The 52,576-nt window shown below is 64.3% G+C and carries 47 protein-coding genes (1 of these 47 only partly in view); 14 read left to right on the forward strand and 33 right to left on the reverse strand.

Going from position 1 to position 52,576, the window contains the following annotated elements:
- The 15 genes from ABIC09_RS26435 to murJ all read right to left on the reverse strand — a co-directional run.
- A protein-coding gene (locus tag ABIC09_RS26435; protein WP_354111104.1) for a M20 family metallopeptidase crosses the window boundary here: on the reverse strand, nt 1–379 show its beginning. It extends 779 nt beyond the left edge of the window; 379 of the gene's 1,158 nt are visible here — the first part of the coding sequence; the start codon lies at nt 377–379; its stop codon lies beyond the left edge, outside the window.
- A gap of 85 nt (nt 380–464) precedes the next feature.
- A complete protein-coding gene (locus ABIC09_RS26440) occupies nt 465–878 on the reverse strand; it encodes a helix-turn-helix domain-containing protein (protein WP_148750925.1) in 414 nt (137 codons plus the stop codon).
- A gap of 232 nt (nt 879–1,110) precedes the next feature.
- A complete protein-coding gene (gene lnt / locus ABIC09_RS26445) occupies nt 1,111–2,724 on the reverse strand; it encodes an apolipoprotein N-acyltransferase (protein WP_354085110.1) in 1,614 nt (537 codons plus the stop codon).
- Nucleotides 2,721–3,839: a hemolysin family protein gene (locus ABIC09_RS26450; protein WP_354111078.1), complete on the reverse strand. Its 1,119-nt coding sequence runs from the start codon at nt 3,837–3,839 to the stop codon at nt 2,721–2,723. The genes lnt and ABIC09_RS26450 overlap by 4 nt, the downstream gene beginning before the upstream one ends.
- Nucleotide 3,840: 1 nt before the next feature.
- A complete protein-coding gene (ybeY, locus tag ABIC09_RS26455; RefSeq protein ID WP_354111079.1) occupies nt 3,841–4,350 on the reverse strand; it encodes an rRNA maturation RNase YbeY in 510 nt (169 codons plus the stop codon).
- Between the two features lie 60 nt (nt 4,351–4,410).
- On the reverse strand, nt 4,411–5,409 hold the full coding sequence (locus ABIC09_RS26460) for a PhoH family protein (protein ID WP_027531542.1): 999 nt from the start codon (nt 5,407–5,409) through the stop codon (nt 4,411–4,413).
- A 64-nt stretch (nt 5,410–5,473) separates the two neighbouring features.
- A complete protein-coding gene (gene miaB, locus ABIC09_RS26465) occupies nt 5,474–6,868 on the reverse strand; it encodes a tRNA (N6-isopentenyl adenosine(37)-C2)-methylthiotransferase MiaB (RefSeq protein WP_354111080.1) in 1,395 nt (464 codons plus the stop codon).
- A gap of 191 nt (nt 6,869–7,059) precedes the next feature.
- Entirely contained in the window at nt 7,060–7,740 is a 681-nt protein-coding gene (locus ABIC09_RS26470) for an HAD family hydrolase (RefSeq protein ID WP_354031326.1), read from the reverse strand.
- A 4-nt stretch (nt 7,741–7,744) separates the two neighbouring features.
- Nucleotides 7,745–8,200: a Fur family transcriptional regulator gene (locus tag ABIC09_RS26475; protein WP_354031327.1), complete on the reverse strand. Its 456-nt coding sequence runs from the start codon at nt 8,198–8,200 to the stop codon at nt 7,745–7,747.
- 38 nt (nt 8,201–8,238) lie between these two features.
- Nucleotides 8,239–8,724: a ribosomal protein S18-alanine N-acetyltransferase gene (gene rimI, locus ABIC09_RS26480; protein WP_148750918.1), complete on the reverse strand. Its 486-nt coding sequence runs from the start codon at nt 8,722–8,724 to the stop codon at nt 8,239–8,241.
- Entirely contained in the window at nt 8,721–9,416 is a 696-nt protein-coding gene (gene tsaB, locus ABIC09_RS26485; RefSeq protein WP_354111081.1) for a tRNA (adenosine(37)-N6)-threonylcarbamoyltransferase complex dimerization subunit type 1 TsaB, read from the reverse strand. The genes rimI and tsaB overlap by 4 nt, the downstream gene beginning before the upstream one ends.
- Before the next feature lie 204 nt (nt 9,417–9,620).
- Nucleotides 9,621–10,190 carry a NifU family protein gene (locus ABIC09_RS26490; RefSeq protein WP_148750916.1) on the reverse strand — a complete coding sequence of 190 codons (570 nt, stop codon included), beginning with the start codon at nt 10,188–10,190 and terminating at the stop codon, nt 9,621–9,623.
- 148 nt (nt 10,191–10,338) lie between these two features.
- On the reverse strand, nt 10,339–10,833 hold the full coding sequence (locus ABIC09_RS26495) for a universal stress protein (protein WP_354111082.1): 495 nt from the start codon (nt 10,831–10,833) through the stop codon (nt 10,339–10,341).
- A 110-nt stretch (nt 10,834–10,943) separates the two neighbouring features.
- The gene (gene trpS / locus ABIC09_RS26500) at nt 10,944–11,996 is read right to left on the reverse strand and encodes a tryptophan--tRNA ligase (protein ID WP_354111083.1); all 1,053 of its coding nucleotides are present in this window, start codon (nt 11,994–11,996) and stop codon (nt 10,944–10,946) included.
- 93 nt (nt 11,997–12,089) lie between these two features.
- Nucleotides 12,090–13,622, reverse strand: coding sequence for a murein biosynthesis integral membrane protein MurJ (murJ, locus tag ABIC09_RS26505; protein WP_354111084.1), 1,533 nt, complete (start codon nt 13,620–13,622; stop codon nt 12,090–12,092).
- A gap of 124 nt (nt 13,623–13,746) precedes the next feature.
- Between murJ and ABIC09_RS26510 the strand changes: the two genes are divergently transcribed.
- Nucleotides 13,747–14,748, forward strand: a complete 1,002-nt coding sequence (locus ABIC09_RS26510) for an adenosine kinase (protein WP_354031333.1) — start codon at nt 13,747–13,749, stop codon at nt 14,746–14,748.
- A 173-nt stretch (nt 14,749–14,921) separates the two neighbouring features.
- Here ABIC09_RS26510 and ABIC09_RS26515 read toward each other — a convergent pair whose 3' ends face one another.
- Both ABIC09_RS26515 and ABIC09_RS26520 read right to left on the reverse strand, forming a co-directional pair.
- On the reverse strand, nt 14,922–16,616 hold the full coding sequence (locus ABIC09_RS26515) for an AMP-binding protein (protein ID WP_354111085.1): 1,695 nt from the start codon (nt 16,614–16,616) through the stop codon (nt 14,922–14,924).
- A gap of 153 nt (nt 16,617–16,769) precedes the next feature.
- A complete protein-coding gene (locus tag ABIC09_RS26520) occupies nt 16,770–17,963 on the reverse strand; it encodes a serine hydrolase domain-containing protein (protein ID WP_354111086.1) in 1,194 nt (397 codons plus the stop codon).
- Nucleotides 17,964–18,302: 339 nt separating this feature from the next.
- On the opposite strand from ABIC09_RS26520, the gene ABIC09_RS26525 reads away from it, so the two are divergent.
- Nucleotides 18,303–18,623, forward strand: coding sequence for a hypothetical protein (locus ABIC09_RS26525; protein WP_354111087.1), 321 nt, complete (start codon nt 18,303–18,305; stop codon nt 18,621–18,623).
- Between the two features lie 127 nt (nt 18,624–18,750).
- Nucleotides 18,751–20,244, forward strand: a complete 1,494-nt coding sequence (locus tag ABIC09_RS26530; RefSeq protein WP_354111088.1) for an NAD-dependent succinate-semialdehyde dehydrogenase — start codon at nt 18,751–18,753, stop codon at nt 20,242–20,244.
- A gap of 125 nt (nt 20,245–20,369) precedes the next feature.
- On the opposite strand, the gene ABIC09_RS26535 is transcribed toward ABIC09_RS26530, so the two are convergent.
- From ABIC09_RS26535 to ABIC09_RS26545, 3 genes are all read right to left on the reverse strand, one after another.
- Nucleotides 20,370–22,586, reverse strand: a complete 2,217-nt coding sequence (locus ABIC09_RS26535) for an SLC26A/SulP transporter family protein (protein ID WP_354111089.1) — start codon at nt 22,584–22,586, stop codon at nt 20,370–20,372.
- Between the two features lie 295 nt (nt 22,587–22,881).
- Nucleotides 22,882–23,796, reverse strand: coding sequence for a phosphoribosylaminoimidazolesuccinocarboxamide synthase (locus ABIC09_RS26540; protein WP_354031338.1), 915 nt, complete (start codon nt 23,794–23,796; stop codon nt 22,882–22,884).
- A 78-nt stretch (nt 23,797–23,874) separates the two neighbouring features.
- A complete protein-coding gene (locus ABIC09_RS26545) occupies nt 23,875–24,792 on the reverse strand; it encodes a pirin family protein (protein WP_148750960.1) in 918 nt (305 codons plus the stop codon).
- A 222-nt stretch (nt 24,793–25,014) separates the two neighbouring features.
- Between ABIC09_RS26545 and ABIC09_RS26550 the strand changes: the two genes are divergently transcribed.
- Both ABIC09_RS26550 and ABIC09_RS26555 read left to right on the forward strand, forming a co-directional pair.
- Nucleotides 25,015–26,076, forward strand: coding sequence for a helix-turn-helix domain-containing protein (locus tag ABIC09_RS26550; RefSeq protein WP_354031340.1), 1,062 nt, complete (start codon nt 25,015–25,017; stop codon nt 26,074–26,076).
- A gap of 146 nt (nt 26,077–26,222) precedes the next feature.
- Nucleotides 26,223–27,662, forward strand: a complete 1,440-nt coding sequence (locus tag ABIC09_RS26555; protein WP_354111090.1) for a serine hydrolase domain-containing protein — start codon at nt 26,223–26,225, stop codon at nt 27,660–27,662.
- A gap of 4 nt (nt 27,663–27,666) precedes the next feature.
- Here the strand turns inward: ABIC09_RS26555 and ABIC09_RS26560 are convergent, their stop codons facing one another.
- Nucleotides 27,667–29,037, reverse strand: a complete 1,371-nt coding sequence (locus ABIC09_RS26560) for an MmgE/PrpD family protein (RefSeq protein WP_354111091.1) — start codon at nt 29,035–29,037, stop codon at nt 27,667–27,669.
- Nucleotides 29,038–29,154: 117 nt separating this feature from the next.
- Here ABIC09_RS26560 and ABIC09_RS26565 point away from each other — a divergent pair, with 117 nt between their 5' ends.
- Nucleotides 29,155–30,270, forward strand: a complete 1,116-nt coding sequence (locus ABIC09_RS26565; protein ID WP_354111092.1) for an FUSC family protein — start codon at nt 29,155–29,157, stop codon at nt 30,268–30,270.
- Between the two features lie 53 nt (nt 30,271–30,323).
- The gene (locus ABIC09_RS26570) at nt 30,324–30,710 is read left to right on the forward strand and encodes a VOC family protein (protein WP_354111093.1); all 387 of its coding nucleotides are present in this window, start codon (nt 30,324–30,326) and stop codon (nt 30,708–30,710) included.
- A gap of 139 nt (nt 30,711–30,849) precedes the next feature.
- Here ABIC09_RS26570 and ABIC09_RS26575 read toward each other — a convergent pair whose 3' ends face one another.
- Together ABIC09_RS26575 and murA are read right to left on the reverse strand one after the other, a co-directional pair.
- Nucleotides 30,850–32,241: an MATE family efflux transporter gene (locus ABIC09_RS26575; RefSeq protein WP_354111094.1), complete on the reverse strand. Its 1,392-nt coding sequence runs from the start codon at nt 32,239–32,241 to the stop codon at nt 30,850–30,852.
- 211 nt (nt 32,242–32,452) lie between these two features.
- Entirely contained in the window at nt 32,453–33,748 is a 1,296-nt protein-coding gene (murA, locus tag ABIC09_RS26580) for a UDP-N-acetylglucosamine 1-carboxyvinyltransferase (protein ID WP_354031345.1), read from the reverse strand.
- 363 nt (nt 33,749–34,111) lie between these two features.
- Here murA and ABIC09_RS26585 point away from each other — a divergent pair, with 363 nt between their 5' ends.
- The 4 genes from ABIC09_RS26585 to ABIC09_RS26600 all read left to right on the forward strand — a co-directional run bounded on the left by ABIC09_RS26585 (nt 34,112) and on the right by ABIC09_RS26600 (nt 37,826).
- Nucleotides 34,112–34,522, forward strand: a complete 411-nt coding sequence (locus ABIC09_RS26585; RefSeq protein ID WP_354085127.1) for a TadE/TadG family type IV pilus assembly protein — start codon at nt 34,112–34,114, stop codon at nt 34,520–34,522.
- A gap of 1 nt (nt 34,523) precedes the next feature.
- A complete protein-coding gene (locus ABIC09_RS26590; RefSeq protein WP_354111095.1) occupies nt 34,524–36,185 on the forward strand; it encodes a pilus assembly protein TadG-related protein in 1,662 nt (553 codons plus the stop codon).
- Nucleotides 36,186–36,304: 119 nt separating this feature from the next.
- On the forward strand, nt 36,305–36,439 hold the full coding sequence (locus ABIC09_RS26595; protein ID WP_283812726.1) for a hypothetical protein: 135 nt from the start codon (nt 36,305–36,307) through the stop codon (nt 36,437–36,439).
- A gap of 481 nt (nt 36,440–36,920) precedes the next feature.
- Nucleotides 36,921–37,826, forward strand: coding sequence for a LysR family transcriptional regulator (locus ABIC09_RS26600; RefSeq protein WP_246229824.1), 906 nt, complete (start codon nt 36,921–36,923; stop codon nt 37,824–37,826).
- A 182-nt stretch (nt 37,827–38,008) separates the two neighbouring features.
- On the opposite strand, the gene gyrB is transcribed toward ABIC09_RS26600, so the two are convergent.
- The 6 genes from gyrB to rpsT all read right to left on the reverse strand — a co-directional run bounded on the left by gyrB (nt 38,009) and on the right by rpsT (nt 47,150).
- Complete coding sequence (gene gyrB, locus ABIC09_RS26605; RefSeq protein ID WP_148750899.1) at nt 38,009–40,444, reverse strand: DNA topoisomerase (ATP-hydrolyzing) subunit B; 2,436 nt, start codon at nt 40,442–40,444, stop codon at nt 38,009–38,011.
- 279 nt (nt 40,445–40,723) lie between these two features.
- Nucleotides 40,724–41,467 (reverse strand): hypothetical protein, encoded by a 744-nt coding sequence (locus ABIC09_RS26610; protein WP_354111096.1) that lies wholly within the window; start codon nt 41,465–41,467, stop codon nt 40,724–40,726.
- A gap of 118 nt (nt 41,468–41,585) precedes the next feature.
- On the reverse strand, nt 41,586–42,722 hold the full coding sequence (recF, locus tag ABIC09_RS26615; RefSeq protein ID WP_354111097.1) for a DNA replication/repair protein RecF: 1,137 nt from the start codon (nt 42,720–42,722) through the stop codon (nt 41,586–41,588).
- A 99-nt stretch (nt 42,723–42,821) separates the two neighbouring features.
- Nucleotides 42,822–43,940: a DNA polymerase III subunit beta gene (gene dnaN / locus ABIC09_RS26620; RefSeq protein ID WP_354111098.1), complete on the reverse strand. Its 1,119-nt coding sequence runs from the start codon at nt 43,938–43,940 to the stop codon at nt 42,822–42,824.
- A 253-nt stretch (nt 43,941–44,193) separates the two neighbouring features.
- Entirely contained in the window at nt 44,194–45,606 is a 1,413-nt protein-coding gene (dnaA, locus tag ABIC09_RS26625; protein ID WP_246229822.1) for a chromosomal replication initiator protein DnaA, read from the reverse strand.
- A gap of 1,277 nt (nt 45,607–46,883) precedes the next feature.
- The gene (gene rpsT / locus ABIC09_RS26630; protein WP_018319466.1) at nt 46,884–47,150 is read right to left on the reverse strand and encodes a 30S ribosomal protein S20; all 267 of its coding nucleotides are present in this window, start codon (nt 47,148–47,150) and stop codon (nt 46,884–46,886) included.
- Between the two features lie 408 nt (nt 47,151–47,558).
- On the opposite strand from rpsT, the gene ABIC09_RS26635 reads away from it, so the two are divergent.
- From ABIC09_RS26635 to ABIC09_RS26645, 3 genes are all read left to right on the forward strand, one after another.
- Nucleotides 47,559–47,876, forward strand: coding sequence for a hypothetical protein (locus ABIC09_RS26635; protein WP_148750894.1), 318 nt, complete (start codon nt 47,559–47,561; stop codon nt 47,874–47,876).
- 134 nt (nt 47,877–48,010) lie between these two features.
- Nucleotides 48,011–48,667 (forward strand): peptide-methionine (S)-S-oxide reductase MsrA, encoded by a 657-nt coding sequence (gene msrA / locus ABIC09_RS26640; RefSeq protein WP_148750893.1) that lies wholly within the window; start codon nt 48,011–48,013, stop codon nt 48,665–48,667.
- Nucleotides 48,668–48,869: 202 nt separating this feature from the next.
- Nucleotides 48,870–49,610: a polysaccharide biosynthesis/export family protein gene (locus tag ABIC09_RS26645; RefSeq protein ID WP_148750892.1), complete on the forward strand. Its 741-nt coding sequence runs from the start codon at nt 48,870–48,872 to the stop codon at nt 49,608–49,610.
- 118 nt (nt 49,611–49,728) lie between these two features.
- Here the strand turns inward: ABIC09_RS26645 and ABIC09_RS26650 are convergent, their stop codons facing one another.
- The 4 genes from ABIC09_RS26650 to ABIC09_RS26665 form a co-directional block, all read right to left on the reverse strand.
- Entirely contained in the window at nt 49,729–50,211 is a 483-nt protein-coding gene (locus ABIC09_RS26650) for a hypothetical protein (RefSeq protein WP_148750891.1), read from the reverse strand.
- A gap of 220 nt (nt 50,212–50,431) precedes the next feature.
- Nucleotides 50,432–51,103: a dienelactone hydrolase family protein gene (locus tag ABIC09_RS26655; RefSeq protein ID WP_354111099.1), complete on the reverse strand. Its 672-nt coding sequence runs from the start codon at nt 51,101–51,103 to the stop codon at nt 50,432–50,434.
- Nucleotides 51,104–51,289: 186 nt separating this feature from the next.
- Nucleotides 51,290–51,634 (reverse strand): hypothetical protein, encoded by a 345-nt coding sequence (locus tag ABIC09_RS26660; protein ID WP_148750890.1) that lies wholly within the window; start codon nt 51,632–51,634, stop codon nt 51,290–51,292.
- Nucleotides 51,635–51,657: 23 nt separating this feature from the next.
- Nucleotides 51,658–52,422 carry an alpha/beta fold hydrolase gene (locus ABIC09_RS26665; RefSeq protein WP_354111100.1) on the reverse strand — a complete coding sequence of 255 codons (765 nt, stop codon included), beginning with the start codon at nt 52,420–52,422 and terminating at the stop codon, nt 51,658–51,660.
- Nucleotides 52,423–52,576: the final 154 nt, after the last annotated feature.

Consider the following 52,576-nt stretch of genomic DNA (forward strand, 5'->3'; position numbering starts at 1 on the left):
TGTAGGCACCGCCCTTCATGTCGTAGATGCCGGGACCGAACGCGCTGTCGCCCTCGACCTTGAAAGGCAGACGTTCGATGAAGCCCATGGGATGAACGGTATCGAGATGGCTGAGCACCAGGATACCGGGCCGGTCCTGGCCCCAGGTCGAACGCACCACGAGATGATCGCCGTAGCCATCGACGCCGGCGACGCGTTCGAGCGTGACAGGCAGGTCGCGATAGTGGTCGGCAACCATCGAGGTCAGCTTGTTGATCTGCTCGGGCACTTCCGTCGGCGTCTCGATCTCCACCCAGCGGCGGATACCAGCGAGAATAGTTTGGGAATCGAACGAATTGGAGCTCGCCATGAAAATATCTGTACCTTCGAATCGCATCATCTCGGCGGAGGCGATGCAAAGCGCAACCGCAAATGACGACATAGGCCAGATTTGGCGCAGTCTCAAACTGGAATGAGTTGGCGCGTCAGCGCTTGTCCGGGCCTTCGCGGGCGGCGATCTGCTCGACGAGATCGACGATCGAACGGCGCAGCTTCGAATCGGTGATTCGGGTGAACGCCTTGGTCAGCGCGAGCCCTTCCGAGGTCGCGAGGAAGTCGGAGACATAAGAGGGCGATGCACCTTCCGCGAAGCCATCGGGGCCGGCGACGCCGCTCGGTCCGCCCTCGAAAAGGAACGACACCGGCACCTGCAGAATCTCGGCGATCTGCTGGATTCGGCTTGCGCCGACCCTGTTCGTGCCCTTCTCGTACTTCTGAACCTGCTGGAAAGTCAGCCCCAAAGCTTCACCGAGCTTTTCCTGACTCATGCCCAACATGATGCGGCGCATACGCACGCGACTGCCGACATATTTGTCAACAGGGTTGGGCGCTTTCGACATTTCCTCAGCCCTCCAAACACCACCGTCGGCGCAATAGAAGTATTGCCTCAGGTGACAGCGACGTCAAAATTTCACCCTGATTGGGGAAACATTGCGGAGAAATTTAGCAATGCACCGCTGTCTTATGCAGCGGGTGCAGAATGGGGAGCCCGCCTGCAGTCTGTCAACCGTGGGACTACGGTTGTCAAAGGTTTCCGGCCACGTCGACCGAAAACCGCTGGCGACGGTGTGATCACGGGTGCCGTTTGGCAACACGTCGCCGTACCGCCAGAATTACAGCCAGCGCGACGAGCATGGCTGCGGGGATGTCGCCGACTCTCGCATAGATAGTGGGCGGGATTGCGATGGGCAGACTTGCATCCAAAATGCCTTCGATGCCGAGACCGAGGCTGGCCACTGTGCGGCCCATCGGATCGATCACTGCCGACACGCCGGTATTTGCGGAGCGGACCAGCGGCAGTCCGAGCTCGATGGCGCGCATCCGCGCCTGCTCCAGATGCTGGTACGGACCGGTCGAGATGCCGAACCAGCCGTCATTGGTGAGGTTCACCATCCAGCCCGGGCGCTCATCGCGCGTCCCGACTTCGCCGGGGAAGATCGCCTCGTAGCAGATCAGTGGCAGCGCGGGCGGTGCGCCCGGCACCGGCAGCACGTGCCGCACCGTGCCGGGAATGAAGCCGCCGCGCATCCGCGTCAGTTGCTCGAAGCCGATCTTCTCCATCAAACCCTGGTAGGGAAGAAATTCGCCGAACGGAACGAGGTGCAGCTTGTCGTAGACCGCCAGCACGCTGCCGTCGTGGTCGATCACGTAGATCGAATTGTAGGCCCGCGTGATCGGCGAGCCCGGCGGCAGATCGGGAGCGCGGACCGATCCGGTGATCAGCACCGTGCCCTTGGGCAGCAGTTCGGCGATTTGCGCCATCGCGTCGGCTTCGCGGGTCAGGAAGAACGGAAAGGCGGATTCCGGCCAGATCAAGATCGTGGCGGCGCTCACTCCGGTTGATTGCGGTCCGGAGGCGCGGTCCGACAGCGCGAGATATTTCTTCATCACCTCCGCCTTGGCGGAGTAGTTGAATTTTTGGTCCTGCTGGAGGTTTGGCTGCATCAGGCGCAGCCTGGCACCCGCAACCATCGTGGTCGGATGCAGCGACATGCGGATGGCGCCGAAGATGCCCATGACGACCAGCAGCGCAACGGCCCCGGCCGGCACGCGCCAGGCCAGGCTGCGGTCGCGCGTGCGGTCGATCAGCACCGCTGGGCTTGCGAAGATCGCAACCGTGAGGAACGTCATGCCCCACTGGCCGATCAGCGAGGCCGTCTGCGCCAGCGCCAACGGCTCCGACAGCGCATAGCCGAATGCGTTCCAGGGAAAGCCGGTTAGCACGTGCCCGCGCAACCATTCGCCGACCGTGAGGCTCGCGGCGAGCGCGAGAATCCGGGTGGCATCCTTGGTCCAGAGCAGGCGGGCCAGCGCGAAACCGATCGCCGCGAAAATGGAGAGATAGGCCGGCAAGCCCAGCACGGCGAACGGCGTCAGCCAGGCGAACACATCGGCATCGACGAAGAAGGCGTAGCCGATCCAGTAGAGACCGGGCACGAAATAGCCGAGCCCGAACCAGTAGCCGGTCAGCGCTGCGGCGGGGACGCCGCCATACCGTCCGGCCCCGGCGCCATCGATCAGCCAGACCATCACGGGGAAGGTGACGAACAGCACCGGCCAGGCATTGAACGGGGCCAGCGCCAGCACCGACAGCGCACCGCACGCCATCGCAAGCAGCGCGCGCTTCCACCCCCAGGTCAGGATGATGGCAAGCGCAATTTGCCGAAGTCGCTGGAATGCGCTCACTGCGGGCCGGTCCCGTCGCCAGGCGGCGGGGTCGGCGTGTCGCCCGACTGCGGCTGACCGTTCTCCGGCGCGGCCTCGCGGCGGCGGGTCTCGCGCTGGGTGCGCGGCGCGGGGCGTTCCTTCCGCGTCGAGATGCGCAGCCGCTTGACGCGGCGCGGATCGGCATCGAGCACCTCGACCTCGTAATTGCCGGGGCCCGAGATCACCTCGCCGCGCACCGGCAGGCGCCCGACGAAGCTGACGAGATAGCCGCCCAGCGTCTCCACCTCCTCGCCGGCCTCGCCGGTGACGAAGTCCTCGCCGATCACGGTGCGCACGTCGTCGAGGCTGGCGCGGGCATCGGCGATGAAAGCGTTGTCGGGCAGCCGTACGATCGACGGCGGCTCGTCGCTGTCGTGCTCGTCGTCGATTTCGCCGACGATCTGCTCGACGATGTCCTCGAGCGAAACCAGCCCGTCACTGCCGCCATATTCGTCGACGACCAGCGCCAGGTGAATGCGCGTCGCCTGCATCTGCGCGAGCAGGTCGATTGCCCGCATCGACGGCGGCACATAGAGCAGCTTGCGGATGATGCGCGCGTCGTGCAGCGGCAGCGCGAGGTCGACGGCGCGCAAATCGAGCCCGGCCGGCAGCGGCTTCTTGCGCTTGGTCTTGGTGGCCTCCGGCACGCGCGCACGCGCGGTCATGAAAGCGAGCAAATCGCGGATGTGGACGATGCCGACGGGATCGTCGAGCGTCTCGTTGTAGACCACGAGGCGTGAATGGCCCGCGCTCTCGAAGCGGTCCATCAATTCGCCGAGCGGGATGTCGCGCTTCACCGCGATGATGTCGGCGCGATGCACCATGACGTCGGCGATGCGGCGCTCGTGCAGGCCGAGGATGTTGCGCAGCATGGTGCGCTCGACCGCGGAGAAGCCGGTGTCGTCGGGCGTCGTCGCATCGAGCACGACCTGGAGATCGTCGCGCACCGAGCCGGCCTTCCAGCCGAACAGCGTGCGGATGGCACGCAGCAGCCAGCCGTCTGCCGTCGGGCGCATGACCTCGCCGGGCGCGACCACGGCCGGCAGGTTGGCCGTGTTGCGCGGATTGTCGTGAATAGGCTCTGAATCCGGCATCTCAGCGCGTCCCTGCGCGGTCTGCATAGGGATCGGGGATGCCGAGGTGAGCCAGAATCTCGGTTTCGAGCGCTTCCATTTCTTCCGCGTCGCCGTCGTTCTCGTGATCGTAGCCGATCAAGTGCAGGAAACCATGCACGGCGAGATGACTCAAATGATGATCGAATGGCTTATGTTCCTCGTCCGCCTCGCGCCGCATGGTCTCATAGGCGATCGCGATGTCGCCGAGCATGCGCGGCGCATCGCCCGGCTTCCATTCGCCTTCCGGCTGGAGCGCAGGGAACGACAGCACGTTGGTCGGCTTATCGATGCCGCGCCAGTTGCCGTTGAGCGTGCGGATGCCGGCATCATCGGTCAGCATCACGGCCACTTCTGCGTCGGCGACATCTTCGTCGACGGATGCGGCGGCAGCCGCGACGGCGCGCTGGATCACGGTTTCGGCGTCAGGCTCGCCCTGCCAGCAATCGGCGACGACGAGGACCTCGGTCATGGGAAGGTTGGGATGTGACATGGGTTTGTTCGGAACGATAAGGCGCTGGATCTGCGCCCGTGTGGTCCCGCTGTTGTCTCGTCAGGATTTGTTGCCGGCGGGCGGCCGCTGCGGCAACCCTTCGTAGGCGGAGACGATTCGTGCCACGAGCTCGTGGCGGATCACGTCCTCGGCTTTGAAATGAACTTGCGCAATGCCTTCGACGCCACTCAGCAGACGGGTTGCCTCGGCGAGCCCCGAGGTCTGGCCGTTCGGCAAATCGATCTGCGAGGGATCGCCGGTCACGATCATGCGGCTGTTCTCGCCGAGACGGGTCAGAAACATCTTCATCTGCATCGACGTCGTGTTCTGGGCTTCGTCCAGGATGATCGCGGCGTTGGTCAGCGTGCGGCCGCGCATGAAGGCGAGCGGCGCGATCTCGATCTCGCCGGTCTGCAGCGCGCGCTCGACGATGCGTGCGTCCATGAGGTCGTAGAGCGCGTCGTAGATCGGGCGCAAATACGGATCGACCTTCTCGCGGAGATCGCCGGGCAGGAAGCCGAGCCGCTCGCCGGCTTCGACCGCCGGACGTGACAGGATGATCTTGTCGACCTCCTTGCGCTCGAACAATTGCGCGGCATGCGCGACCGCGAGCCAGGTCTTGCCGGTGCCGGCGGGGCCGATGCCGAACACAAGCTCATGGCGCTTCAGCGCGCGGATGTAGGAGTCCTGCGCGGCCGTTCGCGCGCGCACCGGGCGCTTGCGCAAGTTGATGCTGTCGAAGGCCGACTTTGCCGACTTGGCGTCGAACTCGAACAGGGAGCCCTGGGCGATCACGGCGCGGATCGCGCCTTCGACCTCACCCTGGTCGACATCCTGCCCCTTCACGGCGTGCGCGTAGAGCGTCTCCAGCACCCGGCGTGCCGCGTCGCAGCCGTCGCGGGTGCCGCCGATCGTGATGTGATTGCCCTTGGAGTCCACCACGACGCCGAGCCTCCGCTCGATCTGCGCCAGGTTCTGGCCATAGGGGCCGACCAGCGCGGATGCGGCGCGGTTGTCGTCGAAGTCGATGACGACCTGGGTCTCGGGCGGAACTTGCATGTCGCGGTCAAATTTGCGGCTGGGAGCGATAGCAGACGAATCCGATGCGCTTTTTGGCAAGGGTTCAGGCTCCCGTAGCGATGGATGATAAAGCGGGCTCACGCGTGCGTTGCGTGGCGAGCTCGCCGAGGAAACTGTAGCGCTCGAGGCTGTCGATCCGCACCGGCAGGATTTGTCCGATGATGTCGGGTGAGGCCATCACATGTGCAGGCTGAAGGAAGGCGGTGCGGCCGACGATCTGGCCGTCCTTGCGCGCCGGACGTTCGAACAGCACGTCGACTGTTGAGCCAATCGCAGCCTTGTTGAAGGCCGATTGCTGGCTGTCGATCAATTCCTGGAGCCGCTCCAATCGCTGGTCCATCTCGGCGGGGGGCACCGTCTCCTGCATATCCGCGGCCGGCGTTCCCGGCCGGGCGGAGTATTTGAACGAATATGCTGCAGCGTAGCCGATTTGCGTGACAAGCGCGAGGGTCGCGAGAAAATCTTGCTCGCTCTCGCCGGGGAAGCCGACGATAAAATCTGATGAAAAAGCAATGTCTTGGCGCGCCGACCGGAAACGGTCGATGACATCAAGATAATCATTGGCGGTATGTTTCCGGTTCATGGCGGCCAGGATTCGGTCCGAGCCCGACTGCACCGGCAGGTGCACGAACGGCATCAGCGCATCGAGATCGCGATGGGCCGCAATCAAGCTGTCATCGACGTCGCGGGGGTGGCTGGTCGAGTAGCGTAGCCGCGCGATGCCGGGAATCCCGGCCAGACGCTCCAGCAATTGGCCGAGCCCCCAGCTTTTTCCGTCAGGCCCGTCGCCGTGATAGGCGTTGACGTTCTGGCCGATCAGCGTGAGCTCACGAACGCCGTTGTCGGCAAGGCGCTTCACGTCGTCGATGATCTTTGCCGCCGGACGTGAGACCTCGGCGCCGCGTGTGTAGGGCACGACGCAGAAGGTGCAGAACTTGTCGCAGCCTTCCTGCACCGTGACGAAAGCGGAAATGCCGCGCGCGCGGATCGCATCGGGCCTGGGCTGGGCGAGGAAGCCGAATTTGTCCGCGGCGGGAAACTCGGTCTCGATCGCGCGGCCTTCGCTCCCGGCCCGCTTCAGCAGCTCGGGCAGATGATGATAGCTCTGCGGACCGACCACGACGTCGACCGCCGGCGCGCGGCGCACGATCTCCTCGCCTTCGGCCTGCGCGACGCAGCCTGCCACCGCAATCTGCATGGCACGGCCCTCGCGCGCGGCCTCGTCCTTGGCGACGCGCAGCCGGCCGAGCTCGGAATAGACCTTTTCGGAAGCCTTCTCGCGGATGTGGCAGGTGTTGAGGATGACGAGGTCGGCCTCCTCGGCATTCGCCGTCTCCACGAATCCTTCCGGAGCCAGCGTGTCCACCATGCGCTGGGCATCATAGACGTTCATCTGGCAGCCATATGATTTGATGTGCAGCTTGCGCGGCGGCTTCATGGAACCCGGAATTGAGGTGAAGAACGCCCATCAGATATAGGCTGGAGAGCCGAAAATCCAGCGATTGGGGGGCTTTTCGGCTGTCATTCCGGGGCGCGACGCAGTCGCGAACCCGGAATCCAGGGGTTTTGGCACGTGATTCCGGGTTCGATGCTGGCGCATTGCCCCGGAATGACGCCGAGAGGACGAAATCAGCCCGTCAGCGCGTCCACTTCGATCCGGCGGACCAGCTCAGGTAATTGATGCATGTCCGAGAAGGTCAAGTCGGCACCCGCCTGGCGCAGGGTCTCGGCATGGCCGGCCCCGCAATGGCTGCCACCGTAAAAGCCGAACACTTTCATCCGGGCCGCGCGCGCGCCGGCGATGCCGGCAAGGCTGTCCTCGATCACGACGCAGCGCTGGGGCGGGACGCCCATTTCCTTCGCGGCAAACAGGAACAGGTCCGGTGCGGGCTTGCCGTTTGTCACCTGCGAGGACGAGAAGATGTTCGGTGCGAGGCGTTCATAGAGCCCAGTGCTTCCGAGACTCACCCGCATGCGCGGATGCGAACCGCTCGATGCAACGCAGACACGTTGCGTCACGACGTCGAGCACGTCGTGGATGCCGCGGATCGCTTCGAGGTCGGCTTCGAATGCGCGAAACAGCTCGTCCTGCAGATCGCCGTGATAGGCCTCTGGCAGCTTGCGGCCGAGTTCGGTTTCGATCTCGAGATTGGCCTGTTTTGTCGAGCGGCCAAGGAAGCGCTCGGACACCTGCTCCGATGTGATCGGATAGCCGTGCCGGGTCAGCACGTCGGCATGGGTGCGACAGGAGATCGCCTCGCTGTCCACGAGCACGCCGTCGCAATCGAAGATGATGAGGTCAACGGCCACTAGATCAAGACGTCGGCGTGTCGTCGTCGAGCGGAACGCAATAGAGCTCGAGCCGGTGGTCGACCAGCTTGTAGCCGAGCTTGCGTGCGATCTCCGCCTGAAGCTTCTCGATCTCTTCGGAGGTGAACTCGATCACCTTGCCGTCGCGCAGATTGATGAGGTGGTCGTGATGGCTGTCGCGCATCGTCTCATAGCGCGCGCGGCCCTCGCGGAAATCGTGACGCTCGATGATGCCGGCATCCTCGAACAGCTTGACGGTGCGATAGACGGTCGAGATCGAGATCTTGTCGTCGACGGCGACACAGCGCCGGTACAATTCCTCGACGTCGGGGTGATCGACCGCCTCCGCAAGCACGCGGGCGATGACGCGGCGCTGCTCGGTCATGCGCATGCCGGTGGCGGCACAGCGCCCCTCGATGCCGGACGCCTTGGATGCGGAAGAAGGTTTAAGTCCAGTCATGTGATATCTGCCTGACGGGGCGCTTTCTGCCATCGATATTAGGACAAGTCACGTCGCATCAGAAGTGCGTTCAATTGTTCCCCGTTGGCCTGCTTATAGTAGCGTTCGCGGCGCCCGACCACCACGAATCCGCATCGCGCATAGAGCCGTCGCGCCGGCTGATTGTTCTCCTCGACCTCCAGAAAGATCGTGCGCACGCCTCGCCCTGCGAGGTGACCGAGATGGGTCATCAGCAGCGTGCGGGAGAGACCGCGGCCGCGATGGGACTGGTCGACCGCGACCGAGAGGATTTCGGCTTCGTCCGCGCCGATCCGCGACACTGCAAAGCCGATCGTCTGGCGCCCTAGGCGCAAGCGGTGGACGAGCGTGTTGCGCTCGCTGAGCATGGTCTCGAACTCACTTTCGCCCCAGCCCTGCGCAAAGGAGGCGCCATGGAGCTGCGCCAGCCGCGCCGCGTCGCGCGCTGACGCCGGTTCGACGGCGGCGGTGCCGCCGCGCCACCATTCCGAGAACCATCTCGTCATGACGTTGCGGCTTGAGCCGCGAGCAGCGGCTGGGCCGCCGGCTTTGCATCGGGCGCCTTCAGATAGAACGGCCGCGCCGGATTGGTGCCGGGATTTGCCGCAGCGCCGAGCCAGGCGACCCAGCTGATGTCGGGCGCGGGCTGCGCGTCGACCGAAACAGGTTGCGGCGCATCCTTCGGCCAGCGCTCGGCGAGAATTTTCGCGGCATTGCCGACCAGATGCGGCGCGCCGAATTGCGAGGCCGCGATCGCCTCGTCGATGGGAGCTATGGTCGGCCGGACCAGCAAACTGCCGTCACCGGCGACGATCTGGAAATAGACGTGGTCGTGCCGCGCATCGATCGCCGAGATCACCGGCGCAGGTCCGCTCTGGCCGACAATGGCGGCCGCATAGGCCGACAAGGTGGTGAGACCGACAGCCGGCCGCTTGGCCGCGAGCGCGAGACCGCGTGCTGCCGAAATGCCGACGCGCAAGCCGGTGAAGCTGCCGGGGCCGACCGTGACCGCGATGCGGTCGAGCGCCGTGAAAGCGAGATCGGCCGACTGCATCACGCGCGCGATCATCGGCATCAGCGCCTCGGCATGGCCGCGCTTCATGAGCAGCTGCTCCTGCGCGAGGAGCTCACCGGCGTCGGTGTCGAGAACGGCAGCCGCGCATGCTTCGAGCGCAGTATCGATGGCGAGGATCAGCATGAAAAAGCGAATGGCGAGTGTCGAATAGGGAGCAGTTTAGCGAACCAGACGCCTATCCGCCATTCGTCATTCACTCTTCGTAGTCCCCCGATATTGCCGCACTTCGTAGGGTGGGCAAAGGCGCTCTTGCGCCGTGCCCACCAACTTGTCTCCAAGAAAAGAAGGTGGGCACGCTTCGCTTTTGCCCACCCTCCGGCACCTCGCTTACATCGGCCGGACTTCGACCACGTCAGGCACGAAGTGCTTCAGCAAATTCTGGATGCCGTGCTGAAGCGTCGCGGTCGATGACGGGCAGCCGGAGCAGGCGCCCTTCATGTTGAGATAGACGATCCCGTCCTTGAAGCCGCGGAAGGTGATGTCGCCGCCGTCATTGGCGACTGCGGGCCGCACGCGGGTCTCGATCAGATCCTTGATCATGTCGACCGTCTCGGCATCGGACTCGTCGAAGAACTCGTCCTCGTCGTCGAGATCGGCGTCGCTGGTGGCCGCACCGTCCGCGAGCAGCGGCGCGCCGGACATGTAGTGCTCCATGATGGCGCCGAGGATCGCGGGCTTGAGCTGCTGCCATTCACCGTTCGCCTTGGTCACGGTGATGAAGTCCGATCCATAGAACACACCGGTGACGCCGGGCACCTCGAACAGCTTTTCGGCTAGCGGCGAGCGCGCAGCGGTTTCGCGGCTCGAAAATTCCATCGGGCCGCCGTCGACCACGATGCGGCCGGGAATGAATTTGAGCGTGGCGGGATTGGGGGTGGCTTCGGTCTGAATGAACATGGTTTTCTCCGGACGTCGCCGGTTCAAGGCCGGCGCGTGCTCTATCCAGTAGCAGATGGCGACGGCAAACGCACGGTCAAGGGGGTGGGGAGGGTCGTTTCGCTGCCATTTCAGCGGGTTAGGGCGTTCGCTGAACCTCCTCGGAAGGCTACGACAGCGAATCCACGCTTCGGTCGCTCAGCGCGCCGGAAATGACGGTCACCGGCACCGGGAACGTGCCGAGCGCATGCGTGAGCAGCGCCACCCACGGTCCCGGCCCTTCCGCGCCCGGGCTGGCGGCGAGGACGAGCATGGCGATATCAGGGTCTTCGTCGATCACCGCGAGCAGCTGCTCCATCGCGGCGCCCTCGCGGATGAGCCGTTCCGGCGTGATCGCGGCGATGCCGTTGGCGCGGCCGGCGGCGCGGTCGAGCGCGGCCGCCGCCGCTTCATGCGCCTCGGCGCGCATGATGTCGGCGACGCCCAGCCATTGCTGGTTCTGGTCCTCGATCTCGATGATGCGCAGCATCACCACGCCGCCGCCGGCGCGGATCGCCCAGCGGCTGGCGTAATAGACCGCGCGATCCCATTCGGCGGTGTCGTCGACGATGACGAGACATTTGGGCTTGTGACCCGGCTCGAAGCAAAGTCGCTTGCTGGTCATGCCTATCCCGGAATGTGCACAGGCGGGCATGCTGCCACACTCGCTCCCGCTTGGGGAGAGGCGAAGCGGCCCGCGCCCATGGCGCAGGCCCAAGCTCGCAACCGCAATCTTCAGCGGCGGCGGACGAAGCCGACGATGTCCTTGGAGAGGTTCATGGTCTCCTCGGCGAGGGCACGGGCCCGATCGGAACCATCGTTCAGGATGGTCTCGATATGGCTGGGGTCGGCGACCAGGCGCTTCATTTCGCCGGCGATCGGCGCGAGCTTCGTTACGCACAGCTCCGCCAGCGCGTTCTTGAAGCTGGAGAACTGGCCGCCGCCGAACTCGCCGAGAACGCTGGCCTTGGAACGGCCGGAGAGCGCGGCGAAAATGCCGACGAGATTGTCGGCCTCGGGACGTGCTTCCAGGCCCTTCTCTTCGCTCGGCAGCGGCTCCGGATCGGTCTTCGCCTTGCGGATCTTCTGCGCGATGGTGTCGGCGTCGTCGGTCAGATTGATGCGCGAATTGTCGGATGCATCCGACTTCGACATCTTCTTGGTGCCGTCGCGCAAGCTCATCACGCGCGTCGCCGGGCCCGTGATCAGGGGTTCCGGCAGCGGGAAGAACAGGCCGTCATTGCCGCCGTGGCTGCGAATGGAATCGCCGAAGTCGTTGTTGAACTTCTGGGCGATGTCGCGCGAGAGCTCGAGATGCTGCTTCTGGTCCTCACCGACCGGAACGTGGGTGGCGCGGTACAGCAGAATGTCGGCGGCCATCAGCACGGGATAGTCGAACAGCCCGACCGAGGCGTTCTCGCGGTCCTTGCCGGCCTTCTCCTTGAACTGGGTCATGCGGCCGAGCCAGCCCATGCGCGCGACGCAGTTGAAGATCCAGGCGAGCTCGGCGTGGCCGGAGACCTGGCTCTGGTTGAATACGATGTGCTTCTTGGGGTCGATGCCGCTGGCGATGAACGCCGCGGTCACCTCGCGGGTGTTGCGTGCGAGCTCGGCCGGGCCGCCCCAGACGTCCAGGCCTTGCGTGATCGCGTGCATGTCGACGACGCAATAGATGCAGTTGTGGGTTTCCTGCATCTTCACGAAGTTGACGATCGCGCCGAGGTAATTGCCGAGGTGCAGATTGCCTGTCGGCTGGACGCCCGAAAAGACCCGTTCAACGAATGGCATGGCAAGAGTTCCTGGAGGTATTCGGGCCGTCGTTTCCAACAGCGGGGCTGCCCCGTCAAGGGTAATTCGATGGCTTTGCCCGCCAGGGGCTGGCTAGGCGGGCCGCTTCAGGGCGTTGACCGCCTCGCGCCAGGACGCCGCGCCGAGGATTTGCAGGAGCAGGCCGTAGACGGCAATTCCGGCGCCGATCTGCAAGCCCAGCACAATGAAGCGGATCAGGCCGTGGGCCTCCACCGGCATCAGCCCCGTCGTCAGCCAGAGCAGCGCGCCCATGGCGGCGGCCGCAAGCACGATCCGCGGTAGCCGCTTGCGGCCGGCAGCGTCGACCGAGAAGCCGAATTCGCTGGTGCCGTTGCGGAGCAGCGAGAATGCGCTGCTCCAGGCGCCCGCCGCGATGCTTGCAGCGATCCCGCTCGCGCCGAAGAAATGGCCGAGCAGGACGGCGAGCAAGACCGCAACCACAAAGCCTTTGGCCGTGGCGAGCAGCGGCGTCATCGTGTCGCCGCGAGCAAAGAAGGCCGGCGACAGCGCCTTGATCAGCACATGCGCCGGCAGCCCGAGCGCCAACCACATCAACGCGCGAGCGGTGGCCGCGCTGTCCTCCGTGCCGAACGCGCCGTGCTCGAACAACAGCCGCACGATCGGTTCGGCCAACACGGCGAGGCCGAGCGTGGCGGGCAGCGCGAGCCCGGTCGCGAGCTCCAGTGCGCGCGATTCCGCATGCGCGACCGCGTCGCGATCGCCGCTCCCCACCGCCCGCGTCAGCTCCGGCACCAGCACCGTGCCCATGGCGACGCCGACAATGCCGAGCGGCAGCTCGATCAGGCGGTTGGCGAAATAGAGCCAGGACACGGCCGACGGCGTCGCCGAGGCGATGATCGCGCCGGCCACCATCAGCCATTGCGGCCCGGAGCTTGCGATCATGCCGGGGATCGCCTTGGCAAAGAAGCCGCGCGTCTCCTTGTCGAAGCTTGCGCGCAACGGTGTCGCGAGATGCGCGCTTCGTTGCGACAGCAGCATCAGGAGCTGCAGCAGGCCGGCAATGCCGACGGTTGCCGCCAGCATCCACGCGGCGAGCGACGCATCGGCGTGCCCCAGCAGCAGCGCGGCGATTGTCACGATCAGTGCGATGTTGAACAGCAGCGGCGAGAACGCCGTGAGCGCAAATCTCCCTTGTGCATTCAGCAGCCCCATCAGCACCGTGACCGGGCCGGCAAAGGCGAGATAAGGCAGCATCAGCCGCGCGTACTGCACGGCGAGATCGAGCCTGTGGCTGCCGACGAATCCCGGCGCGACGATCGTGATGATCAGCGGCATCAACAGCGCGATCACGATGGAGATCACGAACAGGGCCGCGCTGACCGTCCCGAGCACGCGTCCCGCAAACGCGGAGGCGGCCTCTTCGCCATCGCGGTCACGGACGCGCAGCCAGGCCGGAATCAGGGCTGCATTGAGTGCCCCTTCGCTGAGCAGGCGCCGCACCACGTTGACGAGCTGGAAGGCGGCCAGAAACGCATCCGCCACGGCGCCGGTGCCGAGCAGCGCCGCGATCAGGGAATCGCGGGCAAAGCCCAGCAGCCGCGAGGCCAGTGTTCCCGTCGAGACGGTCAGGAAGGAGCGGATCATCGGTCGTTATAATACCGTTGCTTGCCCGTGCGGGTCCGGTCGTGATAGGCCGCGAGCCGGATTTCAGGCCGACAGGAAGCGGATTTCCGCAGGTATCGCAATCCGGCAAACAGGATCAAGGTGAATGGCTGACGTGAAATATGACGTTCTCGGCATCGGCAACGCGCTGTTCGACGTGCTGGTCCGGACCGATGAAGCCTTTTTGGCCAAGCACGGCATGACCAAGGGCAGCATGTCACTGATCGACGAGGCGCGGGCGGCCGCGATCTATGCCGACATGGGCCCGGCGACGGAAGTCTCCGGCGGGTCGGCCGCCAACACCATCGTCGGCATCGGCAGCCTGGGCGCGCGTGCCGCTTACGTCGGCAAGGTCAAGGACGACCAGATCGGCAAGCTCTATGTCCACGACATCCGCGCCGCCGGCGTCGGCTTCAACACGCCGGCCGCGAAGGACGGTCCTGCCACCGGCTGCTCCTACATCCTGGTGACCGGCGACGGCGAGCGCACCATGAACACCTATCTCGGCGCGGCGCAGGATCTGTCGCCGGCCGATATCGATCCGGCCGAGATCGCGGCCGCCAAGATCGTCTATCTCGAAGGCTATCTCTGGGATCCGCCGGGGGCCAAGGAAGCCTTCGTCAAGGCCGCCAAAATCGCCCACGAGGCCGGCCGCAAGGTGGCGCTGACGCTGTCGGACTCCTTCTGCGTCGGCCGCTACCGCGACGAGTTTCTGGGGCTGATGCGCAACGGCACTGCCGATATCGTGTTCGCCAACGAATCCGAGCTACGCTCGCTCTACGAGACCTCCGACTTCGACACCGCGCTCAAGCAGCTGCGCAACGACGTCAAGCTCGGCGTAGTCACCCGCAGCGAGAAGGGCTGCGTGGTGGTGACGCCGACCGACGCCGTCGCAGCTCCAGCCTCGCCGATCAAGCAGCTGGTCGATACCACCGGCGCCGGCGATCTGTTCGCGGCCGGCTTCCTGTACGGCCTCTCGCGCGATCTGTCGCACAAGCAGTGCGGCGAGCTCGGTGCGCTTGCCGCCGCCGAAGTGATCCAGCACATCGGCGCCCGTCCGCAGGTGTCGCTGAAGGAGCTGGCGCAGCAGCGCGGGCTGACGGTTTAGTCGTCGTCTCTCTCCCCGTCATTGCGAGCCTCACTCTCCGCTGTCGTCGCACGGCTCGACCGGGCGACCCAGTATTCCAGAGACGCTAGTGGAATACGGAGAAACCACGGCGTACTGGATTCCCCGCTTTCGCGGGGAATGACAGTGTTGGTGTGGTGAGAGCACTCACCGCATCACGCCGTCTTCGCCGCCTTTAATCCCAGCCGCTGCTCGACCGCCTCGCGCATCACGAATTTCTGGATCTTTCCGGTCACGGTCATCGGAAATTCGTCGACGAACTCCACATAGCGCGGGATCTTGTTGTGGGCGATCTGGCCATCGCAGAAAGCGCGGACCTCCTCTGCCGTCAGTGTCTCGCCGGACCGGACACGGATCCAGGCGCAGAGCTCCTCGCCATAGCGGGTGTCCGCCACGCCGAAAATCTGCACGTCCTGGATCTTCGGGTGACGGTACAAAAACTCCTCGATCTCGCGCGGATAGAGGTTCTCGCCGCCGCGGATCACCAGATCCTTGATGCGGCCGACGATGTTGCAATAGCCCTCGTCGTCGATGGTGGCGAGATCGCCGGTGTGCATCCAGCCGTTGGCGTCGAGCACGTCGCCGGTCTTTTCCTTCTCCTCCCAATAGCCCAGCATGACGCTGTAGCCGCGGGTGCAGAGCTCGCCGCGTTCGCCGCGCTTGACGATCCGGCCTTCGAGATCGACGACCTTCACTTCGACATGCGGATGAATCCGCCCGACGGTGGAGACGCGCCGCTCGAGCGGGTCGTCTGTTGCGCTCTGGAAGCTGACGGGGCTGGTCTCGGTCATGCCATAGGCGATCGTGACCTCGCGCATGTTCATCTCGGTGTTGACGCGCTTCATCACCTCGATCGGGCAGGGCGCGCCGGCCATGATGCCGGTGCGCAGTGATTTCAGGTTGAACCTCGCGAATTCGGGATGGTCGAGCTCCGCGATGAACATGGTCGGCACGCCGTAAAGCGCGGTGCATTTCTCCTGCTCAATCGCGCGCAGCGTCGCCAGTGGATCAAAGCCCTCGCCGGGATAGACCATGGTCGTGCCGAGCGTGACGGATGCGAGGTTGCCCATCACCATGCCGAAGCAATGGTAGAGCGGCACGGGAATGCAGATGCGGTCCTGCTCGGTCAGGCGCATCGCGCGGCCGGTGAAATAGCCGTTGTTGAGGATGTTGTGGTGAGTCAGCGTCACGCCCTTGGGCGATCCCGTGGTGCCGCTGGTGAACTGGATGTTGACGGGATCGTCGAACTGAAGCGCCGCGCCGAGCGTGGCAAGCTGCTCGCGATGCCCGGCGCCACCCATGCGCGCGACGTCCTCGAAGGGGATCGTGCCGGGTGCTGACGGCCCGCCGATCTGGATCACCATCCGTAAGGCTGGCAGCCGTGCCGCCTGCAGCTGTCCTGGCTTGGCGCTCGCCAGCTCCGGCAGCAGCGTGTTGAGCATCTCGATGTATTGGCTGGTCTTGAATGCCGTCGCGGTGACGATCGCTGCGCAGCCGACTTTCTTCAACGCGAACTCCAGCTCGCTGAGCCGGTAGGCCGGATTGATCGTGACCAGGATCAGGCCGGCCTTGGCGGCGGCGAACTGGGTCAGTGTCCATTCCGGACGGTTCAGCGACCAGATGCCGATCCGCTCACCGCGCTCGAGGCCGAGCGCGAGAAAGCCCGCGGCGAGCGCGTCGACGCGTTCGGCGAATTCAATCCAGGTCCATCGCACGCCGTGGCTGGGCGAGACCAGCGCCTCGCGCGTGCCCCAGCGCCGCACGGCGTGGTCGAGACTGCGCCCGATGGTGTCGCCGAGCAGCGGCGTATCCGAAATGCCGCAAACGTAACTGTCACTTTTATCCGCCAAATCGAAATCCTCTCGTCAAAGATGGTCGGCGTGATCTTTCTCAGTCGTCATGCCCGGGCTTGTCCCGGGCATCCACGTTCTCCGTGCAGCAAGGCAAGGCGTGGATGGCCGGGACGAGCCCGGCCATGACGTTTGGTGAGAGTTCTCAGCCCCTCAGGCCGCCTTCTGCCCGCTCCCCGCATCAAGCCCGGCATAGACGCCGCGTTCGAATCCCGCGAACGCCTGCAGGCATTTCGCATCCGCGAACGGCAGCAGCTGCATCAGGATCACGCCGGTGACGTCGCGCGCCGGGTCGATCCAATAGTAGGTGTTGGCGAGGCCAGCCCAGGCGAGGCTGCCTGCGCTGCGGCCTTCTACGGTCTTGTCGGTGTTGATCATGAAGCTGAGGCCCCACTTCTTCACCTGGTCCGGATAGAGATCGACGTCGTTGGTGTAGATCGGCGCCGCCGTGGTCATCTTGGTCATGTTGAGATCGCCCATCTGGTTCTGCCCCATCATGGCGATCGTCTCGGCCTTCAGCACCTGGTTGCCGTTGCCGCGGCCCTTGTTCAGGATCATCTGGGTGAACTTGATGTAGTCGCCAGCGGTGGAATAGAGCCCGCCGCCACCCATGTGGAATTCCGGCTCCTGCTCGAGCTCGAACGGGATCGCGGCGAGCTGGCCGTCCTCGCCGCGGGCATGCATGCCGACCAGACGCTTGCGCATGTCGTCGGTGATCTTGAAGCCGGTGTCGGACATGCCGAGTGGTGCGAACAGATTGTCGCGCAGATACGCATCGAGACGTTTGCCGCTGACGGCCTCCACGGCTTTGCCGGCGAAATCGATATTGGTGCCGTATTCCCAGCGCGTGCCGGGATCGGTCATAACAGGCGTCTTCAGCGCGGCATTCTGGCAGGTGGTGATGGCGGGTATGCCGGTCTTCTCGAGATAGACCGCGAGATCGCCGTTCCACATGTTGTAGGCGAAGCCGGCGGTGTGGGTCATCAGCTGGCGCAGCGTGATCGCGCTCTTCGCCGGCCGCAGTTTTGGCTCGCCCTTGGCATCAAAGCCTTCCAGCACCTGCGGCTGCGCGAGATCTGGCAGCAGCGATCCGATCGGCGCATCGAGCGAGAGCTTGCCCTGCTCGACCAGCTGCATCGCGCCGGCACTCGTCACCGCCTTCGTCATCGAGGCGATCCAGAACACGCTGTCCGCGGTCATCGCATCGGGCTTGGACAGATCGCGCTTGCCGAACGCGCCCTGATACAGGACCTCAGTACCGCTTGCGGCGATCGCGACAACGCCGGGGATTTCCTTGGCGTCGCTTGTCTTGCTCAGAATCCCGTCGATCTCAGCTTTGCCTTGCATGCGCGTTTCCTCCGGTTTGATTATTGTTGGAAGCGATCGATTGTCCTCCCGCATCCGCTGCGCGGCAAGCGTGGCCATAACCACCTTGCGGTCGCGATGTCGTGACTTGACGGTCCCGGCCCGGCGCGGGACGACTGATCTGCAACACTTCTTCACAATCTGCGGTGGAAGGCCGCACTTCGCCGTGACCATGGATAGGCTCAGGCGATATGTTTCGAACGTTTGGAGCACTTGAAACATTTTGTGCGTTGCGGCGCTCAGCTTAAGGCCCGATCGGCAGCTGACGTTAAGACTTGATGCAAATTTGGCGGCTGTCTACTGGCCGCGAGAGGACCCGAGATGATTTCGACCTGGAGCGAATGGAAGCGTTATCCCCGTCCCGGACGGGGCGACAATCTCGAAGCTCCGATTTCGCCCGGCATCTACGAGGTCCGCACCACCGGCACCGGTGCGCTCTATTCCTTCGGCGCGGTCGACAATCTGGCGCAGGCTCTGGCCCTGCTGCCGGTCGGCTCAAAATCCTGGTTCGGCCGCCGCGACACCTCCGATGCGCCCGATCTCGAATATCGCACCTGTGCGACCTCCTCGAAAGCCGGCGCCAAGGCCGCCGCCGAGCGCATGATCGGCCGGCGCGAGACCTATATGAGCGGCGCGGCGTAACCTTCCCGCTCCGAGTTTAGCTCCCGGCAGATGTGCGTTGCGGGACGGTGCATTGCGCGCCGTCTGTCCCTATATTCTATTCCGGCCGATCCGATCGCCCCCAAATGATCGTTCGAGGAGTAACGCCATGACGCCGCCCGCCGCAGCACGCGCCCAGCACGCCACCGCCACCTTGCGTGACCGGTTGAAGGACCCTTCGCTCCTGAAGGAGGCCTGCTACATCGACGGCGCCTGGGTCGGCACGCCGGTCTTTGCCGTGAACAATCCTGCGACCGGCGTCGAGATCGCAAAGGTCCCGCAGCTTGGCGCGGACGACACCACCAAGGCGGTTGAAGCCGCTCAGCGCGCCTTCCCGGCCTGGGCCAAGCACACCGCCAAGCAGCGCTCCAATATTTTGCGCAAATGGTTCGAGCTGATCACCGCCAACCGCGAGGACCTCGCGCTGATCCTCACCTCCGAGCAGGGCAAGCCGCTTTCAGAAGCGCTCGGCGAGGTCGATATCGGCGCCGCCTATATCGAGTTCTTCGCAGAGGAAGCCCGCCGCGTCTATGGCGAGACCATCCCGACGCAACGGCCCGATGCACGGCTGCTCGCGATCAAGCAGCCGATCGGCGTCTGCGGCGCGATCACGCCATGGAACTTCCCGAACTCCATGATCACCCGAAAGGTGTCGCCGGCGCTGGCCGCGGGCTGCACCGTGGTGCTCAAGCCCGCCAATGAGACGCCACTCTCGGCCCTGGCGCTGGCCGTGCTCGCCGAGAAGGCCGGCATCCCCAAGGGCGTGCTCAACATCATCACCGGTGACGCGCCGCCGATCGGCAAGGTGCTGTGCGAGCATCCGGCCGTGCGCTTCGTCGGTTTCACCGGCTCGACCGCGGTCGGCAAGATCCTCTACCAGCAGGCTTCCGTCGGCGTGAAGCGGCTCGGGCTCGAGCTCGGCGGCAACGCGCCGTTCGTGGTGTTCGACGACGCCGACATCGACGCGGCGGTCGAAGGCGCGATCGTCTCGAAATACCGCAACATGGGCCAGACCTGCGTCTGCGCCAATCGCATCTACGCCCAGGACAAGATCTATGACGAGTTCGTCAAGAAGTTGTCGGCGAAGGTCGTGGCGATGAAGATCGGCGACGGCACGGAAGCCGGCGTCACGCAGGGCCCGCTGATCAACATGAAGGCGATCGACAAGGTCGAGCGCCACATTGCCGACGCCGTCAAGCGCGGGGCCAAGGTCGTGACCGGCGGCAAGCGCAGCGAGCTCGGACGTTCCTTCTTCGAGCCGACCGTGCTTGCCGACGTCAAGGCGGACTCGCTGGTGGCGCAGGAAGAAACCTTCGGCCCACTCGCGCCGGTGATCCGCTTCAAGGACGAAGCCGACGTGATCGCGATGTGCAACGCCTCGCCGTTTGGCCTCGCGTCGTACTTCTACTCCCGCGATCTCGGCCGCGTCTGGCGCGTCGCCGAAGCGCTGGAATCCGGCATGGTCGGCGTCAACACCGGCCTCATCACGACCGAAGTCGCGCCTTTCGGCGGGGTCAAGGAAAGCGGCCTGGGGCGCGAAGGCTCGCGTCACGGCATGGAAGAATATGTCGAGATCAAATACGTGATGATGGCGGGGGTGTAGGCAGTCGCAGCTTCCTCCTCGTCATGGCCGGGCATGTCCCGGCCATCCACGTCCTGTCCCGCAGTACAAAGAACGTGGATGCCCGGGACAAGCCCGGCATGACGACCTTCTGGGTTACGTATTGATCACCGCCGCAGCACTGCGATCGTCCTATTTGCGAACGTCAGCCGCTCCGCCATCACCGACACGAAATAGGTCAGCAGCTTGTGGCTGAGCGCGGGGTCTTCTTCCCTGATCGCGTCGAACTGGTGGGTGTTCAGCACGTAGAGCACGCTGTCGACCTCGGCCTGGATGGTGGCGCTGCGCGGCGTCTGTGACACCAGGCCCATCTCGCCGATCGTGGTGTAGCGCCCCAGGCTGCGCACGCGCGTGGTGCGGTCGTCGTCGGCGGGGATCATGATGCCGACGCGGCCGTCGAGGATGAAGTGCATGGAATCGGCGGGATCGCCGGCCTGCACGATAACCTCGCCGGCCTCGACCTCGATGCGCTGGCAGCGGCGGATCAGCTCATCGGCGTCGTCCTCGCTGTTGAGAATGCGGGCGAACCAGTCGCGCAGGCTCGCCTCTTCCTGCGCCAGGCCCTGGTGCTGCGAGATCAGCTCGTTCTCGCACCATTCGAGCGCGTGATCGAGCTCGCCGATGATGGTGACGCCTTCGCCGACGAAGTCGCTGGCGCGCAGCACCTTCTCGGCCGCCGCCGACAGATGCACCAGGATCAGCTCGACGCCGAGATCGCCTGCGCTGCGCTTGATCTGGGCAAAACTGTAGGCTGCGGAGGAGTCGACGCCGGTGACGAGCTTGAAGTCGAACAGCAGATAGCGGCACTCCGGGCGCTGCTGGAGCAATTGCTTGACGTGCTGGTAGAGCCGGTTGGCGGAGCCGAAGAACAGATAGCTCTGGAGGTTGAGCCCCTGGATCTTGCCGCCATGGGCCAGCAGCACCTCCTGGTCGTCGCGCGAGCGGTCGAGCGAGGAGCGATATTCGGAGCCGTCAAAACTGTACTTGATCGATTCGACCCTCGCCGCGCTGAAGGCGAAGGTCGCGCAGCCGATGATGACGCCGATCAGGATGCCCGGCACGAAACCCCAGGCCACGATGATGACGATAATGGCGACCAGCGACAGATATTCGAGCTTCGAAAGCCGCTTGCGCGACTCGATGATCCATTTGTGCAGCTGGTCGGCGCCGAGATAGAGCAGCAGGCCGCCGAGCACGAATTTCGGAATGAAGCCGAGCAGCTCTGGCGCGATCGCGAGCATCAGCAGCGACAGCGCCGAGGCGGTGAGGCCGGAGAGCCGGCCGCGGCCCCCGCTGGATAAATTGAGGATCGAGCGGCTGATCGAGCTGCAGCCGGTATAGCCGCCGAGCACGCCGCTAAGGATGTTGGCCGCGCCCGTGACGTTCAGCTCGCGCTCGAGATTGGCCTCGCGGTGCACGGCGACCTCGATGCCGGTGGTGTTGAACAGCGTGCTCGACGCGGTGACGAAGATGACTGCGACGAGATTGCCGAGCAGGTCCGGCACGGCAAACCAGGGATAGCGAGCGAGATCGTCGGCGTGCCAGGGCAGCATGAACGCAGCCTGCGGCGGCGGCTGAAAGGTCCAGCCCATGCTCCGTGCCTGGTCGAGCGAGACACCCGAGATCCAGAACGCCAGATGCGCCGTGAGCACACCGCCGACCAGGATGATCGGCAGCCCGAACGGAGTCCGTGAGCGATGCCAGGTCAGGTACAGCACCAGCGCCATGGCGCAGGCGGCGCCGATTTCCAGCAGCGTGGTGCCGTTGGCGAAGCGCGGCAGCGTCGTGAGCTGCACCGGATAACCGGTGATGACCCTGATCGCACCGAGGGCGATGAGAAGTCCGGTGGCGCCGAGAAAGCCGCCGACCACGGGATAGGGCACGTAGCGGATGGCGCGGCCCATCCGCGTCAGGCCCAACCCGCACAGCACGATTCCGGTTAGCACGGACGACAGGCCGAGCGTGATCAGGACCGGCGAGAGCAGCGGTGTCGACAGATTGGCCGCTTCGATGTGCTCGACCAGCGAGGCCGCCAGAATTCCTGTTACGGCCGCGGTCGAGCTGTCGGGGGCGGCAATTGCGAAGGGCAGGGAGCTGCCGAGCCCGATCACGGCGGCAAGCACCGCGGAGCTGATGAAGGTCGCAGCGATGCCGTAGGACAGATAGGGCGAGAGCGGCCCGGCGAAGATCAGCAGCGCATAGGACAGCCCGAACGTGAGGGTGAGGATGCTCGCAGCACCCCCGCCCAGCATATCATTCAGCGCACGCTTGACGGACGGGCTGACCCCGGTGACCGGATCGAAGCCAATTGCAGGATCTGTCACGCCGTCACACTCGCTCATGAAAATACCCGCCCGGAGAGGTAGACGACTGCGAGCCTAGCGCAACAGAATTCTTGCAAGTATGAGATAGCCGACAGTTTTCGGGCATCCGGAGAGGATGCGGCCTACGGCGTGTGAATAGGCAATCATATGACGGCGGTGATGGAGCTAGGTTGACGGTGCTGGAGGGGCGCAGCAGCCCTTCCGCGTCATTGCGGGCGTAGCGAAGCAATCCAGAGTCTCTTCGCGGCGGCAGTCTGGATTTGCTTCGTCGCAAGAGCTCCTCGCAATGACGGAGCTAAATCTTCAGCTCTCGCCCCGTCACCCGCCGATACGCTTCCAGATACCGCTTGCTGGTTGCATCCACGACGCTCGCGGGCAGCGGCGGCGGCGGCGCGTCGCCGTTCCAGCGGCCGGCGCGGCGCTCGACGTCGAGATAGTCGCGCAAGGGTTGCTTGTCGAAGCTCGCTTGCGGCTGGCCGGGCTTGTAGGCATCGACGGCCCAGAACCGCGAACTGTCCGGCGTCATGACTTCGTCGATCAGGATGATGCGGCCGTCCTTGTCGCGGCCGAACTCGAACTTGGTGTCGGCGATGATAATGCCCTGCTCGCGCGCCAGCTCTTCGCCGAGGGTGTAGATCGCGCGGGTCATGCTTTCGAGCGTGTAGGCGACCTCGTTGCCGACGACCTCACGCATTTTGGCGATGGTGATGTTCTCGTCATGGCCGGTCTCGGCCTTGGTTGCGGGGCTGAAGATCGAGGGCTCGAGCTTCTCGCTCTCGACCAGGCCGGCCTTCAGTTTTTCGCCCGCCAGCGTGCCGGAGCCGGCATATTCCTTCCAGGCCGAGCCGGAGAGATAGCCGCGGATCACGCATTCGATCGGGAACACGGTGGTGCGGCGGGACAGCATGGCGCGGCCGAGAATCTCGGCGCGATGGGCTTTAAGCGCCGGCACGGCTGCGATGATCTCGTCGGTGTCGGCGCTGATCATGTGATGCGGCACCACGCCTTCGAGCTTGTTGAACCAGAACGCGCTGATCTGGGTCAGCACCGCGCCCTTCATCGGGATGGTCTCGCCCATCACGACGTCGAAGGCGCTGATGCGGTCGGTGGTCAGCAGCAGCAGGCGGTCGTCATCGACGGCATAAATATCGCGCACCTTGCCACGCCCGATCTTGGTCAGGGGCAGGTCGCTGGAGAGCATCGTGGTCATCGGCAGCGCTTTCGGACGGAAGGCTTTAAGGCAGGACATCCGGCCGCGCCTGATGGCACGGCCGGACACCGGATTAGCCTATTCCGGCAGCGGAATGAACTCATGTTCCTGCGGAACCGCGGTGAAGCGGCCGGTTTTCCAGTCCTGCTTGGCCTGCTCGATCCGCTCCTTGCTGGAGGAGACGAAATTCCACCAGATGTGGCGCGGGCCCTCCAATGCATCGCCGCCGAGAAACATCATCCGCGTGGCCCTGAGCGCCTTCACGGTGATGCGGTCGCCGGGGCGGAAAATCAGCAGCCGTGGCCCTTCGTAGCGCTCGTTCGCGATCTCGACCTCGCCGTCAACCACGTAGATCGCGCGCTCCTCGTGGTCGGGATCGAGCGGCACACTGGCACCCGCAACAGCCGTGACCTCGGTGTAGAACCAGGGCGAGACCATTTTCACCGGGGAGGCGATGCCGAAGGCGGATCCGGCGATCACCCGCGCGGTAAAATCGCGCTCGGAGATCATCGGCAGCTCGCCGGCCGCATAATGCTGAAACGTGGGATCGATCTCTTCGGAGCCGGCCGGCAGCGCGATCCAGCTTTGCAGGCCGAGCATCTGCTGACCCGAGGCGCGCTGCGCATCCGGCGTGCGCTCGGAATGCGCGATGCCGCGGCCGGCCGTCATCAAATTCATCGCACCCGGCGCGATCTCTTGCACGTTGCCCTCGCTGTCGCGATGCATGATCGCGCCGTCGAACAGATAGGTGACGGTGGCAAGCCCGATATGCGGATGCGGCCGCACGTCCATGCCCTTGCCGGAGACGAACTGCACCGGACCGAAATGATCGAAGAAGATGAACGGCCCGACCATCTGCCGCTTGCCATGCGGCAACGCGCGCCGGACCGCGAATCCGTCGCCGAGATCGCGGGTGCGCGGCACGATGACGAGATCGAGCGCGTCGCAGGACATGGGATCGCCGAGCACGGGGTCGTTGGAGGGTTGCCAGCTCATGGTGGACTCCTTTTGACTTTCTTGGACGCGATGGTAGCAGAATTTCGCATCGCCGTCGCGACAAAGGCTGTTCCACAAACTCGCTGTCATTCCCCGCGCCTCGGAGTACTGGTTCGCCCGCCTTCGCGGGCGATGACATCTGTAGATGAGGATGGTCCTTGAAAAAGCTGGCGCAACGAACGATGTTTGGCTGGTTTCAACCGCGCCCGATCGCATCGCCCGATGACACTTGCCGCAATCGATCTCGCCTTTCGCGCCGCCAGCGTTGCGTTGCTGCTGGTGCTAGCGGCGTCATTGCTCGCCGACTTCCGCAATGTGCTGGCCGCCCGCCTCGGCGCGGCCTTCGCGCTGGGCGCGGCCGCGCATGCTGTGAGCTATTCGTTGGATGTCACGTCGCGGATCCCGCTCTGGCATGCACCGTTGATCGCATTGTCGACCGGCACCATGGTGGTGTTCTGGCTGTTCACACGCTCCCTGTTCGACGACGAGTTTCGCCTCCGCTGGTGGCACGGATCGGTCTGGGCGCTTGTGACGGCCTTCAGCTTCGCGGGCTGCGTCTGGATTGCACCCAGTGGCCATGTGCGGTTCTCGGTGACGGTGGTCAATCTGATCGTGCTCGGATTCATTGCGCTTGCGATCGGGCAGACGATCGCCTCCTGGCCGGCCGACCTGGTCGAGCGCCGCCGCAGCGCTCGAGTCTTCATCGTCTGCGCAACCGCGCTCTATGGCGGGCTGAACGCGGTGCTCCAGATCGCCGTCGCCGGGCACCACGTCGGCGATGTCGCCGAAACCATCAATGCCGGGGTGCTCGCCTGCACCGTCGCGGCGATCGTCTATGCCATGATGCGGGTTGACGGGGCGGATCTGTTTCCGGCCGCGACGGAGCCCGCACCGCCGATTGTTTTCAGTCAGCCTGCGGCCGATGACGCCGCCGATCAAAAGCTCATCGACGCCCTGATGCGGCTGATGGCGGACGAGCGGGTCTATCGTCAGGAGAACATCACCATCGGCGCGCTGGCGGGCCGGTTGAAAATTCCGGAATACCGGCTGCGCCGGCTGATCAACCAGCGGCTCGGCTATCGCAACTTCAATGTGTTTCTGAACAATCACCGGATCGAGGAGGCCAAGGCCGCGCTCGCCGATCCCACCCAGGCTGAGGTTCCCGTCATCACCATCGCGATGGACGCCGGCTTCCAGTCGCTCGGCCCCTTCAATCGCGCCTTCAAGGCGGTCACGGGCGTGACGCCGACGGAGTATCGGCGGCTCAAGGTTGATGCGGTCTAGATTATTATCTCGTTGGAATCATATTAGAATTTCAAGTTCGGCTAGCGCCGGTCAGTTTCGACGAGGTCGTATTTCAAATCCGGCGAGCACGCTTCGCCCGCATCCGGCTCCTTCTCCGCCATTCGCCCCGAAGCAGGAGAAAGCCCGTGACCCGCTGCCGCAAGATCATCCTCGCTACCACCGCCACCGCCACCGCCATCGCCTTTGCCGGCCTCGCCCTCGGCGCGGCGCGGGCCCGCGACGTGCCGAAGGTTGCCACCGGCTTCATCGCCGACACGCTCTGCTCGGAGACGTTCGTCTCCGGCCTCGATCCCATGCGCGACCTCGCCGAGACCACCGATGCGATGCCGGGTGCGGGTCTCCTGACCTGGGCGATGGATGTTCGGGTCGATCGCGCCCGCAAGGATGTCACCGTGAGCCTGTTCGGCATCGGCCGCAGCCACGCCGTCTATCGCGAGGGGCTCGGCTGCACGCTCGAGCACGACCAGGGGCTCGTCGACGTCGCGGTGCCGCCTGACGACAAGCAGCCGGCGTTGCTCCCCGAGATCGCCGGCCCGGGACTGGTGCCGCCGCAAAGCCAGGGGCTATCCGCCGCGCTCGACCGCGCTTTCGCCGAGCCCGCACAACCGCCTTATCGCCGCACCCGCGCGATCGTCGTCATGAAGGCCGGGCGCGTCGTTGCCGAGCGCTATGCTGACGGTGTCGGGCCGGAGACGCAGCTGCTCGGCTTCTCCATGACGAAGTCGGTGATGTCGGCGCTGACAGGCATTCTCGTGCGCCAGGGCAAGTTGAAGCTCGACGGGCCCGCGCCGATCACCGCCTGGCAAAATCCGGACGATCCGCGTCATGCCATCACCGTCGATCAATTGCTGCGTCACACCGCAGGCATTGCGCTCGGAAGCTCGTTGGAGGCCTGGCTCGGCTCCGCGCTCGAGCCGGTTAATGCTATGAAATACGCCGAAGACGATATGGCCAGCTTTGCCGAGCGCGCGCCGCTCGCGACCGCGCCGGGCACAGTGTGGAATTATCATGACGGCAACACCATCATTCTCGCGCATCTGATCCGCAACGCCGCCGGCGGCAAGCCCGCGGATGCGCTTGCCTTCGCGCGCCGCGAATTGTTTGCCCCGCTCGGCATGAACAACGTCACGCTTCAGCTCGACGGTGCCGGCACGATCGAGGGCTCCGGTGAGATGCTGGCATCCGCGCGCGACTGGGCGCGCTTCGGCCAGCTCTATCTCAACGACGGCGTCGCTGGCGGCAAGCGCATCCTCCCCGAGGGCTGGGTGAACTATTCCGCGACTGCCACGCCAAACGCGTGGGTCGGCATCGGCGCCGGCTTCTGGACCAATCAGGGCGACAGCTTTGGCGCAAAGTTTCGAATCAAGCATGGCTGGCCGCGCGATGCCTTCTTCGCCAAGGGCACGATCGGGCAGTACACGATCGTGATCCCGTCGGAGCGGCTGGTGATCGTGCGCCTCGGCCGTTCGCCGAACGCGCCGCCAGAAGCCGATGGCGTGTTCGATCTGGTGCGGGACGTGGTGGCGACAACCCGCGAGAAGGGGAAGCTGGCGGGGGCGAACTAGGCGGCTACTGCCGCCCCAATTCCGTCGCCTTCGCCACGCGATCGAACCGCTCCAGCGTCATGATGGCGTCAGCGAATTTGTCGGCCCGCGCATTCAGCACGGGCCGCGCCAGCGTCAGGAATTTTTGCTGCATCGCCTGCGCATCCGGGAACGATGCCGGCTCTCCGGAAGGATCGGCGTAAAGGCGCTCGTGCACGCCGTCATCGGTGGTGATGCTGACGCGGGCGCCAAAGGGATGGGTGCGGCCGACCTCGAGCCGGTCGTCCTGCACCACGTCGAACTTGTCGGCGAGCGCGTCGATCGCGGCGTCGCCGAGACGGCTGTAATCGTCCCAGCCGAACGAGCCCTGGTCGAGCGCGAGCGCGCCGGTGAAGAACATCGAGAACTGGCCGCCGACGATCGAGGTGGGGTGCCGCTTGGTCGCGGCATCGCCGGTCAGGGTGATGCCGTTGCGGTGCAAGCCGATCTCGACGCGCTTGACCTGGTCGGGCGTCAGGTTGTGCTCGCGCCGCATCGCGATCAGCGCGTCGATCGCGGCATGGGTGTAGCGGCAGCTCGGATACGGTTTCACGCCGATCTTCATGGTCTCGTAGGTCTTGCCGAGCCCGGCCACCGCCTTGTCGGGATGCGCGTCGTCGGTGTAGCCGGCGAGCAGGCCGTGCTTGCCTTCGATCGATTCCGTCGCGCCGACGAAATCGTTGCGCGCCAGCGTCGCGGCGATCACGCCGTTCATCGCGGCGGCGCCGACCTGGTAGCGCTTGTTCCAGGCGCCATTCATCAGGAATTGCAGCGAGCCCGCCGCCTGGCTGCCGGCGACGCCGAAGGCGGCGATGATCTGCGTCTCGGAGAGTCCGAACAGCTTGCCAGCCGCAGCGGCCGCGCCATAGGTGCCGGCGGTCGCGGTCGGATGAAAGCCGCGCGCATAATGTGAGGTCGGGTCGAGCGCGTTACCGAGACGGCAGCAGACCTCGTAGCCCGCCACGATCGCCGTCAGCACGTCGCGCCCGGAGGCGCCGACCATCTCGCCGACGGCAAACGCGGCCGGAACCACCGGCGCGCTCGGATGCAGTGAGGAGTCCGCATGGGTGTCGTCGAAATCGAGGGAATGGCCGAGCGCGCCGTTGAGCAGCGCCGCCACCGCCGGTGTCCAGGTCTTGCTGTCGCCGAACACGGTGGAAGAGCCCTTGGTGTCGAGCGCGAGCGCTTCCAGCATCTTCAAGATCGATGGGGTCGATTCCGCCTCGCTCCGCGCCCGGATGGCACTGCCGAGGAAATCCAGCGTCAGCACCTTGGCGCGATCCAGCACCTCCGCCGGAATATCCGCGAATTTCAGCTTGGCGACATAGGCGGCGAGCGTTGCGGTTTCGTGAGCCATCGTGTTTCCTCGTTTTGGCCGGCAAATTAGGCGGGCTGATTTTGCCTTTCAAGCGGCCTCGGGGCCGCGGGCATCAGCCATGCTTCCGGCTGGTCACGAGGATCGGGACATTCGACGATGGCAGGCGCAAAGGAGCTGTTCGACCGCATCCGGTCGCGGCGGACGCAATTGGGGCTGGCGCTCCGGGTCACGGTGGCGGCGACGGCCGCCTATGCGATCGCGACCGCGCTGCATCTGTTGCTGCCACTCTGGGCGGTGCTGACCTCGCTGATCGTGACCCAGATGAGCGTCGGCCGTTCGCTGAAGGCGACGCGCGACTACATGCTCGGCACGATCGGGGGCGCCATCTATGGCGGCGCCATCGCGATCACGATCCCCTATTCCAGCGAAGCCGGCCTGCTGGGGCTGCTGGTGCTGGCGGTCGCGCCGCTGGCCTTCATCGCGTCGATCTATCCGACCCTGAGCACCGCCACCGTGACCGCTGTGATCGTGCTGCTGGTCCCGACCATGCACCACGCCGATCCGCTGGCGTCGGCGATCGATCGCGTCAGCGAGGTTTCGGTCGGCGCCATCACCGGGCTGCTGGTCTCGTTCCTGGTGTTGCCGTCGCGCGCGGTGCGGCAGATCCGCGCCAGCGCGGCAAAACTGCTCGAGCTGATCGCTGAGGCTTTTACGGAGCTGCTCGCGGGCCTCACCCGCGGCCGCGACAACGATGCGCTGCATCGGATCCAGGATGGCATCGGCACCGCCATGGTGGGCATGAATGCGATCGGCGCGGAGGCCGAGCGCGAGCGTTCGGCGCGGCTGTCGAGCGGTCCCGACACCGGCCCGCTGCTGCGAACGATTCTGCGACTGCGCCACGACGTCGTGATGATCGGCCGCGCCACGGTGGTGCCGCTTCCGGTCGAGGTGCAGGTCAGGCTCGCCGGCCCGCTGGCGGAAGTCAGTGCGGCGTTCCTGCGCTTCCTCAAATCCGCGGCCGAAGCCCTGCGCGAGGGCGGCGGCGCGCCGCCGATCCATCCCGTGCACGTCGCGCTTCAGCACTATTCGGAGGCCGTCGCGGCCGTGCGCCAGGACGGGCTGATCCGCGGCCATGCCGGCGACACCGCGGAGCGCTTCTTCGCGCTCGGCTTCTCGCTGGAGCAGATGCACCAGAACCTCTGCGATCTCGACCGCGTCATCGGCGAATGGTCGGAGGCCGCGGGTGACAAGCCCGCGCGCGTCGCGGAATAGAGCGTGAGCAATGCGTAATGAAGGAAGGAGAGAGCATGTTAGGAAACGCGAAGGTGGCAACCCGGCTTCCGGCCAAGGACCTGAACCGCGCGCGGGCGTTCTACTCCGAGAAACTCGGGCTCGAGCCGGTTGAAGAGCGTGCGTGCGGGCTTCGCTATGTCTGCGGGGGGAGCGAGTTTGCGCTGTTCGTCTCGGCCGGAACACAATCCGGCACGCACACGCAGATGGGATGGGAGGTCGAGGATATCGAGGCAACGGTGCGCGAGCTTCGCGCGCGGGGAGTCGAGTTCGAGGAGTATGACCTGCCCGGCTTGAAGACCGTCAATGGAATTGCGGAGATTGCCGGGAATTATCCAAGCAAGGGGGTTGGGGAACGGGGCGTCTGGTTCCGCGATAGCGAAGGTAACTTGCTGGGGATCGGGCAACCGGTGCGAACGTGACAAGCGCCTATGTCGAGACAGCTGAAGGGCGCCATGGAGCAGAACAGCTAGACGGAAAGCGTCATCGCGTCGATGAACTGCGCGCCTGAGAGCACCGTGCCGGCGTCGACATTGGGGGTGACTTCGTGAACGGGACTTGTCATCCCGCGATCTTGCGCGTCAGCATGTGGAATCGCAAGATCAAGAGGCCGGCATAGACGAACGATCCGATCGACAGTCCGATCCAGACGCCGACCGCGCCGAGGCCGGCGTGGAAGGCCAGCGCCCAGGCAATGGGGAAGCCGACGCACCAATAGCCGATCGCCGCGAACACCAATGTCATCCTTGTGTCGTTGATGCCGCGCAGCGCACCACCCATGATGGTCTGCAGCGCATCGGCAATGAAGAAGGTTGCGCCGACCAGCAAAAGTGTTGCGGTCAGCTCGACGGTCGGGGCGCTGGCCTCGCTGCTGCCGAGGAACAGCCGCCCCAGCTCGTAGCGGCCAAGGATGATGGCAACCGTCAGGCCTGCGACGAACGCGATCCCGAGCACGGCTGCGACGAGGCCCGCGCGTCGGACGCCGGCCGGCTCGTTACGGCCATAGGCATGACCGACCCGCACCGTCGCGGCCATGCCGATGCCGAGCGGGACCATGAACAGCACGGCCGTGACCTGGAGCGCGATCTGGTGCGCGGCAAGCGCGGCGGTCGAGATCAGCCCCATCAAGAGCGCGGCCGAAGAGAACAGGCCGTATTCCAGCAGGAGGGAGAACGAGATCGGCGCGCCGATCACGATCAGCTGACGCATCAAGGGCCAATCGATCCGCCACAGATGGGCCAGCGGATGATAGTTGGCGAACGGCTTGCGCCACGCCGCGATGGCGAGCGCCGCAATGAAGGTGCCGAGATTGATGAGCGTCGTCGCCAGTCCGGCGCCGAACAGGCCGAGCTCGGGCAGGCCGAACAGGCCATGGATCAGGCAGTAGACCAGCACGAAATTCGCGGGGATCGCCGCGAGCGTGATCCACAGCGGCGCCTGCGGCCGGTTCACCGCGCTCATCATGCTGCGCAGCGCGATGAAGCCGAGTGCCGGCGCGATGCCCCAGGCAAGGCCATTCAGATAGCGCTGGGCGAGGCCGGCCGAATGCGGCGCCTGTCCGAGCGCAATCAGGATGCGCTCGCCATAGAGCGGCGACGCCATCATCGGCAGCGAGATCAGCAGCGCGACCCAGAGGCCGACGCGCAAGGACAGGCGGATGCGCCTGACGTCGCCGGCGCCGAACGCCTGCGCGGCCAGCGGCGATACCGCGGCCATCAATCCCAGCCCGAAGGTGAAGCTGACGAAATAGACGGTGTGCGCAAGTGCCGCAGCGGCGACTGCATCCTCGCCGAGCCTCCCGATCAGCGCGAGATCGCTGGTGATCATCGCGATCTGCCCGAGCTGCGTCAGCATCATCGGCACGGCCAGCCGCAACGTCTCGACGAACTCCGCCGCGAGATGGCTTTGCGCGCCGGCTTGCGGCTGCGAATGAGGTTGGACGGTGTCGAGCATGGCTATCCAGTAGCATCGCAGGGCGACAAAAACATGGCTCGGCTTTCTTACCCTCTCCCCTTGTGGGAGAGGGTGGCTCGCCGCAGAGCGGCGAGACGGGTGAGGGGTTGTCTCCGCGAGTCCAGCTTCGAGTTTGAGCGAGCGGAGGCAACCCCTCATCCGGCGCTTTGCGCCACCTTCTCCCACAAGGGGAGAAGGGAAGAAAGAACAGTCACCCCTTCCGTTCCGGCACGCGCCGGATCTTCGCGCCCAGCGCGTTCAGCCGTTCGTCGATGCGCTCATAGCCGCGCTCGATCTGGTCGGCGTTGTTGATGGTGGAGGTGCCCTCGGCGCAGACCGCGGCGAGCAGCATCGCCATGCCGGCGCGGATGTCGGGCGAGCTCAGCGTCGCGCCGTGCAGCCGGCTCGGCCCTGCGATGATGGCGCGATGCGGATCGCATAGCACGATACGCGCGCCCATCCCGATCAGCTTGTCGACGAAGAACATCCGCGACTCGAACATCTTCTCGAACATCAGGATCACGCCTTCGCACTGCGTGGCGGTGACAATCGCGATCGACATCAGATCGGCCGGAAAGGCCGGCCAGGGCTGGTCCTCCAGCTTCGGCACGTGGCCGCCGAAATCGTCCTGGATCTTCAGCGTCTGGTTCGACGGCACGATGAGGTCGTCGCCCTCGATGCGGCAGACGATGCCGAGCCGCTCGAAACCCATGCGGATCGAGCGCAGATGCTCGACGCCGGCACGGACAATTCGCAGGGGCGAGCGCGTCACGGCGGCGAGACCGATCAGCGAGCCGACCTCGATATGGTCGGGCTGGATCCTGTAGGTCGCTTCCCCCAGCGTCGCCGGGCCATGAACGATCATGGTGTTGGTGCCGATGCCCTCGATCTTCGCTCCCAGCGCGACCAGGAAGTTGGCGAGGTCCTGCACATGCGGCTCGGAGGCGGCGTTGCGCAAATGGGTGACGCCGTCAGCCGCGACTGCGGCAACCAGCGCATTCTCGGTCGCGGTGACGCTCGGCTCGTCCAGGAATACGTCGGCGCCGGTGAGCTTTGGCGCGCGGAATTCCAGCCGGTCGGTCGCGGTGACCTTGGCACCGAGTTGCTCCAACGCGAGCATATGGGTGTCGAGCCGGCGCCGGCCGATGATGTCGCCGCCGGGCGGCGGCAGCATCACCTCGCCACAGCGGGCGAGCAGGGGGCCTGCGAGCAGGATCGAGGCGCGGATGCGGACGCAGAGCTCGGGATCGAGATCGGCGGCGCGGATGCTCTTGGCGTGGATGTGAAGCGTGTTGCGGGCGGTCCATTCTGCGGCCGCGCCGACCGAGCGGACCAGCTCGACCAGGGTCTCGGTGTCGCGGATCCGCGGCACGTTCTCCAGCGTCACCGGATGCTCGGTGAGCAGTGCGGCCGCGATGATCGGCAGCGCCGAATTCTTGTTGCCGGCCGGCTCGATCGAGCCCGAGAGCCGGTGACCGCCCTCGACGATATATTGGATGGGCGCCACTTGGGTTCTCGCTTCCTGTTTCAGTTGGGCTGGGCCGCTATCATGTCGGAAACTATAGGGAATTGCCGCCAATATCAATTTTGTGCCCCGCCGTCTGCGGCTCATTTGTTGCGGAAATCGACCGGATGTTGCGCCCAGCAGGAGAACGGATCGGATCCGATGGCGCCCCGAGAGGGCAAATTAGAACGATGAGCCTTGCCCGGCATAGGTGACCGCGATCGGGTCAGGGGCCGGTCACGAGCTGAATCTTATGGCACCATCAACATTTATGAACCCCTCAACCTAAGCTTGCGTCACCTATACGCTTTGTAAGACAGGCATCGGGCAAACTATGGAGAAGTTCGTACAGCAGGGGCTCCTCTAATGCGTTTCATGCGAAATGAGAGTGGTGCATCGGCGGTCGAATTCGCAATGCTGCTTCCGGTGTTCCTGACGATCATCTTCGGTATCGTGGTATTCGGATCCTATCTCACGATGGTCCACGGTGTTCAGCAACTCGCAGCCGAGGCGGCACGAACATCGATCGCCGGCTTGAATGACAGCGAGCGCAACAGCCTCGCCACTTCCTACGTCACGACGAACCTTGGAAGTTATCCTCTGCTGGACGCAACAAAGGTCAGCGTGACTGCAGCGCCATCGGGCGCGGACGCAAATATCTACATCGTAACGGTGCAGTACGACGCGTCTTCCGACTTCATATTTGCGCTTCCATTCACGCCACGCCTGCCATTTCCGATCACCCGGTCGGCAGTGATCCCATACGGAGGCTTTTGAGATGCGGCACAAATCGCTCATTGATCGCTTTCGTGCCGACATTTCGGGCAACTTCACGATCATGGGTGCGGGTTTGATGACGCTGGTCATCGGCTGCACCGCCCTTGCCGTCGACGTCGGCGCGATCTTCGCCGACAGGCGAAAGGCGCAGAGCGCGGCCGATCTTGCCGCGGTCGTCGCAGCGAGCAATCTCACCAATGCCTATAATGCGGCGGCCGCAACCGTCGTGAAGAACAATTTTCCCGCCAATTCGCTTGTCGCGGTGAACCTCGGCACCTACACGCCGAATTCGGCGGTGACGCCACAGGCCCGCTTTGTAACGCCAGCGACCGGCGTGGCGAACGCTGCGCGGGTCACCCTGAATACTCAGACGCCGCTTTACTTCGCGCGCTACTTTACCGGCAGCAGCAACTTCACGATCAATACGACGGCGACGGCGTCCAGCACCGCTCTCGCGTCATTCGCGATCGGCTCACGGCTGGCATCGATCAATGGCGGTCTCTTGAACGCCATTCTTGGCGGCATGCTCGGCACCAGCCTCTCACTATCTGCGATGGATTATCAGTCGCTGATCAATGCCAAGATCGATGCCTTCGATTTCCTGACGGCCCTTGCGACACGCGTGAACCTGACGGGAGTGACCTACGACAGCCTTTTGACGGGCAACGTCAAGATGTCCGATGCCATCGCAGCGGCGCTTGCTGCACAACAGGCCGCCAACGGCGCAAGCTCGGCGACAATTGCCCTGTCGACTATTTCGCAAGCGGTATCGAGTCTCTCGAACAAGCTCAGCCTCGCCTCACTGATTGACCTGGGGCCATATAACGGCCTCACGGTGGGCCAGAAACCCAAAGTCGGCGTCAGCCTCTCGGTCTACAGTCTCGTCTCGGCGATTGCCGAAGTGGCCAACGGTACTCATCAAATCGCAACGTCAGTCAATCTCGGGCTTCCCGGCGTCTTGAACGCAAGCCTGGTTGTGACGATCGGGGAGAGACCGGTCGGATCGGGATGGGTCACGCTTGGGACACAGGGCGCGAGCGTGCATACTGCTCAAACCAGAATCCTGCTCACGGTCCAGCTCGGAGGAAGTGGTCTCGTCCCCGCTCTCAATCTTCCGATTTACATCGAGATCGCCCAGGGAACGGCAACGCTCGATGCCATCTCCTGCAGCCATCCGGACGTCAGCAATTCGACGGTCAGGCTCGGCGTGACGCCGGGCATTGTCGATGCCTGGATCGGCAATGTTTCCATGGCTGACATGACGAACGTCACCAGCAAGCCCAATCCTCCGCCAGCCGTGCTGGTTGGCGTAGGCGGGCTGAACGTATCCGGCCGTGCGCACGCGGCGATGGGGAATACGTCGGCGACGCCGGTGACCTTCACTTATGTCGACATCCAGTCTCAGCTGGCGAAGACGGTCTCGACCCAGAACTTTGCGTCGTCCTTGACGTCGAGCCTGTTGGGCGACCTGTCGCTCAGCATCAATGGCGCAGGCCTTCCGATCCCGGGTTTGACGTCGACGGTGGCCGGGATCCTGTCGGGGGCGACTACGTCGATCGATCAGCTCATCGCCTCGACCCTGTCAACGCTTGGTGTGCGAGTCGGCCAGGCCGACGTCTGGGTCACGGGCGTCCGCTGTGACGGCGCAGTGCTCGTCAATTAGACGTGAGCCGCGGGACTGTGCGTAACCTGCTGAACCGGATCAGGCGCATAGGTGCGCCGAATTCTAGCGGAAGCTCAATCGAATCTCTCAATGTCGTCTCCGGTGACGTCGCGACCGCGATGACAGCGATCCGATCCGCCATCGGACACGTCAGTGAGTATGTCGCGAATACCACCGCGGTGGTCGAGGAACAGAGCGCGGCCACCGACGACATTGCCTCGAGCATGCAGCGCGCTGCGGCGGAACTGGCGTGAGGGTTCGCAGTCCGGCGGCAATTTGTGTGAGTGAACCAGGTAAGATCAGCCGACGGGAGTTCGAGCAAAGCCAAACGTCAGCGCTGCACGGGAGACACTGTTTGAATGGGGGTACGACAGGGTAGCAGTCTCGAATTGGATCGGCGGGAACTTGCCAAGCTCAAGATTGAAACTTAGGATAGAGCGCGCAAGGAAGCTTGCGATGTTTCTAAACCGACGTTTGCAACGTATTCAACCATTGGGCAGATCGCGTTTGGCTCGGTTGCGCTCCTGACGCGCGAGCTCATAAAGCTCAAAGCGGTTACCGACGGCTGCTTTGATATGCATTTTGCGCGTCGGCGCATGTGTCGCAGCATGGGATAATGACGGATTGGACGAGCTATGCGCTGTCGTGTCCGACGCCGGCGCTTTGTCCGCGAAAAAGATTTTCCCTTGATCGTAATCAACCAGGACCGCGGTTTAGTCGATCAGTCCCTTGGCGATGATCAAGCGCACGCTGGTGGGGAGAATGTCAAGCAAGAACGGTACCATTATCCCGATTGAGATTATGCGCACGGTTGTCGCAATCACAGAGCTTGGCAGCCTGAGCAAGGCTGGCGAGCGTCTTGGGCTCTCGCAACCGGCTGTCAGCTCTCAGGTAAAGCGTTTGCAGAATCTGATCGGAGGTGCAGTTTTCCAGAAGAGCTCGAGTGGCGCAACGCCGACGGAGCTGGGCAAGCTGGTCTTGATTCAAGCTCGTAAGATTCTGGATGCCAACGACCAGGTGCTGCAACTCGGGGGCAAGGAAGGTGGGCCGACTGCGCTGCGGCTCGGCCTTAGCACCGCGTTCGTTGAACGCTTCATGCACGACAGGCCTCCGGATGCTCTATCCAATATATTCGTCCATGCTGATCATTCGAGCGCGATCAGGAAAGGCCTTTTGGAAGGTTACATTGACATCGCCTGCGTTTTTGCGCCGGACTCGGACCACGAATTCAGGGACACGATTGTCCACCAGTTCAGCGTGCCGCTGGTCTGGATTCGTGCAAATGGCTTTGTCATCAGACCGGGCGACCCAATCCCGTTGGTGACCCTCCCTGAAGACGACTACATGATCCGTCCGCTCGTAAAGGCAGGACTCTCGTATCGGATTGTATTTTATAGTCCGGATTATCAGGCGCGCATGACGGCAGTGAGAGCCGGGATAGGGCTGGGAGCCGTTCCTTTATCGATCGCGCCTGGCGATCTGGTAGAGGCGAAAGAGTATTATTTGCCGCCATTACCGGCCCTCAACGCCTATGTTTGCTCGCGAGCGGGACTTGAGCGGAACGATGCCACGGAGCTCCTGCGCAGTCTTTCAACGACGTTTGCGAACCCGCCGATATCGGTACCCCTCAGGCTGAAATAGGGTGCTGATGGGCCGTTCAACTCCGGCACGGCAGCCGAGACTGTCCAACATGTCGCCGCAAAACGAGATCTCATCCCGAAGAGCCCGCCAAGGCCGGCGTTTCGAAGATCGGGCGCACGGACACTGTGGACCATGTTCTGTTGCAGTCGTGAGCGGCAGGCTTCCCAGGCGCGCAACCGGTCCTAGATATCGATCGTCGCGCTCAGCGAATGTTCCTGGATGAAATCGCGGCGCGGTTCGACCACGTCGCCCATCAGCTTGGTGAAGATGTCGTCGGCCTCGTCGACCTCCTTGACCTTCACCTGCAGCAGCGAGCGCGCATTGATATCCAGCGTTGTTTCCCAGAGCTGCTCCGGGTTCATCTCGCCCAGCCCTTTGTAGCGCTGCAGCGTGACGCCCTTGCGGCCGGCGTCGGTGACCGCCTCGAACAGGTCGACCGGGCCGTAGACCATGTGCTCGACGTCCTTGCGCCGGAGCTTGCCGGGGCGGGCATAAACGTCCTGGAGCTTCACGGTGTATTCGTCGAGCTTGCGGGCTTCGACCGAGCCCAGGAAGGCGTCGTCGATGACGGCGGCTTCCCTGACGCCGCGCACCGTGCGCTCGAACTGGAAACCCTGACCTTCGACGTACTGGCCGAGCCAGCCGCGCTCGACCTCCTCGGACTGATTGTCCAGGCGGCCGGCGATGTATTGCGCGGCTGCGGCAGCCTTCTCGGGATCGCCGTAGATCGCCTTGTTCAGCACGCCGGTAATCGCGGCCTGCTCGATCACCTTGCGATTGTAGCGGCTGTGCAAATTGCGGAGGACGCTGCGGACAGTCCGGGCATCGTCGACCAGCGAACGCAGGTCGCGGCCGGTGCGGTCGCCGCCGACGCCGGGAATGAACACGCAGTCGTCGAGGCCGGTGTCGATCAGATAATCTTCGAGCGCCCGCTCGTCCTTCAGATATTGCTCGGATTTGCCGCGGCTAACCTTATAGAGCGGCGGCTGGGCGATATAGAGGTAACCGCCGTCGATGATGTCGCGCATCTGCCGGTAGAAGAAGGTCAGCAGCAGGGTGCGGATGTGGGCGCCATCGACGTCGGCGTCCGTCATCACGATGATCTTGTGATAGCGCAGCTTCTCGATCGAGAACTCGTCGCTGATGCCGGTGCCGAGCGCGGTGATCAGCGTGCCGATCTGCTCGCTGTGCAGCATCTTGTCGGGACGCACGCGTTCCACGTTGAGGATCTTGCCGCGCAGCGGCAGCACCGCCTGGAATTCGCGGTTGCGGCCCTGCTTGGCGCTGCCGCCTGCCGAGTCGCCCTCGACGATGAAGAGCTCGGATTTCGCCGGATCCTTTTCCTGGCAGTCGGCGAGCTTGCCGGGCAGCGAGGAGACCGAGAGCGGGCTCTTGCGGGTCAGCTCGCGCGCTTTTCGCGCGGCTTCGCGGGCGGCGGCGGCCTGGATCACCTTGCCGACGATCATCTTGGCTTCAGACGGATGCTCCTCGAACCAGGCCTGGAGCGCCTCGTTGAGCACGTTCTCGACCACGGGACGCACTTCCGAGGACACCAGCTTATCCTTGGTCTGCGACGAAAACTTCGGATCCGGCACCTTCACCGACAGCACGGCGGTGAGGCCTTCACGGCAGTCGTCGCCGGTCAGCGCGATCTTTTCCTTCTTCGCATTGGCCTCAGCATAGCCGTTGACCTGGCGCGTCAGTGCGCCGCGGAAGCCGGCGAGATGGGTGCCGCCGTCACGCTGCGGGATGTTGTTGGTGAAGCACAGCACGTTCTCATGGTAGCTGTCGTTCCACCACAATGCGGCCTCGACGCCGATGCCGTTGGCCTCCGCGCGCACCATGATCGGTGCCGGCACGATCGCCTTCTTGTTGCGGTCGAGATATTTGACGAATTCCTCGACGCCGCCGGAATAGTGCATCTCCTCACGCTTCTCGACCGCATGACGCATGTCGGAAAGTGCGATGTTGACGCCGGAATTGAGGAAGGCGAGCTCGCGCAACCGGTGCTCGAGCGTGGCGAAATCATACTCGATGTTCTTGAAGGTGTTGGGGGAGGCCTGGAACGTCACCTCGGTGCCGCGCTTGCCGGGCGCATCGCCGACGACGGCCAGCGGTGCCACCGCGTCGCCATGGGCGAACTCGATGTAGTGCTCCTTGTTGTCGCGCCAGATGCGCAAGCCGAGCTTGCTCGACAGCGCGTTGACGACGGAGACGCCGACGCCATGCAGGCCGCCGGAGACCTTGTAGGAGTTCTGGTCGAATTTTCCGCCGGCGTGCAGCTGGGTCATGATGACCTCGGCCGCGGAGATGCCTTCGCCCTTGTGGATGTCTACGGGAATGCCGCGGCCGTCGTCGCGCACGGTGACGGAATTGTCGGCATTGAGCACGACGTCGACGCGCGAGGCGTGGCCCGCCAACGCTTCGTCGATCGCGTTATCGACGACCTCGTACACCATGTGGTGCAGGCCCGAGCCGTCATCGGTGTCGCCGATATACATGCCGGGGCGCTTGCGGACGGCATCGAGCCCCTTGAGCACGCGGATCGATTCCGCCCCGTAATCGCTTGGATTTGAGAGCTCGTTTTCGGCAGGCGTCTGCCGAGCAGGTTCTGTCATGAGAGGCCTTCGAGATGTCGCCCGAATCAGCCGCGCAAAAGGCGCTGATTTGCAGGCTATTTGTGCCATGAAAGACCAATTGCGCCTAGCGCAAAGTATCCTGTGGCAACCCTTTGATGAGATAGGATTTTTGGGCCGGTTTTCAAGGCGCGCGAAGGCCGATTTGGGGGCTCGCGAAAAGCCCGATTCGAGGGGCGTTTTCGGAGCCCGAAAGACGTGGATTTTGCGGGGGGGACGAGAGCTGGTTCCGAGGCGCTCCCGATCAGGATGGTGCAGGGATCAATACAGCAGGAGCGGTGACCATGCCTCGCCGTCACGCCCGATCGTGAGCTCCCAGGTATCGCCAGCGGCAAGGTGAAGGACGTGCGTGGTGGCCGGATGGCTGGGCACGCCCAGTTCGTAGGAATATTTGCCGGGTGGCAGATCCAGCGACACCGCACGGGTGCCGGCGGCGCGCTTTACGGTCTGGTCGTTGATCGTGAGTTCGGCGTCGGTCCCGCTGATATTGGAGAACACCAGCTTCGCCTGGCCGGGCTCGGGCATGACGTTCGCGCTGGTCGCGACAGATGCGTTCTTCTGCACGAGATCGACGCTGGTGCTGCTGTCCTTGCGGTCGAGCGCCAGCATGCCGGGCCCGACCGGGGAGACGAAGGCGAGCTGGACGTGATCGGCGGAGACCACCGCGCCATCGCGCTGTTCCTGCCAGCCGAGCTTTCCGAGCTCGCTGCGGTAAAAGGCGAGCACGTTGCCGAGCTCGGCGGGCACGGTCGCCTCTAACTTGGTGCGGAGCGGCGTTGCAACGCCCTGCACGACGGTGGTGTGGATTCCCCGGTAGCTGTAACGGGTCGGTGCGGGCAGCCGGGCCTCGGGATCCGGCGTGAGCCCGGGCGAGAACAGCACTGAGACATGCGGCATCCAGGCGCTGGCGGTGGCCGCGAGCAGGCAGCTTGCGAGGAAGGCGAGGCCGCACGCAAACGCCCGCCATCGTGCCGGAGCTTTCACCCCGAGCCTTACCGTCCGCATGGTCACCCTCAAGGACATCGCGCGCTGTGAGATCGCCGCGATTGCAACGGCTGCGACACCGTCGGTGCGGCCTCAGGGAGCTAGTCGCGACGGGAAATGTTCGGGTTCAACGACGCAGCTATCGCCGCGCGGAAACGTGTCCGCTCTCGACGTCAAAGACTTCGCTGCCGGCGCCGATTCCGGCAAAGGCGGCCGGGTCGGCGCCGGTCAGCCACACCTGCGCACCGAGCTTGCGCAGCTCGTCGAACAGCGCGGCGCGGCGGTTCGGATCGAGATGGGCGACGACCTCGTCGAGCAGGAGCAGCGGCACAATGCCGGTCATCTCGGCGACCAGCGTTGCATGCGCCAGCACGAGGCCGATCAGGAGCGCCTTCTGCTCGCCGGTCGAGGCGTCGCGCGCCGGCATGCTCTTCGGCGCATAGATGACCTGGAGATCGGTGAGGTGCGGGCCGTCGGTGGTGCGGCCGGCAATCGCATCGCGCGGGCGGTTGTCGCGCAGGATCTGGCGGTAGCGGTCCTCGACCGAGGTCGCGGTCTCGGTCAGCAGCGCGTTCTCCATCCAGCCGTCGAGCGCGATCTGCGCCGACGGAAACGCGGATTGTTGTGCGCGCGCGTTCAGCATGCCGGTCAGCCGCGCCGTGGTCTGGCCGCGCGTTGCGGCGACCGCGACCGCAAGCTCGGCGGTCTCCCGCTCGATCGCGTCACACCAATGGTCGTCATAATTGCGCGTCTCGAGCAGGCGGTTGCGCGAGCGCAGCGAACGTTCGAGCGCGTTGATGCGGCTGGAATGCTCGCTGTCGATCGCGAGCACCAGGCGGTCGAAGAAGCGCCGCCGCTCGGAAGCAGCGCCCATGAACAGCCCGTCCATCGCCGGCGTCAGCCATACCATGCGGATATGGTCGCCGAAGGCGGCGGCCGAATTCACCGGCTCGCGGTCGATGCGGCAGCGCCGGCTGACCGCGGTGTCGGGTCGCGGTGCGTCAATGCCGGTGCCGAGCGTGGCCAGCCCCAGCGCGCCCTCGGCTTGCACGGACACCGCCCAGGAGCCGTCGCCCTGGTTGTCGGCGACGTCCTCCAGCGTGGCGCGCCTCAAGCCGCGTCCGGGCGACAGGAACGAGATCGCCTCGATGCAATTGGTCTTGCCCGCCCCGTTCGGCCCGACCAGCGCCACCATGTCAGCCGCCGTCTCGAGCCCCGCCGCCCGATAATTGCGAAAATGCGTCAGCGTCAGGCGATGAATGCGGGAGGGGGTCATGCGGTCTTTGTCATTGGCGCGCGTCAGCGGCGCCGCCCTTCGGACGGCTGTGCCCGGCCATGACGGATGTAGTCAATGCGTGAAGAGGCTGGTAGCCCCTCACACCCGCATCGGCATCAGCACATACAGCGCGCTCTTGTCGTCCTTGTCCTGCACCAGGGTCGGCGAGCCCGGGTCGGCGAGCTTGAGCGTGGCGACGTCGCCTTCGATCTGGGCTGCGATGTCGAGCAAATAGCGGGAGTTGAAGCCGATATCGAGCGCGTCGGAGGCGTACTCGACCTCGAGCTCTTCGGTGGCGCTGCCGGAATCCGGATTGGTCACCGACAGCACCAGCTTGCCCGGCGACAGCGACAGCTTCACCGCGCGGCCGCGCTCGCTCGAGATGGTCGAGACGCGGTCGACCGCGTTCTCGAAATCCTTCTTGTCGACGACGAGCTCCTTGTCGTTGCCTTGCGGGATGACGCGGCCGTAATCGGGGAAGGTGCCGTCGATCAGCTTCGAGGTCAGCACCACGTTACCGATGGTGAAGCGGATCTTGGCGGGCGACAGCTCGATCGTGACCTCGGCCTCGTTGTCCTCGATCAGGCGCTGCACCTCGCCGACGGTCTTGCGCGGCACGATCACGCCGGGCATGCCCTCGGCGCCCTTGGGCTGGATCAGGTCAAGCTGGGCGAGGCGGTGGCCGTCGGTGGCAACGCCGCGCAGGGTCGCGGCGTTCGCGGAGCCTGCGGCGTGCAGATAGATGCCGTTGAGATAATAGCGCGTCTCTTCCGTCGAGATCGCGAACTGGGTGCGGTCGATCAGCCGCTTGACGTCCTTGGCGGCGAGCGAGAACGAATGCGACAGCTCGCCGGTGGCGAGATCCGGGAAGTCGTTCTCCGGCAGGGTCTGCAGCGTGAAGCGCGAGCGGCCGGCTCGGATCGCCAGCACCGCGCGGTCGCCGTCGGCTTCCAGCACAATCTGCGAGCCATCCGGCAGCTTGCGCACGATGTCGTAGAACATGTGCGCCGGCACGGTGGTCGAGCCGGCCGTGGCGGTTTCCGCAGGCAGCGTCTCCGTGACCTCGAGGTCGAGGTCGGTTGCCTTCAGCGACAATTTCGCGTTCTCGGCGCGCACCAGCACGTTGCCCAGGATCGGAATCGTGTTGCGGCGCTCGACCACGCGATGGACATGGCCCAGCGACTTCAGGAGTTGCGCGCGTTCGACCGTAACCTTCATTGCACTACTCGCCCGATCCCCAAAAGAAGGAAAAAGCCGGGCGGAGGAAAGCGCGCCGCGGCACCGAAGACCCCGGAAAGCCGGATCATCCAGCCGATATGACCAAAGCCGTCAGGGTCGCGCAAGGTGGCGCGGATGGCCCCGGGATTCAAGGGATCGGGGGGCAGTTCCCCACGATTTACAGGCAAAAACGCGACCGCCGCCCAGGCATGGCCGGGGCGGCGGGAGGTGGAGAGAGGGGATACCTAGGCGTTTATTCCTGAAGCTGGCGCTTGAGCGACTCGACCTCCTCGGACAGCGCATTGTCCTTGGAAACCAGTGCCTCGATCTTGCGCACGGCGTGCAGCACCGTGGTGTGGTCCCGGCCACCGAAGCGGCGGCCGATCTCGGGGAGCGAGCGCAGGGTCAGCGTCTTGGCGAGGTACATCGCCACCTGGCGCGGACGCACCACATTGGCGGTCCGGCGCGAGGACAAGAGGTCGGAGCGGCTGACATTATACTGCCGTGCCACCACGCGCTGGATGTCCTCGATCTTGATCCGCTTCGGCTCCTGCGGCCGGATCAGGTCGCGCACCTCGTGCTCCGCCATCTCCAGCGTCACCGGCCGGTTGTTGAGCTTCGAGTGCGCCAGCAGGCGGTTGATGGCGCCTTCGAGGTCGCGGCCGTTATGGGTGATGGCGCGCGCCAGATAGGTCAGCACCTCCTCAGGCACCTCGAAGGTCGCGTGATGGGTGCGGGCGGCTGCGACGCGCGACTTGAGAATGCCGTGGCGCAGCTCTTCGCCGAGCGAGCCCATCTCGACCACGAGACCGCCGGCCAGACGCGAGCGGACGCGGTCATCCAGGCTTTCGAGGTCGGACGGCGGACGGTCGGCCGCGATCACGACCTGACGGCCGGCATCGATCAGCGCATTCAGCGTGTGACAGAACTCGGCCTGCGTCGACTTGCCCTGCAGAAACTGGAGATCGTCGATGACGAGCACGTCGATGCCGCGCAGCGCTTCCTTGAAGGCGAGCGCCGTCTGCGTCTTCAACGCGGCGACGAAGCCGTACATGAATTTTTCCGCGGTGAGATAGAGCACCTTGCGCTCGTTACCGGAATTGCCGGCCCAGGTCACCGCCTGCAAGAGATGCGTCTTGCCGAGGCCGACGCCGGCATGGATGTAAAGCGGGTTGAACATGACGGGATCGCCGCGGCGTCCCTCGGCGACCTGACGCGCGGCTGCGTGCGCCAGCGTGTTGGACCGACCGACGACGAAGCTCGCAAAGGTCAGGCGCGGATCGAGCGGCGAGCCGCCGAGCGCATCATGATTGGCGGACACCGGCGCGGTCGCCGTCGAGCGCAGCTCGGGCGCAGGCGCACGGCGCGCTTCGACCGGCGCCGGCGCTTCCTTCGACTGCACCACGGGGCGCACCGCGGAGCGAACGGTGAGATCGATGCGATGCACTTCCGGCATCTCGGCCTGCCAGCACGACAGCACGCGCTCGGCATAATGAGCCTGGATCCAGCTCTTCAGGAAGCGGGTTGGGACCGAGAGCCGCACGCTCTCCTCCTGCACGCCTTCGAGATCCATGCGCGCAAACCAGCTCGTATAGACGTCTTCGCCAACGTTCGAGCGCAGCCGGCTCTTCACGCGTGACCAGCGATCCTGTTCCGATGTCGTCATCATTTGAGAACTTTTCTTGAGAGATAAGGTTGCGTTGTGAGCGCCATGCAGAGTTCCTGCCATCAGGGTTTCCGCAATGGCGCGACCTCGAGCGAGACCATCGTCGGACATAGCCCGGCCGTTCGGCGCGAACGCCGCGGTCAGATCAGCGATGTCAGAGATGGGGTGTTCGCGAGGTCAGCGCGTACTCGGCGCTGCGTCACACGCGGGAGGCTGGATGTCCGACAGATCCAGAATGGCATACTTGGAAAAGGAAACTTGCTTCAATACCGCGTTGAGTCCGTAAGACATGATACCTCCCCGTCCTGCCGTGATTGCTCACGACAAGGTCCTGCGTGTCCTAGAAGACAACTGCGACTGAAGTCGCCGATGTCCTGCCCGTCTGCACTGTTCGTCCGTTCGGCTACGCCATCGTGCGTGTCGGGGTAGCTTCGTAAGGTCCCTCATTTGCGCCTGGCGCGGGCGAGATTGAGAAAAATCCCGCTTGGAGACATTTTGACAAAGAGCTACCGTTCCCACATTGCTGTGGGTTTTGATCCGACAATCGCTTGTTGAAGCGTCGCCTACGTGCACACCGCCGCCGATTTGCACGCTCGCCCCGTTTCCAAAACCGCGCTGGTCTCAAGATCGTGGGCGCCGCGAACGACTTAAGAAATACACTATGCGGAAAGACTCGCAACGGAATTGATTCACACTTGAGGCGATTAAAAACTTGATCTGCGTTAACGCCGCGCGGGAGTTGTTCACAGGCTCCGGAGCAAGTTTCTGGATTCGTGCACAGATTCGAAAATGCCGGACGTCGTGTGACAAAGACTCCCCCACCGCCAAAAATTTTTTACAAAAGCGTCACGCACGTGCCGCGCACCCGAATTTTCCAAATGCTTGGCGCTGCTATGTGGATAAGTGATTAGCGAGACATCGTTTTTTGAGTCGCGTTTCACAGGGTAACCCCAGCGCGAAACGCATTCCGGGGAAACTACGGTGTGCCGAACTCGCGCGCGCGAGAATCCAACTTAGGCCCGCCCCGCAGGGGTTTTTCGCACTGCACTGAAAGTTTCCGCTGTGGCAAAAACAACGACAGGTAGAATTACGGATATAGCATAGCGAAGACGACAAGACTCTTCCAACGGAAGATTGGTCGCCCAAAGACCGCAAGGATGAATTGTGACAGGCAACAAAAAGCCCGGCGCGAAGCCGGGCTGATTGACGAATGCGATGCTCGCTTCAACCGATCGAACGAGACGATCGGATTGTTCGACGAACTTTACTTCGTGAGTTTACTTCGCGAGCTTGGCGATCTGCGCGGTGAGGCGCGAGACTTTGCGGCTGGCGTTGTTCTTGTGAATGATGTTGCGCTGGGCGGCGCGCATCAGCGCGGGCTCGGCGTTGGCCAGCGCCTTGACGGCGGCGGCGCGATCGCCGGTCGCGATGGCTTCCTCGACGTTACGCACGGCACCGCGCATCTGGGTGCGGCGCGACTTGTTGACGGCAGTGCGGCGGGCGATCTTGCGCGTCGCTTTCTTGGCGGAGGTAGTGTTGGCCATGGTCTCAATGTCCTTTGCGGGTACCGGTCGCGTCTTGGTCGGGTAGCGCCGGCAGCTTGACCGCGGAATCGACGCTCGGATTTAAGGTGTTCGGTTGCTGGGCCGTTCCCGGAGCATGAGCGATAGGCCTTGCGGCCATCTCTGAGGCTCAAAAGAGCCTGCAACTGCTCAAAGAACAGCGGCGGCAGGATTGCGCCCACCGCCAGTTGGCGCCCTTATAGAGGGGGTCTTTGGCACCGTCAACGCTTTAGGGGGCTGGAAAGGCAGGCTCCTGGCACGCCAAAGGGGACCGTAACGCCCTGATGAGGTTGAATTTCTGCCGCCTCCCGGCTATTGGCTGACGGCGTTTCGTCAGCGTTTCTTCAACGTTCTTGGGGTCGTCCGATCGGGTGACCATAGAGGGTGAGCATGATCCGCGGCTTTTTCCGACTGATTGGCTTGTTGCTGCTGGCCGGCGGGTTCTTCTTCATGGTCTATGACGGCGCCCGCTGGGTGGCCGACCAGACCCTGCGCTTCACCCGATTCGGCCAGTTCTGGAACGATATCAACCAGGCCAGCCAGTCCGCCGTCCGGACCTGGGTCGAGGCCAAGGCGCCCTGGCTCTGGACCTCGGTGATCCGCCTGGTGCTGGACCAGCCGGTGTTCGCCGTCCTCGGCATTCTCGGCATTCTGCTGATGATCCTGTTCCGGCCGCGGAAACCCTTGATCGGCTATTCCAGGGACTGAGCTTTCGCGCATGCGGTGCCGTAACAAGGCTGCGCCTTTGCGCGTAAAGACCTATATCCCCACTCGATCGCGAGCCACGCCGCCTGAGCACCTGGCTCAGGCGTGCGACAGCTTGTTTTTTCGGAGATCCGATCATGCTGTTCATGCGCAAGACCACCGCACTGCCGAGCGCAGCTGACGCGCTGCCCGGCCGCGCGCAACCGATTCCGACCGCGACCACTCATTTCGTCAACGGCGCGAAGCTCGCGCCGCCCTATCCCGCAGGCCTCGAGCAGGCCGTGTTCGGGCTCGGCTGCTTCTGGGGCGCCGAGCGCAAATTCTGGGAGCTCGGCGATGGCGTCCACGCGACTGCCGTCGGCTATGCTGGCGGTCACACGCCGAACCCGACCTATGAAGAGACCTGCTCGGGGCGCACCGGCCACACCGAAGTGGTGCTGGTCGTGTTCGATCCGAAGAAGATCTCCTACGAGAAGCTCCTGAAGACGTTCTGGGAGAACCACAACCCGACGCAGGGCATGCGCCAGGGCAACGATTTCGGTACGCAGTACAGAAGCGCGATCTACACGACCTCCGACGCGCAGCAGCAAGCGGCCTTGGAGTCGAAGGCGCTCTATCAGAAGGCGCTCGCTGCAAAGGGTCTCGGGCCCATCACCACCGAGATCGCGCCGGCCGGCGAATTCTATTTCGCCGAGGACTATCATCAGCAATATCTGGCGAAGAATCCCGCCGGCTATTGCGGCCTCGGCGGCACCGGCGTGTCATGCCCCATCGGAGTGGGTGTGAGCGCTTGATCGAAATCCAAACTCTCGTCATGGCCGGGCTTGTCCCGGCCATCCACGATCTTTCGTGCAGCACCAAGAGCGTGGATGCCCGGGACAAGCCCGGGCATGACGGAGTGTACGGTTCGCGTCTTCGCGCCAAAGACCCCCTCAACCTTTTATTAACCATAACCAGTGCATCACTGGAGCTGTCTCGTTCCGAGGGATGGCTCCGGTGCCGGTTGCACGCGCGTTTCGATGGTCGATCCTGGCAGCGTCCGCCGCGCTGGCCCTGGGCGGCTGCATGCAGACCGCCGGTCCTGTCGCATACGTGCAGTCCCGTCCCGATCTCGACGCCATGGCCTACGGCCAGCCCTATAGCGCACGGCAGCCGGTCGTCGTCGCCGACAACGGCGGCGGCGCAATTGCCGCGCTCAGCAATTCCTTTGCGTCGGGTCCTGCCCCCGTGCCGGTCGCCTATGCGGCGCCGATGGTGGCGGCACCCATGCGCTACGACGCCTCCTATCACCTCGATGCCGGCGACAAGCTGCGCGTCGTGATCTATGGCCAGGAAGGTCTCACCAACAGCTACGCCATCGACGCCGGCGGCTCCATCACCATGCCGCTGATCGGCGCGGTGCCGGCGCGTGGCCGCACCACCGCAGGGCTCGCCGGTGAAATCGCCGCGCGTCTGCGCAACGGCTACATCCGCGAGCCGTCGGTCGCCGTGGAGATCGAGTCCTACCGCCCGTTCTTCATCCTCGGCGAAGTCGCAGCGCCCGGCCAATATCCTTACGTGCCCAACATGACGGTCGAAAGCGCAGTGGCGATCGCCGGCGGTTTCTCGCCGCGCGCCAAGCGTGACGTGGTGACCGTCACCCACACCGAGGGCGGCGGCGCCATGCGCGCCGTCGTGCCGCTCGGCACGCCCGTCAGCCCGGGCGATACCGTGTTCGTCGCCGAGCGCTGGTTCTAGCTCGCTGTCATTCCGGGGCGCGCGAAAGCGCGAGCCCGGAATCCATTTCTCCACCAACTCTGACGCCCGATGGATTCCGGGCCCGCGACTTCGTCACGTCCCGGAATGACGGAGAGCTTCACCTCCGAAAATCAAGCCGTCCGTTCGGAAAGCACCCATCAATCCGCGAGGCATCGACCACGAGCCCGACCCATGGCCGCATGATCGCGGGATTGGTCAGGTTGATGTACTTCCCGATCAGGCCATTGCCGCTCTCTCGCGCAGCATCGATCAGCCCGTGCCGCCGGCCGTTGTCCCAATCGAACCGCAGGTAAATCCGCTCGCCTACGACGCGGACCTCCGCGCGGCCCTGCTTCCATTGATCCGGCGTATCGCCGGCGATGGTCGGGTCGGCGCCACCGTTCCAGCGGCTCGCCCAGGCGCCTTCGAGCGGGTCGGAGAGCGTCGGAATGGATGCCCAATGCGCCGCATTGCCATCGGCGGCATCGCCGGCCAGCGTAGCGGTTATGGCATAGTGCATGACTTCGGAATCGCTGGGCTCCGGCACATCCATGGTGCCGAACGGGTTGCGGATGACGAGATTCGTGTTGGCCTGCTGCATGACGCTCTCCCGGCGTGAACTGGCGTGATCAGCCAGCTCTATCGCCGCGCGTCGTGACCCAGCCACCCGATTCCTGCTTCCTCCTCACGTCATTCCGGCGCGCGACGAAGTCGCGAGCTATGATGCGCAATTGCGCATCAGAGAATCCATCGCGCCACCAACTCCGCCGTCCGATGGATTCCGGGCCTGCGCCTGTCGGCGCATCCCGGAATGACAGCGGCTATTTCAAATGCTTGGCGAAGAATTCCATGCTCCGCGGCCAGGCGATCTCGGAGCTGGCCTTGTCATAGCTCGGCCGCTCGTCGCAATGAAAGCCGTGCTGCGCACCGGGATAGATGAAGACCTCGACCTCAGGCCGTTTCGCCTTGACGGTCTCGACGTCGGTCAAGGGAATGCTGTGGTCCTTCTCGCCGAAATGCAGCTGCGTCGGCACCTTCGGTTTCTCGTCGACAAAGCGCACGACGGCGCCGCCGTAATAGCCGATCGCGGCCTTCAGGCCGGTAAGCCGCGTCGCCGCGACAAAGGCGATGCTGCCGCCGAGGCAGAAGCCGATGATGCCGACCGGGCCGACGCTCTTCACTGCATCGATCGCGGCTTGCGTGTCGCGCAGCATCGCGTCCCAATCGGGATTGGCAACGAATTTACGCGCCTCCGCGATTTCATCGGGCGTATAGCCGGATTGGAAGCCCGGCGTGGTGCGGTCGAAGATCGACGGCGCGATCGCGACATAGCCTTCGCCTGCGAGGCGATCGCAGACCGCACGGATGTGATGATTGACGCCAAAAATCTCCTGGATCACCACCACCGCGCCCTTCGGCGCGCTGGCGGGATCGGCGCGATAGGCGCCCAGCTTGAAATTGTCCGACGCCGTCAGCTTGATGTCTTGTCCCACGCGGGTTGTCCTTCTTGCTTGTCGATCCGAAATCAGTGCTCTCTCCCCTCATCCTGAGGAGCGCGCTCTTCGCGCGCGTCTCGAAGGATAGAGGCCGAGCTGTAGCAGCGGCGGGGGCCTTTCATCCTTCGAGACGCTTGCTTCGCAAGCTCCTCAGGATGAGGGGAGGCAGTGGCGCAGCCGCGCCTATTCCCACATCCAGTTCTCGCCGTAATCCTCCTTCCATCCTGCCAGCCGGCCATGACGGAACTGCAGGAACAGCCGGTGGCGGTGGTACGGCACCAATCCACTGCCACCGATGTCGCGTAACGCAAGATAGATCTCGTTGCCGGGGCGCCCTTTGACGTATTGCAAGGGCTGCCCGAGGACGTGCGCGGTCTGGCCCGCATCCATCCCGAACGCCAACGGTGTGTTGTTCGACAAGGTGTCGACGAAGGGATGGCGCAGCGGCACCGTGCCGAACGGCTCGGCCTGCACCGACGCTGCCATTGAAAGAAGCGCTGCGCCCGCAGCCAGGATTGCCCGCTTCATTGCCGTGATCCCTCGATGATCGCCTATCCCGGCAAGTTCTTCAGGAAAGGCGCCACGGCGTCAACAAAAGCCTTGGGCTGATCGATGTTGACGGCGTGCCCGGCCGCGGGGATCACGATTTTTTGTGCGCCGGGGATTTTTGCCGCCATGTAATCGGACGCCGCCAGGAATGGCGCGTCGTCGGCACCGACCACGATCAGCGATGGCACCTTGATATCAGGCAGCAGCTCCATCACCTTGGCGTCGCGCTGGGTCAGCATGCCGCGCGCGGCGAGCGCCAGTCCCTTGGCGTTGCGATGGCTGGCGGTGGCGCGCTCGCGGGTGGCCGCTTTCAGCACGTCGAGACCTTCGCGGCCGAGCTTGTCGGCGGTGGCGAGCGCACGCGCATTCCAGGCCTCGCGCGCGTCGTCCTTCTTGAAGCCCGGGCCGGTATCGATGATCAACAGCGCTTGCGTGCGCATTGGATGAGCGCGGTAAAACGCGAGCGACATGTAGCCGCCGAGCGACAGCCCGCCGATGATGGCGCGCCTGGCGCCGACCGCATCGAGGATCGCCGCCATGTCGCCGACGGTGAGAGCTTCGCTATAGGCGTTGGGGTCATCGGGATAATCGGACTGGCCGTGGCCGCGCATGTCCCACAGCACGAGCTTGTGATCCTTCGCAAGCGCGTCGATCTGGCCGTGCCACATCGCCGACGTCGAGGAATAGCCATGGGTGAGCAGCAGCGGCGGCCCGTCGCCATGCACTTCATAGTAAATCCCGACGCCGTCCCGATCGATCCTTGGCATTGTTTCCGCCTTTGTTTTTTTATTTATCCGCGACACGGATGCACCCTCTCCCCTTGTGGGCTATGGGATGCCCGAAAGTGATTCCCCGGAGTTTATGGATGTGATTCAAGGCCTTTCGACCTGTCTGGGACGGAGGGCCTGCGATGTCTTTTGG

The sequence above is a fragment of the Bradyrhizobium sp. S3.12.5 genome (assembly GCF_040548225.1).
GTDB lineage: Bacteria > Pseudomonadota > Alphaproteobacteria > Rhizobiales > Xanthobacteraceae > Bradyrhizobium > Bradyrhizobium cytisi.

Coding starts and splice junctions, on each gene's coding strand:
- ABIC09_RS26440 (WP_148750925.1), bottom strand. CDS start 878: ATGTCGAAAGCGCCCAACCCTGTTGACAAATATGTCGGCAGTCGCGTG.
- ABIC09_RS26450 (WP_354111078.1), bottom strand. CDS start 3,839: ATGCCGGATTCAGAGCCTATTCACGACAATCCGCGCAACACGGCCAAC.
- ybeY (WP_354111079.1), bottom strand. CDS start 4,350: ATGTCACATCCCAACCTTCCCATGACCGAGGTCCTCGTCGTCGCCGAT.
- ABIC09_RS26460 (WP_027531542.1), bottom strand. CDS start 5,409: ATGCAAGTTCCGCCCGAGACCCAGGTCGTCATCGACTTCGACGACAAC.
- miaB (WP_354111080.1), bottom strand. CDS start 6,868: ATGAAGCCGCCGCGCAAGCTGCACATCAAATCATATGGCTGCCAGATG.
- ABIC09_RS26475 (WP_354031327.1), bottom strand. CDS start 8,200: ATGACTGGACTTAAACCTTCTTCCGCATCCAAGGCGTCCGGCATCGAG.
- rimI (WP_148750918.1), bottom strand. CDS start 8,724: ATGACGAGATGGTTCTCGGAATGGTGGCGCGGCGGCACCGCCGCCGTC.
- tsaB (WP_354111081.1), bottom strand. CDS start 9,416: ATGCTGATCCTCGCCATCGATACTGCGCTCGAAGCATGCGCGGCTGCC.
- ABIC09_RS26490 (WP_148750916.1), bottom strand. CDS start 10,190: ATGTTCATTCAGACCGAAGCCACCCCCAATCCCGCCACGCTCAAATTC.
- ABIC09_RS26495 (WP_354111082.1), bottom strand. CDS start 10,833: ATGACCAGCAAGCGACTTTGCTTCGAGCCGGGTCACAAGCCCAAATGT.
- trpS (WP_354111083.1), bottom strand. CDS start 11,996: ATGCCATTCGTTGAACGGGTCTTTTCGGGCGTCCAGCCGACAGGCAAT.
- murJ (WP_354111084.1), bottom strand. CDS start 13,622: ATGATCCGCTCCTTCCTGACCGTCTCGACGGGAACACTGGCCTCGCGG.
- ABIC09_RS26510 (WP_354031333.1), top strand. CDS start 13,747: ATGGCTGACGTGAAATATGACGTTCTCGGCATCGGCAACGCGCTGTTC.
- ABIC09_RS26520 (WP_354111086.1), bottom strand. CDS start 17,963: ATGCAAGGCAAAGCTGAGATCGACGGGATTCTGAGCAAGACAAGCGAC.
- ABIC09_RS26525 (WP_354111087.1), top strand. CDS start 18,303: ATGATTTCGACCTGGAGCGAATGGAAGCGTTATCCCCGTCCCGGACGG.
- ABIC09_RS26530 (WP_354111088.1), top strand. CDS start 18,751: ATGACGCCGCCCGCCGCAGCACGCGCCCAGCACGCCACCGCCACCTTG.
- ABIC09_RS26540 (WP_354031338.1), bottom strand. CDS start 23,796: ATGACCACGATGCTCTCCAGCGACCTGCCCCTGACCAAGATCGGGCGT.
- ABIC09_RS26545 (WP_148750960.1), bottom strand. CDS start 24,792: ATGAGCTGGCAACCCTCCAACGACCCCGTGCTCGGCGATCCCATGTCC.
- ABIC09_RS26550 (WP_354031340.1), top strand. CDS start 25,015: ATGACACTTGCCGCAATCGATCTCGCCTTTCGCGCCGCCAGCGTTGCG.
- ABIC09_RS26560 (WP_354111091.1), bottom strand. CDS start 29,037: ATGGCTCACGAAACCGCAACGCTCGCCGCCTATGTCGCCAAGCTGAAA.
- ABIC09_RS26565 (WP_354111092.1), top strand. CDS start 29,155: ATGGCAGGCGCAAAGGAGCTGTTCGACCGCATCCGGTCGCGGCGGACG.
- ABIC09_RS26575 (WP_354111094.1), bottom strand. CDS start 32,241: ATGCTCGACACCGTCCAACCTCATTCGCAGCCGCAAGCCGGCGCGCAA.
- ABIC09_RS26585 (WP_354085127.1), top strand. CDS start 34,112: ATGCGTTTCATGCGAAATGAGAGTGGTGCATCGGCGGTCGAATTCGCA.
- ABIC09_RS26590 (WP_354111095.1), top strand. CDS start 34,524: ATGCGGCACAAATCGCTCATTGATCGCTTTCGTGCCGACATTTCGGGC.
- ABIC09_RS26595 (WP_283812726.1), top strand. CDS start 36,305: ATGACAGCGATCCGATCCGCCATCGGACACGTCAGTGAGTATGTCGCG.
- ABIC09_RS26600 (WP_246229824.1), top strand. CDS start 36,921: ATGATCAAGCGCACGCTGGTGGGGAGAATGTCAAGCAAGAACGGTACC.
- gyrB (WP_148750899.1), bottom strand. CDS start 40,444: ATGACAGAACCTGCTCGGCAGACGCCTGCCGAAAACGAGCTCTCAAAT.
- ABIC09_RS26610 (WP_354111096.1), bottom strand. CDS start 41,467: ATGCGGACGGTAAGGCTCGGGGTGAAAGCTCCGGCACGATGGCGGGCG.
- recF (WP_354111097.1), bottom strand. CDS start 42,722: ATGACCCCCTCCCGCATTCATCGCCTGACGCTGACGCATTTTCGCAAT.
- dnaN (WP_354111098.1), bottom strand. CDS start 43,940: ATGAAGGTTACGGTCGAACGCGCGCAACTCCTGAAGTCGCTGGGCCAT.
- dnaA (WP_246229822.1), bottom strand. CDS start 45,606: ATGACGACATCGGAACAGGATCGCTGGTCACGCGTGAAGAGCCGGCTG.
- rpsT (WP_018319466.1), bottom strand. CDS start 47,150: ATGGCCAACACTACCTCCGCCAAGAAAGCGACGCGCAAGATCGCCCGC.
- ABIC09_RS26635 (WP_148750894.1), top strand. CDS start 47,559: ATGATCCGCGGCTTTTTCCGACTGATTGGCTTGTTGCTGCTGGCCGGC.
- msrA (WP_148750893.1), top strand. CDS start 48,011: ATGCTGTTCATGCGCAAGACCACCGCACTGCCGAGCGCAGCTGACGCG.
- ABIC09_RS26650 (WP_148750891.1), bottom strand. CDS start 50,211: ATGCAGCAGGCCAACACGAATCTCGTCATCCGCAACCCGTTCGGCACC.
- ABIC09_RS26660 (WP_148750890.1), bottom strand. CDS start 51,634: ATGAAGCGGGCAATCCTGGCTGCGGGCGCAGCGCTTCTTTCAATGGCA.
- ABIC09_RS26665 (WP_354111100.1), bottom strand. CDS start 52,422: ATGCCAAGGATCGATCGGGACGGCGTCGGGATTTACTATGAAGTGCAT.